This window comes from Parabacteroides acidifaciens, assembly GCF_003363715.1.
GTDB lineage: Bacteria > Bacteroidota > Bacteroidia > Bacteroidales > Tannerellaceae > Parabacteroides > Parabacteroides acidifaciens.
Map to the genome: position 1 here is coordinate 1 of NZ_QREV01000008.1, position 45,435 is coordinate 45,435.

Sequence of the window (45,435 nt, forward strand, 5' to 3'; positions counted from 1 at the left end):
TTGCCGGTATCCAGGTCAACCCAACGGCGACGGCGAACGTGAAGGATTAGACTTTTTCCACGCAATGGAAAGTCATGAATAGAGGCAGGAGGATAAAATCCTTTGGATTGAAGATGTTTTCCACTTCGTTCTTCCTCGGATAAATCCTTCTCATCTAAGTATATTAATATAGCTGTTGCTGTGCGATCGGCATGGGTTACTTCAAAGTAAGTCAATATGCCTTCGGGTAAGAATAGTTCGTAACCTGTTTCCATTGAGCAAAAATAATTATTTTTTGCTTTCTCCACAACTTTTCGGGGTGAGCCACTAATGTATCCCCAAGAAAATATCGGGTGAGCCGGAATTTGTTTACGCATTTCATAATCAGCAAATGCCTTAAATGCCTTGAATAATGTATCAAAGCCAATATTATATAGCGATCTTATTTCCATTTCGGGTTCCATTCAATCCTTGTTCCGTCTTCTGAAGAATAGTTACATATCATCCATTGAAAATAACCGACTCTCTATTTCATATTTGAAAAGGACTTTTTTCTTCAAAGCCTCTATCTTGGGAACCAATAAGTCCGGCTTGAAATATTAATAATTTGATAAACACCTATATTCGTGAGGTGTTTATCCCCGAATATGCCAGTAACTTCAACAAAGAACTATCTGCTTTGGATACAAAATTTTACGGTAAGATTCATTTTGATCGTAGCCGTTCAGATAATGAACTGAATATGCACTGTCATTTGATAGTCAGCAAAAAGACCAATCCAATAAAAAGAAGTTATCACCGCTTACCAATCACAAAAGCACCAAGAGAGGGGTAATCAAAGGTGGTTTGACCGAGTAAACCTCTTTCAACAAACAGAACAGAGTTTTGACAAACTCTTTGGCTACGATTGCCAACTATCTGAATCATTTGAGTATATCAACACCATGAAGAACGGTTCTATATCTGAACAGCTTAAGCTGCAAGGGCAAGAAGCTCAATCCGATGAAAGAATAATAGAAGTCGATCAGCATAGTAATCAGCAAAGCCTTATTTCTATCGGTTTTAGAAAAGATCAAACATGCGGTTTATTCATTTCTTTCATTTCATAAGAAACAAGCTTTTCATTCCAATCTAATGAACACATACTCGAACCTAAGAAGAAAAAGAAAAAATCTCCAAGACTATAATTCACACTAACTATTAAATGATACTATAAAATTGCTTTAGCATGCTAAAATCAAGTTAGTAAAATATTTGAAGGTAAAGTTATACTGCTTTTTTGTTTTTATTTGTATTTTTGTACTCCATAAGTGAACCCCACTTACCAGCAAGTCTACTTATAGTAAACTTATTTAACTAATATATCTTAAACAAGTATACATACATTGTAAAAGAAAGATGGCAAAAAACAAATTAAATCAAGTATACAATATTGACTCTAGACATATTCTTGAATCGATACCGCAAAATATAGAAATCCAAACTACGATCACATCACCACCGTATTTTGACATGAAAGATTACGGTTCTGAAAATCAAGTTGGCTATGGACAGATATATGAAGACTACTTGAATGATTTGCAAAACATATTTGGACAAATCTTGAAAATCACAAAAGATGATGGTACACTTTGGATTATAATTGATACTTTTAAAAGAAATAATCAAGTAGTTTCTCTACCTTTTGATCTAGCTAATAAACTTAAAGATATAGGTTGGTTTCTCCAAGATATAATTATTTGGAAAAAAGATAAAACAGTTCCTTGGTCTACAAACGGATTTATGCAAAGAAAATTTGAATACATATTATTCTTTTCAAAGTCTCCAAAATATAAGTCAAACAAAGATAAAGTAAGAATCTACGACACTTCACAATTAAAAAAATGGTGGGTTAAATATCCAGAAAGATATAATCCAAAAGGAAAAGCATTAGATGAAATATGGGAATTCCCTATTCCTGTTCAAGGATCTTGGGGAGATGAGTATATTCGCCATTTTTGTCCACTGCCAAAAGAATTAGTAGCAACCATGGTACAAATAAGCACGGATGAAAATGATATAATATTAGACCCTTTTGCAGGAAGTGGAACAGTGCTATCTCAATCTGCTTATATGAAAAGGAATTACATTGGATTTGAACTCAATAATGAATATATAAAAATGTTTGAAAATTATCTTAAGCGAACGATAAAAAAATACAGGAAAGAATATGAATTATTGGAGCAACAAAATAATCAGAGTGACTTTGAGATACAAATTTTGAATTTAAGGGTGTTAAAATATGCCCGTTTACTTATAAATAAAATTGAAGAAGAAACAGCAAGGGATGATTTTAAAATTTTTGTTACAATAAAAAATAGAAGTAGTAAAAGAAATAAGTCTATAGTTGCTGAATATCAAATTATAGGTGATGCTGAATCGGATAATATTTTAAAACTTATCAACGAAATTATAGTCAAGCCCCCTTTGTCAAAATTTGGAATAGAAGCAATATTTAAGTGTGTAAAAGAAAATAAAGTAAAATCCAAAAATGTTTTTGGTTATTCAAAAACAAATTCCTATTCATATATTAAAAATATAGATATGTCATCCCCAAAAGTTAAAGTGATAAGTGATATCTGTGTTGATTTAAACGAAAAAGATTACGACTAAAGACTTCCACTATGGCAAAGAAAAATACAAAGAAAAACAAAAAAAAACTCTCTTCTGTCGAAATTTATCAACGCAACGAGCAACGAAATCAGAAAAAAGAGATATGCGATATTCTTAAAAATATAGGTTTCGATAAGCTGTCTTACATTGATGGTAAAGAATTTAATTATGAAGGGAGAACATCGGAATTAGATGATATATTTATATTTGAGAATGTTATTTTGTTAACAGAATACACCATTGGAGATCCTCATTTATTAAAGAAAAGTATTTTCTATAATAGAGTTAACAGTGATAAAAAGGCCTTCATAAATTTTATGCTGCAAGAAGAAAAACTTAGCAGTTTTAAAAAGTATTACCAAGATAATATAAAAGATAAATATTCCATTAATCAGTTAAGAGTAAAGATCTTATATTGCTCTAAAAAAAGCATATCAGAAGAACATAAAAATGTTGTTAATGATGTGATTTACTTTGATTATCATGTAGTACAATATTTCAAAAGTTTGACAAAAGTAATAAAAAGATCAAGTAAATACGAATTCTTAGAATTTATAGGTATCCCATTTAACGAATTTGGTGAAAATATTTTAGGATCAGGACATATTTCCATCAATAAATTCTCAGGACATATTTTGCCAGAAGAAAAAAGTTCTTTTAAAGAAGGTTATAAAATTGTATCTTTTTATATTGATGCTGAATCATTAATAAAAAGAGCTTATGTTTTACGCCAAGAAGGTTGGAGAGAAAAAGATAACATAGGCTACTACCAAAGAATGTTCGAAGCAAAAAAAATATCAAGTATGAGAAAGTATTTGACAGAAAATAGCAGAGTTTTTATAAACAATATTATTTCTACAATTGCAGAAAACCAAATTAAACTATTTGATCGCAAAGGAAATCCTATTATAATAAATGATAAAGGTGAATTTGAAGGAGATAATGCTTCTACAAATGTAACTCCGGCTTTGATAGAGATTAATGATGAGTGTAATATTATAGGACTAATTGATGGTCAACATAGAACCTATGCTTATCATGAAGGAGATGATATCTACGAATCTCATATTGCCAAACTGAGAAAGATACAAAATTTATTAGTTACTGGAATTTTATTTCCTCAAAAGGAAAGTAAAGAAAGTCGATTAAAATTTGAAGCTAATCTATTTTTAGAAATTAACCTAAACCAGACCAAAGTAAAGCCTAAATTGCAACAAGAGATAGAATTAATGATTACTCCATTCTCAAATGTCGCTATAGGTAAAAGAATTTTAAAAGGGCTTAATTCGAATGGTCCATTAAGTAATTTAATTGAGCAATACTCTTTTGAAAAGGGTAAAATTAAAACGGCTTCAATTGTTAGTTTTGGTTTAAAGCCATTAATTAAACTTGATGACATAAAAAGTAACGATAGTTTATATAGCTTATGGAAAAATCAAAACAAAGCTATGCTAAAAGAAAGTAAATCAGAAGAATATCAAATCCTGAATGAATATATTTGTTTTTGCATTACGAAAATAAGAGATCTTTTAATTGCCTTTAAATCTGAATTAAGCTCAGATAAATGGGAAACATATACTCCTCGAAATCCTAATGGAATATTAACTGTTACATTTATAAATGGAGTGTTAAATGTATTAAGATTACTAATTGAGAATAATAAAATATCAGATGTTCAAAGCTATAAAGAGAAATTAAAAGATATCGATAAATTTGACTTTAAAAAATACAAGTCTAGTCAATATAGAAAAATGGGAAAAGATATATATGCAAGATATTTTGAATAAATGCCACATGATTCAATGAAAGTTGTATTTTTTTTAATGATTATTTGATCTGTTTTTGATATTTCATTTTGGCTTTTTAAAATTATTATTTCTCATAAGAGATTTTAAGCTATCTTTGTCCTCAGTATTCTCCATGAGCAAACTACTGCAAAAGTACATGGCAAATTAGTGGGATATTCATGGGATATGCCTGAAGTTAAAATATAAAGTTTTAAATATCAGTATGGTAACTCTGTTGAGAGAATCCCAGGCGGATCACTGAAAACAAAAGAAAAATCAAGCAAAGAGGTTGTATTAAAATACTGGCACAACCTCTTTCTTTTTTAGTAGGTAACAGACTATGTTTAAAAAAACATAAAAATTTATTTTGTTTGTTGACGGATGTAGTTTGTCTTGCGATCTCTCATTTGAGAAAGAAGTATTTGATAATAATACAGAAAAACAGATATACGTTTTAACAGTATGAAGTATTTAGCATGGATAAATTTAATGAGGGTGAGAGGATTGATACCGCAAGGTTAGAAAAACTATTTCTCGAAAAAGGCACATTGAAAGTGCTTAAGAAAAATGAATATATGGTTTGTCAAAACGATAAAATGCTCCTTAAAAAATTAGAGGTAAAGCCTGTGGTAGAGGTTTGATAAAATACTCATCCCTATGGAGTATTGAGTAAATTATATATGAATGATATTCAAATATATATATAACAGCGGAAAATGATATATAACCCTATGCCTTACGGCTTCCACCCCATAGCTTTATCCCTCCTAACCCTATGGGTTACGGCTCGCCAAGTGGCACAAAAGAATCTTTATCTCGTTTCCCTGGTTTCAATGGTCCGTAGAAAAAAGATGCCGTTGCACCACCGTCTATCAGAAAATCTGCACCGGTAATGAATGCCCCTTTGTCATTCATCAGAAGCTCTGCAACATTAGCTACTTCATCTGCTGTTCCCGGACGGCCTGCGGGACATTTGGCAAACATATTCTGATAGAAATCTCCTCTTGGTCCATTAAATTCATCTAATGCCAGTGGAGTCACTATGATTCCTGGAGAAATAGAATTTATTCGCGCTCCTTTTTCTCCCCATTTCACAGCTTCCGCCATGACACGTTTCACGTTGCAACGTTTCGCTATCTGGTAGGCGTGTAACGTATCTTTAATGTTTTTGGGTTGCAGTACTTCGAGTTTCAGTAGTTTTTCCGTTGGTGTGAGAGCTAATTGTTCATCTACTTCCGGAATGAGAGCCGGCATACGGTGTCCGGATTGGCTGGAGATAGTTATACCTACACCCTCTTCCTTTATTACTTTACCAATTTCTTCTAATAATACAGCTGTTCCGTATAAATCGACTTTCAAGATGGTCTCTATTGATGCCTGACTGGGTGAAACGCCTGCGGCATTAATCAACATTGAAACTTCTCCATACTTCAATGCTTCTGCAATCATCGAAAGAACAGACGAACGGGATGAAAGATCCATTTGTATGGCAACCGCATCAAAACCGGCTTCGTTCATGATCCTTGCAATGGCTTTGGCATGCTCCACATTTTTATCTCCAATTACTATTTTCTTTCCATAACCCATACGGCGTGCAATTGCCATACCTATCTGACCTGCACCAGTCAAAATCATAACTTCTTTTTTCATAAATCTTGTTCTTTCAGCCATTTTACCACATCTTCCTTAGCTTTGGGTACACTTCCTGCGGAAATGGACGGCCCTTTAATCACTTTTGCATTCTTTTCCATTGTGGCTATCGTTTCCACCGATTGCGAGAAACGACTTCCTCCGTGGGTGACAAACGGAATAATGGTTTTTCCGCTGAAATCATATTCATCGAAAAAAGAATAAATAGCCATCGGCATATCGTACCACCAATTGGGATAGCCAACGAAGATGATGTCATAATCCTCCAGGTTTTTGATATGTGTTGTCAGCTTGGGATGCTGTTTGGCTTCCGCTTCCTTTTTAGCTGCATCGATCAATGCCTTATGGGGAGCCGGATAGGTGCGCTCGGTTTTGATGGCAAACAAATCTCCTCCGGTTGCTTCACTGATAATATGCGCTATGTATTCCGTATTACCGTAAAGTCTGCCGTTTGAGATGACACGGCTGGCACCTGTCTTAGCATCCGTTCCATCCGGTTCGGGCCATGTAAAGTAAGTTACCAACACTTTACCTCCTGCTTGTACAGTGGTAGTGTTCTCAACGATGGCAGATTCCATAGGCATTTCCTGATTTCTTGTTTCTGCATGAACCCATAATAAGGTGGAACCCAACAGTGCTACTGCTACAATTCCTACTTTCTGATAAATCTTTGTCATATTGTTTTCTATTTATGTGTATTGCTATCTATTTTATATTATATCGTACCTTGTTTTAACTGTTCCACAAACTGGTCTATGCGTTGCAACTGCTCCGGTATCTGTATGTTTTGCGGACAGTGGAGCGAGCATTGGTTACACCCGATACAGTGGTTGGCCTGCCGCAAACGGGGTACGCTCCGGTCATACCCCACAAGGAAAGCACGGCGTGCCTTGCGGTAGTTTTCGTCCTGGCTGCTTTCGGGCACATTCCCTTCGTTTACGCACCGGTTATAATGCAGCAGAATCGCCGGAATGTCAATACCATACGGGCATGGCATACAGTATTTACAGTCGTTGCAAGGTACGGTAGGGTATTTCAACATCAGTTGCGCCGTATCTTCCAAAAACGCCTTGTCATCATCGGTCAAGGGTTTCAAAGGTGCATAGGTCCGCAGGTTATCCTGCAAATGTTCCATATAGGTCATACCGCTAAGGACAGTCAGTACACCGGGCCATGTCCCGGCAAATCGGAATGCCCAGGAGGCGACGCTACTTTCCGGTTCACGCTGTTTGAGCAGGGAGATGATATGTGTCGGGACATTGGACAGACGACCGCCCAACAACGGCTCCATGATGATGGCCGGAATGCCTCGCTTGGTCAGTTCGCCATACAGGTATTCCGCATCCGTGTTTCGCGGATTGGTTTCTTTCGCATGCTTCCAATCCACATAATTCAATTGTATCTGTACGAAATTCCATTGGAATTCATCATGACGGGAAAGCAGGTAATCGAATACCTCTATATCGCCATGATAAGAGAAGCCGAGATTACGGATTCGTCCGGCTTCCCGTTCGCGAACCAGGAAGTCGAGCATGCCATTATCCAGATACCGTCCCTTCAGCGCTTCCATGCCTCCCATACCGATGCCGTGCAACAACAGGTAGTCGATGTAGTCTACTTGCAGCTCTTTGAATGAATTGCGGTACATGGCCATGGATGCTTCACGGCTCCAGGTAGCGGGCGAAAAGTTAGAAAGTTTGGTCGCTATAAAATAGCTGTCACGCGGATGCCGGCTCAAGGCTATACCCATGGCGTGCTCGGAGCGTCCTTTGCAATAGGCAGGGGAGGTATCAAAATAATTGACACCATGTGCCAGGGCGTAATCCGTCAGGTGATTCACCATCTCCTGGTCTATCTCGTCGGCTCCCTCTCCGGCATCGGGGGTGCTTATTGTCGGCAAACGCATACATCCATATCCTAAGAGCGACACCTTGTCGCCGGTGGAAGGATTGGTGCGGTAAGTCATTTTGTCGGTCGGAATTTCACCTGTGGCCGTACCTTCGGGAGTCAGGTTCTGATTTATATCTCCACAACCATACAGAGTGGCGGTGGAGGCAGCAGCTCCTGTTCCAAGGACTTTCAGGAAACTGCGGCGGTTCATTTCTTTTCGTTTCTTTTCCATAATCTTCTTTTTTTCATTAAACAGTTCTGTGCATTTCGTGTCCTTCCACATAGATGGCGCTGAACGGGCGTGCCGGACAGAGATTCTCGCAAGCTCCACAACCGATGCAACGCTCCACGTTTATTATCGGAATTTTCGGAGAGTCGGATCTATCGGGATCGGAAGGAACCATTTGGATGGCCCCGGTAGGACAGTGACGGGCACAGTTGCCACAATCCACACCGTCTCTCAGCGGAATACAGTTTTTCTTTACCCATACGGCATGGCCGATCTGGACGGCCGATTTATCCTCGACCGTTAACGGATGGATGGCTCCGGCCGGACAAACTTCGGAGCATTTTGTACATTCGGGACGGCAATAGCCACGCTCGTAAGACATTTCGGGCTGCATCAGTTTCATTAAATCGGTAGAGGGGCGGAGCACTCCGTTGGGACATGCCGATATGCACAGTTGGCAGGCGGTGCAATGCTGTGTCAGGTTGCGTGCACTGAATGAACCCGGAGGTGTCAGCGGGGTAGTACGGTTGGGGATTAGCTTGTCTTCTATCTTTGCCAATCCGCCGTCCACGTTTTTCTCCTGTGCTTTCAGGGCAGAAGTCGTTGCCAGCACAGTTGTCGTTGTGAGAAAGCTACGGCGGGTATTGTCTATTTTCTCATTTGATGCCGGTGTCGCATCCTTGCCGGAAGGATGGGTATAGCTGATGGCCCCCTTATGGCATTTGCCGATACAGTCCATACATGCCACACACCGGCTGTAGTCTATCTTGTGCTCTTTCACATCGATGCACGCCGATTTGCAATTGCGGGCACAAAGGTTGCAGTTTACACATTTGGAGGTATCGATCACCGGCTTCAGCCACGCATATTTAGCGAGAAAGCCAAGTACGGTACCCACCGGACAAATGGTATTGCAATAAGTACGCCCGCCACGCCATGCCAGGATGGCGATGATTATAAAAGTGAAGGCGGCAATGATAAAAGTAGAAAGGCTTTTCATCCAGACATCCACCGAATAGAAGGCATAATTGCCGGCGCGTTCCGACAGATAAGCAAGCCCGTTGTTACTCCATTGCCACAACGGCTGAAACAGGTTGTTTGCCATCCGTCCGTAAGAACTGTAGGGAGCAAGCAACGCGACAAGCGAGCCTATTCCGGCGATAAGTGCCACGATAAAAAGTCCCAGCACACCGTAGCGCAACCAATTTAAAGCTTTAGAATAACCGTAGCGGTTCTTTTTCCGCTTCTTGCCCAACCATGCCACTGCGTCTTGAAATACCCCCAAAGGGCAAATGACAGAACAGTAGATACGGCCGAAAACTAATGTCAGGAGAATGAGCAACACCACGGCTCCTATGTTTAAAGCCAGTACTGCCGGCAGGAACTGAATTTTTGCCATCCATCTGAACCAGGCATGCGCCGTCCCTGTGAAATCAAGGAACAGGAGTGTCACCAGGGTGAAAAACAGAATGGCGAGAGTTAGTCTGATTTTTCGTAACATAATCTATTTTCTATAAGTTGTTGTCTTTTATTTTTTGCAAAAATAGAGTATGCCAAACAGATAGAAGATAGATAAATTACGGTTACATTTACCATTATTGCGGATTCTTACCTCCTATGAAGAATATTGGCATGGCGCACCAGCTATTCTCCATCGGAATATCGGGAAGCCCTATGTGTAATGGCAAAAAGAATTGACAGTTCGCCGCCGCCTTTGGATTAGCCTATGAGATCAATATATTCCCACTTTTGTCCTCCGGCATGCTTATTCTTTGGTTTTTTACAGCAACATAGGCAGATTGCCGAGCTGCTTATATTATATTTTTCAGCAGCTTCTTTAAGTGTATCGAATATCTCTCCGGTATTGATGCACCTTATCTTTCTACTCCTTTTTCGTATTGTATTCTTTAGTTTGCAGCTTTTACAACCTTGTCCTTTCAATAAATTTCCTGGATACGACTGCCAGACCTTATTGCATTCGCTACATTGTACTAATATAGGTTCACGCCTGCATACATATGTTCCCAGGATTTTAATTGTAGGTGACAACTTTGCGATTTCCGCGACAAAATCACCATGGGTCCTTCGTGCCTTATTGGAACACTTAGGACAACCTGTTCTGCCAGATTTTGCTAAAAGATGATACGGTTGAGTAGACCATATATAGTCACATACTTTACATTTTATTGTTATATTAGTGCTATTGTTGATATACCCTGTCAGAGGTATCATATTGGGTTGTAATAAGTTTAATCTTTCAATGAATTTATTATTCGTTATTTTTAAAGTGCCTGCACATTTAGGACATCCTGAACCTAAACGTAAAGACGTCGGTACCACATACCATTCATGGTTGCAGGTTTTACATCGTGCTTTAATTTTATCATTAGCTCCTGTAAAATCACCAATGATTTCAATTTTATCGTTTATTTTAGATAGTTCTTCTTTAAATTCATCTGTTGTCATCCGCCTTGAATCGATTTGAGCATTCCTTTTAATTTCTTCCCATTCATTTATATCAAGGTTTGAATCTAAGCCAAATTCAGAGAGGATGGCTTTTGTCATTTCAATCAGTTTATTGGTATTTCGGCGGGAGGTAAGATCACAATGTGTCACAAGGCAATTATCAAAAGGAGCTGTTGTTTCATCATAGTGATCATATATGGTAATAAGTCTGATCCCTTTATCCTTACACAACAGATGCTTTTTCCAGTCTTTTGCTACCAGATTTTTATGCCAGTACCATGAACCGGGTTCTATGGCTGCTTTCAATTCTGGTATATATATGTCTAATTCAACTCCTATAGTGTTTTTTCTCTTGATATTACTTTAGATTTGTTTAGAATGTGGGTAAATGTGTGGTATATGAACTGCTCTAAAAAGGAGGTACATGCCCTGTGGCAATTTGGACAGCCACGTTTACTCAAAACATCATGAGGTGATATTTTGTATTCATATCCGCAGGCATTACAGTGGAGTGGCATTAGTGTATGATTATTTATATATATTCCATCCCCCTTCACAACAAGATTCGAATCGATTTTATGAAGACGTTCTAAAAAGATTTCCATTGATAGGCGTTGAGATTCTCCCCGGCGGGATCGCCCACATTCCGGACATCCCCTGCCGCTAAGAATATGTGCAGGGGTTATATCACATTCATGTCCACATTTCAAAAATCTGAACTTGGCTTTTTCAAGTGCTTTCACATACTTACTGATTATAATAACATCATCTCTTTTGGATTTCAAATCTTCAACAAATTCTGCATGGGATTTCCGATTGGTCCCTCTATATTGGGGGCACCTATGTTCGTGTGTTAGCCTTTGTTTTGACATAAGAATATTTTTCGTAAAGATAATATTTTTGTAATTTCTGTAAAACTTCAATCAAAATTGTATCTTTGGTTGAGTTATAAAAACTATAAGAAAGAAGTAACGATGATTGATTTTGTTAACTTGACAGCAGAAAACCTTGCCGATGAGCATTTATGTTGCATTATCCGCAGTAAAAAGCCCCATCCAGGAGTGGAGGCAAAACGGCAATGGCTCTCTGAGCGGTTGGGGGAAGGCCATGTTTTTAGAAAGTTGAATGAGAAGGCTGTGGTTTTTATTGAATATGCTCCTCTTGAAACAGCTTGGGTTCCCATAACCGGTGACAACTATTATTATATATATTGCTTATGGGTTTCCGGTAACTATAAAGGAAAAGGGTATGGAAAAGCTCTGATGGAGTATTGCTTAACTGATGCCAAAAAGAAGGGTAAGTCCGGCGTTTGTATGCTTGGTGCGAAAAAACAAAAATCATGGCTTTCTGATCAGTCTTTTGCTATGAAATTCGGTTTTGAGGTTGTCGATACCACCGAAAATGGGTATGAGTTGTTGGCGCTTTCCTTTGATGGGACAGTACCTCAATTTGCAGGGAATGCGAAGAAACTAAGCATCGATAGCAAAATCTTGACTATTTATTATGATATGCAATGCCCCTATATTCATCAAAATGTAGAAATGATAAAACGGTATTGTGAGACGCATAAGATTCCAGTCGATTTAATAAAAGTGGATACATTGCGCAAGGCAAAAGAATTGCCTTGCGTTTTCAATAACTGGAGCGTATTCTATAAAGGTAAATTTGAAACAGTAAATTTGTTGGATGTCAGTTATCTGGAAAGAATATTGAAAAAGAGGGAAAAGCAATAATAGAATTCTAAAATTCCACATCCCAGATCCCGCAGGTCTTTTCCAGTTCGATCAGCGCGGAGGCATATCCAAAATTATACCATGCCTGGCTGATTTCGGTCCGGACTTGGAGCGCTAAGTCCCTTTTCCTGATATTCGATTGCTCGATACGAAACTTAGCTGCTTTTACCGCTCCTTTATTGATGTTGGAGAATTTCAGCGGAATGCTGATCCCGCCGGTCAGGGAGCGGGAAGGAGGAAGGAAGCCGTTCCAGTCCCTCTCGTATGAAAGCGACAGACCGATATCCGGCCGTCTCTCGGCACGGGTCAGTTTGTATTCATTCGTACTGATCTCGATTCCCTTTTCCGAAGCAAGCAGGTCGATGCGCTTTTCCAGTCCCTCTTTTATCAGTGTGGAAAGATCGAACTCCCGTTCCAGCATCTCCCATGTCCCGGCCGGCACGGTCAGTGTATCGGTCGTTGCTCCCATATTTTGGTTCAGTACGGCCAAGGCAGACTTGTATGTCGCCTCCTGTTCATAGACTTCGTTAAGCAAAGCCGAGGCTTCGAGCCTCGACTGCCGTACATCGTTTTCGGTTATCTCGCCCGATAGGAAGCGCAGGCTGTCCGAATGGCTTAACTGCCGCATATATTCGTAGGAATCTGTTTTTACGTGCAACAGTTCCCTTTGCAGAATGGCTTCCAGGAAAAGATTAGCCGATTCGGCCCTTAATTCCTGGAAATAATATTCAAGCGACAGTTTTTCATATTCCGCCATGCTGCGCGCTAACTTCACCCGCGCTCTGCGTTTATTGCCAAGTTCCAGGGAATAGCCTAACCCTAAGGAAAATGTTTCATCGGCCGCTTCAAACTCCAGGTCAGGGTCGGGGAGAACCTTTTGGGCGATAATTTCCGCCTGTGCGATGTCGACATTAAGCTGCTCGGCCAGGTAATTGAGGTTGTTTTTGCCGACACGCGTCAGATACTCCCGGAAATTCAGTTCTTTCGACGGTACAGTTCCGATGGTTTGAGCGGAAACTTCATTATATGTCATATATATAAGAAAGATGATGAGGATCTTATATCGTTTCATTTTCTTCATGGCTATTTGTTATTAAATTTCTTTTTTCAATCAGATAATAAAAGGTCGGAAGCACAAACATCGAGATCAGTGTCGAGAACATCAGTCCGTAGACGATTACCGTTGCCAACGGACGTTGTACATCACTCCCGATACCCGTTGCCAACGATGCTGGTAGCAACCCGAGGATTGTCGTGACAGACGTCATCAGAATCGGACGAAAGCGGTGTCGCGTCCCTTGGCAAACGGATTCGTATAACGGCATTCCCGCCTTGCGCAACCCGTTGATGTGCGACACCATGATAATACCGTTCTGTATCGAGAGCCCGAACATCGCGATGAAACCTACGGCGGAAGAGACATTGAGCGTCATGCCCCGCAAGTTGAGTGCCAACATCCCACCGAAAAGCGCTAAGGGGACGATACCTAACACCAGCGTAGCCTGCCGGAACTTCCCGAATGTGCTATAAAGAAGTATGAACATCAGCATCAGCGTGAGCGGGATAATAATAGCTAAGCGCGAATAGGCCCTGTTCTGGTTTTCAAACTGTCCGCCCCATTTGATCGTGTATTTGTCCTTGTCGTATTGCACCTTTTCCGCTATCCTGCTCTGTGCCTCTTTCAGGAATGAAGCTAAGTCGCGCCCGCGCAGGTTGAGCTTGACGGTGAGGTGGCGCCGGTTCATCTCGCGCGTGATCGTGCTTTCGCCCGTGCTGAGCCGTACTTCGGCAACTTGCGAGAGGGGAATTTTCGCACCTGTTTGGGAGGTTAGCATCAGGCCGGCAATCTTCTCCGGCGTGTCGCGCGTTTCTTCCTTATATTTGCAGGTGATGTCGTATTGGCGATCGCCCTGATAGAGTTGTGCGACTGCTTTCCCGCCGATAGCCACTTCGACCAGGTCCGAAACATCCGAGACATTCAGTCCGTAGCGGGCGATTGCGTCCCGGTTCATCATAATCTGCAACTGGGGCAGGGGCGGTTCCTGATCGATGTCTAAATCGACCGCGCCGTCGACTTCTCTCAACACATTCATTACTTCCTCGGCAATCCTTCGTGTCTCGCGCGGTTCATTCCCATACACCTTGACAACAAGTTCGCTGTGCGCTCCGGCGATTTTATCCATCACGCCGTCGATCATCGGCTGGCTGAAGCCTACGCGGAATCCGGGCAATGTTTCATATTCTTTCGCTAACTCTTCAATCAAATCGTTCTTCGTTTTTCCTCTTGACCATTCGTTATAAGGCCTGATACCTACCGACACCTCGAAATGCGAGGGCGTGAAGGGGTCCGTCCCGTCATCGTTTCGTCCTGCCTGCACGGCGATGTAGGTCACTTCGGGATATTTCATCGTGCGGGCCCGGAGCGTGTCGGACATCTCCCTCGATTTCTCAACCGACAGTCCTGGCGGCAGGTTCACTTGCAACCAGATAGAACCTTCGTCGAGCGTCGGAAGGAAATCCTTTCCGACTGTGATGCTCAATACGATTCCGGCAATAAGGATCACTGCTACGGGTACAAAAATCCGGCGCGGCCTGTCCAGTATCTTTTCCACTACGGCGGCATATCTATCCCTTAGCTTTTCCAGCCATCTGTTCTTATAAATCCGGCGCGGCTTGCGATAGATCGCGTAGGCAATGCCCGGTATCAACAGTAGTGCAACCAATAGTGCGCCTATCATGGCATAACTCATTGTGAAAGCCATCGGCGTGAACAGTTTCCGTTCGACCCGTTCGAAGGCAAAGAGCGGAAGATAGGCGGTGATGATGATAACTGTCGAAAACAAGATCGGTTTTCCAACCTCCTTTGCCCGCCGGGCGATACTCGTTTCCTCGATATATTCGCCCGCATGATCCTCCCGTTTTTTGAGAATCGTCTCCATCATTACGATCGCCCCGTCCACGATAATCCCGAAATCGATTGCCCCCAACGATAGCAAATTTGCCGGAATGTCCGTCATCTTCATCAGGATAAAAGCGATCAGCAAAGCTACCGGAATAGTCACCGAAACCAGTAGTGCCCCACGCCAGTTGCCAAGAAACACAATCAGCACCAACACGACCAGCGCCATTCCCATCATCAGCGTATGCGACACTGTACTGAGCGTTGTCTCCACCAGGCTTGTGCGGTCGAGGAAGGTGTGAATCCGCACACCTTCCGGGAGCGTCTCGTTGTTCAGTTCTTCTACCGCCGCATGTACCTCAGCCAGCACTTCCGACGGATTCTCGTGCTTCAGCAACAACACGATTCCTTCAAGACTCTCGCTGTATTCACGGCTCCGGTCGCTGTAACCGAAAACTCCCTTTCTTTCGAGGTTCCCATACCGGAGTGTACCGATATCGTTAAGGAAAATAGGGACGCCGCCTTCCGAACTTACAACAATCTTTCCCAGATCGTCCAATCCCTCTATCAGTCCGATGCCACGTACCACATAGCCCAGGTCACCCCGGTTCAGGACACTTCCCCCCACGTTGGCATTATTGTTTTCAATCGCTTCGATCACCTGTGCGAGCGACAAATCGTATTGTTCCAGCTTCCGCGGGTCGACTTCCACCTGGAATTGTGTCGTGATGCCGCCGAAGTTGGTCACGTCCGCCACGCCCGATACCTCTTTGATACGCGGGATAACCACCCAGTTCTGAAGGTCCGTCAGTTCGCGTAGCGAGTGGTTGTCGCTCTCTATCAGATAGCGGTAAATTTCGCCGATCGGCGATGTCAGCGGGTCCAGTCCCGGCACGGCGCCGTAAGGGAGTTCTATCTCGTTCAGCCTTTCCTGTACCCGCTGCCGGCTCCAGTAGTCCTCGGTCCCGTCTTTAAAGACAATGGTAATCATTGAAAGCCCGAAGGTGCTTTTGCTGCGCATCACGTGCATGCCGGGTAACCCGTTGATGACGCGTTCCAGGGGAATGGTAATCTGTTGTTCCACTTCTTCGGCTGCCAATCCGGGTACTTGTGTCACTACCTGCGACGTTACGTCGGCGATATCCGGATAAGCCTCGATGGACAACTGCTTCCAGGAATAGTAGCCGAACACGCACAGCATCAGAAACAGGCAGAGCATCACCCAGCGTTTCCGTATAACGGTCAACATCATATCTTTTTTCATCGTATCTTATTTTAAGTAGTAACCACCTTCACTAATCACGCTCTCGCCTTCCTGTAGCCCGGAAGCTATTACTGCCAGCCCTTCTTTTACAATTTCCACTTCCACCGGCCTGCGCACATATCTGTTTTCCGCTGTCTGTACATATACATAGCTATCCTTTTCACCTTGTAGAAGCGCTTTTTCGGCAATATGAATCATTCCGGCCGGTTCGCTGATGAAATGCATGGTTGTGTACATCCCTAATTTCAGCATTTCTTCCCGGTTATCGCATATCGACAGTACACGGATGGAGCGGGTGCTCTCGTCGACCGATTCTTCGACGTGAAAAACCGTTCCTTCGATATGCTTACCGGGAAAAGCGGATACTTCGATATCAAGTTTGTTTCCTTCCCGGATAAAACGGATATCCTTTTCTTTCACCTGTGCCGTAATCCAAACTTTCGATAGGTCGGCAACTACTGCAATCGGTTCGGAGTCATCCTTTAGGTATTGTCCGGTGACGATGTTGTTCTGAATCACATTTCCGGTGATAGGAGCGCGGACCATTAGAGGTTGTCCGAGTACCATCTTCTCCGGCTCGTCCACTTGGTAGACCCGTAGAGCGGCCAGGGCGTTCTCATATTCCTTCTCGGCTATAAGCAAGGTGTTTTCCGCCTCCTCCAGTTCTTTTTCCGAGCTCACACCATTTTCCGTCAGGTCTTTTTTACGACGGAAATCTTTCTGTGCCAGCTCGCGTGAGAGGTGGGCCTGGAAAAAATCTTTCTGTGCGGTGGTAAAATCGGGTGAACTGATTTCAAACAGCGGCGTTCCTTCCTGCACCTGTTGTCCCAAGCGGACATACGATTTCATTACCCGGCCTGAGAAAGGCGGTGCGACGTAGGCGAACTGTGTCGGAATGGCTTGCACCGTTCCCGCTGTGACAACCTCTTTGGAATAGGGCATGAGTTGCACCTCCGCAACTTTCAACTTCTCATTCAGTATCGGATTGGCGACAATAACCGTGTCGCCCCTGTGCTGATAGTTACCGCCCTCTTTTTCCTCCACACTCTTCTTACATCCCGCAAGAAGCAGCATCGCAAGCAAAATCAAATGTAGCATTCTCTTTTTCATATGCATAAACTTAAATGACAGTTAGTATTCATCCTGATTTCTGTCGCAAAAGTAGAACGCCTATGTTTGTGAGGCAGTTAGAAAACTATTAGAAGAGAATTAGAAAACCATTAGAGGAGCGATCAAAAAGTAAACAACTTATTCTTGTCGGATGTTATAATTACAATGAGTGAAATGGCGCAAATACATTGGTTTTACCGGGGGGTGTTTACTTGTCTGTTGCTTGTCTTGCTGTCCCCGTTTCGTGCGGATGCTGCCGTGCAAGATACTGTCAGGCGGTCTATCTATCCGCAGGATATGAAAAATAAAAGCGACCTTTACAATAAGCTTTGGGGCGTGCACTACCGGACGCTTTATACTATTCCGATTACGGTAGAAGCTGTCACGCTACATACGCTTTTAGGGGGTATGCAGGGAGTGGATCAAGCAGCAGATTTCCATGCCCTGATCCTGGCCGACCGGCACAACCGGCTGTATATGCTCAAGCCGCTTGGCGGTTCCACCAGCTTCCTCGAATCCAAGTTCTTTCGTGAGATGTATAGTAAGAAAGAATTCAAGGGAACTTATCTTGATAAGTTTATCGGGGATGCCTATACCATTATTAACCCTTACACCTTTCTTGCCACCGACCGGATGGCAGAGATCGCCGGACTGAGTAATAACAATTCCCGTATTTATTTTATGCAGGGAGGAACACAGGAAGATACGATTGCCAACGGAGCCAGCATCCACAACAAACTGATCAGCCTTCGGAACGTGCCCGACACTGCTACCCAAAGGAACATCTTTTCTACCGAACAGCTGCTCAAACAGATACGGCAGAGCAAATCCTACCAGGTGAATCAGCAGGAATACATTGCCGAACGCTTGTACGATATGCTGATAGGCGACTGGAACAAGATTCCCGAAAACTGGAATTGGCGGGCTGTGCATTTGTCCGACAGTATATTGTTTACTCCGATCGTGATAGACCGCAATCATGCCTTTACTAAGACTGACGGTTTGCTGTTCAAACAAATGTTGAAAGTCTTGGGACTCGGTTTTATTACAAACTTCAGCGATCATCCGAAAGATGTCGAGAAGATCAATACGCTTGGCTATACACTCGATATGGCATTAACAGGCCAGACAGACGAACAGGTCTGGATACAACAAGCTTTGATTCTCCAAAAGACCCTGACCGATTCGGTTATAAACGAGGCGTTCCGGCTTCTCCCTCCTGAAATCCAGGGAACCGAGACGGATGCAATAAAGGCGAAACTGCTAATCCGTCGTGACAGCCTGCCGTATATGGCTCACCGTTATTACCGGAAACTGCAACGGACACCTGTCCTGACGGCTACGGATGGGGACGACCGGATCATGCTCGAACGCTTCGGACATGACAGCCTGCGGGTCTGCATCTATCCGAAAGGAAATCCTGTACCCTCTTTTCAAAAGAAATATTCCGGTAAGGATACTGAAGAAATCTGGCTGTATGGACTGGATGGCAATGACGAGTATGAGGTGAGGGGAGAAGCCGCAAAGGAGTTTCCCGTCTATCTGATAGCCGGACCGGGACGTAATACGTATAATATGGAGCAAGCCCGCCGGATTCGTATTTATGCGAATGAATCCGATCGTGATCGTCTGAAATCTGTTTCCGGTGTCCATAAAATCATATCAGACAGTCCTGCTATCCACGACTACGACTATGAGAAGGTGAAATATAAAAAGCTTGAGTTCACTCCCTGGGGATTCTACGATTCTGATATAGGCTTTAGCTTAGGGGCTTTCTTTACCTATACGATGTACGGCTTCAAACAGTCGCCTTTCACCTTCCGCCACCGTATTGGTTACAACTATTTGCAGGGATTCATGTATCAGGGAACATTTCCTTTTTATGACGAGCGGAAGAGCTTCAATCTCGATGCTTTCATCGCTTCGCCCCGTAACTTCTTCAACTTCTTCGGTTACGGCAATAATTCGGAAGGCTTCAAAGATGAGGCGAAAAACTATAACCGTGTCACGCTTCGGCAATATTCGTTGATCCCTTCTTTCCGTATGGAAATGAAACGGAACCAGCTGTTAACGCTGTCCGCTTCGTTCGAGATGTATAAAGCTAAGCAGACGGAAGGCCGGTATATCAGCCAGATACTTCCTGACAATCATCCGATATATGGGATGAACTTGTTTGCCGGAGTGGAAGCTGCCTATCAGATCGGGATGGCTCCGGCTTCTTTTATTCCCAAACTGGAAGTGGCTGCTTCATCCGGTTGGAAGATGAACTTGAAAAATCCGGGGCGCAACTTCCCGTATTCTAAACTGGACCTGTCCGCCACGTTCCGATGCTCGGATCGTTTTTCGATAGAGACCGGGGCGGAAGTGAAGCTTTTATATAATAATAAATATGATTTTTATCAGGCTGCCGGTATTACCTTACGGGGGTTCCGGGATAACCGTTTTATCGGAAAGCAGTCTTTCTACCAGCATACCGATTTCCGACTGGATATGGGGAAGATCCAAAACCCGTTCACACCGCTGAAATACGGACTGTTTACCGGTTTCGACTATGGGCGCGTCTGGTTTCCGGACGAGCATTCCCGAAAGTGGCATACTTCTTATGGAGGAGGTTTCTGGCTGACGGTTGTGAATAAGGTGACGACTCAATATTCCTGGTTCGGTTCGGAGGAAGGGGCACGTTTTCTGTTTGCGATAAGGCTGGATGTTTGAGGGATAGAATCAGAAATAAAAAAAAGCGGGTAGTTTTTGTTACGCTACCCGCCTGTTTTTGCTTTATTTGATTGTCACAGTCAACGGCTCTTTCAGATTCTGTGCGAACTTCTGCACATAGTCGAACCATTCGGCGGAATTCTTGAAACCCCATTTGCTCCAGCCTGCACCACTGTAATAAGTATATGTGTCGCCCGGATTGTAAGTGCTGTAAGCCAAAACATGTCCTTCGGCGCCGCGTTCGGCTTTTTCTTTGTCCGAAAATTTGACAGCTTTTGCTTCGTTGATCTTTTCCGGGAATACGGCAGCAACAAACGTCTGGCCGTTTGCCGGTTCTTCCGGATCGGCATAGGCAATGTAACCTTTAGCGGCATCTGCCTGGTAGTCTTCGCTCGGTTCATGCAGTACGATACCGGTAACAACCGGTGTAGCCTCTGTCAGGTTATCGTATGCAACGGAAATCTTATTCAACTGTGAACCTGCATCGAGAGATATCATGCGTGTTTCGATCACGTTGCTGTTATCTTTTACGGTCAGCGGATTGTAAACCAGTTTAACGGTGAAACGCAGCGGACCGTTATCCAGAATCTGATACTCTTTATAGCAATACGGATAAACGATAGAGTCGTTGGCCAGCAGGGCGGAAGTTCCGGCTCCCAAAGTCGGGCCTACCTTATAATAATCCAGCCCGTTGCCATGATCGATATGGTATGAAACCGATTCTGCCAATTGCTGGGCGGCTTTCGGATCCGTTTTACGCAGTTCTGCAATCTTTGCTTTTGTTTCCGGGTCCAGTTCCGTCTTGTAACGCATATCGACAACCGGTTCGGATACGCATTTAACCCAGACATCGCAGCCATAAGCCTTTTCTCCGGAAGCCTGAAGGGCAGGACCATAGGTACGGAACGCAATGCGGTCATTTTCCCAGGCTACGTCGTCTACACGTTCGGGATATTGTTTTCCGCAAGCAATCGTTTTAAATTCTTCCGGTGTCCCCGGAGTAATCTTGTATGTCACGTTTTCACCAGCCTTGACGGAGACAGGGAAAATGATTTTGTTGTCATACGTTACCTGATAGGGAATCTGGGAGCCGCTGTTGTCGGAAATGATAAACGTTTCTCCATTCAGTTTGGCAACAGCATCCGATGTGATTTCGGTAATTTCATTCGTACGGTCCGTTGCGGACGGATTGCTGATGGTTATCTCGACCACCTTTTCCTGCGTGCACGCAAACGCAGAAGCTGCTAACAATAAGCTGAAAATCTTCTTCATAAATTTGTTATGTGTTTAATTTAATATATTCGTTGATATTGATTTTGCAAATTTGGTTGTAAAAATAGGGATTATTCATTAAGTTTTCAAAAGTAAGCACCGCTTTGTTGAGCAGATTTGTTGTTTAAAGGTTATTTATACTTTTTTTGTGTGTTCATATGTAGGTCGGACGGCTGTAGGATTTACAATAACCCCCTTTTAGGGCTGTTTTTCTATTTCATCCGAAATCTTGATCGATTTTGGTTTGACTTTTTTCATGGTTTATCCCTTCCTGTCTGACAATAGGTGGGGTGAGGTGCGCAGCCCGTTCTGAAAAGCATTCTTTTTGATTGCCGGAAGGCATAAACACCGACAAAGTGATAAAGCTTAACTCCCGGAGAATCGCCTGTAGCAAAACAAAGGCGGACTGCGTCTCAAATATGCAAGGAAAATTTCGGGAGCTTGTCGCCACGACGACCGTCTTCATCGCCCTCGCGACCGTCTTCATTGGAATGGTGACCGTCTTCATAGGGTACGGCGACCGTCTTCATGGCGATAAAGTACCTCGAAAATGAAATAAAGGTTGACTTCCCTGCCTAAAGACTCCTGGAAAAGAAGAAAAAGTCCCTTTTTGACGTCCGAAAAGTGGATTAACATTTGTTTGCTTTCAGTCCTTTTCTTAACCTAAAAAATGCGTTTTATACAATAAGTCCCTTCGGAAATTTAAAACAGTATCTATAAATATAAAGGGGTGAGTGGCTAAGTGAAAATTGTAGAAAAGTAGAATTATTTGGTCAAATTGATATATTCTTAAAGGCCGGAGGATAATATGTCGGAAATATTTCTATCTTTAAGGCATAATCATTAAATCGAAAGATCATGGGAGTAAAGAAGAATTTTGTGTTGGATACCAATGTTATCTTACACGATTACAAGTGTATTGAGAACTTTCAGGAGAATGATATTTATCTTCCGATCGTTGTGTTGGAAGAGTTGGATAAATTTAAAAAGGGGAGCGACCAGATTAACTACAACGCCCGCGAGTTCGTACGCGAGCTGGATACGTTGACCAGCAATGATCTCTTTTTAAAAGGCGCCTCACTGGGGCCGGGCAAAGGTTCTTTGCATGTGGTGACCGGTGACAAATATCAGGAGAAGATTTACCAGTCGTTCCCGGAGAAAACAGCAGATCATCGCATACTGTCGTGCACACTCTCCGTTGCGGAAGCCGAAAAGAACAAAAAGGTAAAAACCATTCTGGTGACAAAAGACGTGAACCTGCGGATGAAAGCTCGTTCGCTGGGTATCGAAGTGGAAGATTACATAACCGACAAGGTTGTCAATGTCGATATATTTGAACGTGCACAAGATACTTACGAGAATATCGATCCGGATCTGATCGATAAAATGTATGCCACATCTGACGGCATCGATGCCGACCTGTTCGACATAAAATCAAAGTTGGACCCGAACGAATGCTTTATACTGAAAAGTGTCCGCAATTCTGTTTTAGCCCGCTATAATCCATTTACGAATACATTCAAGAAAGTCGATAAAGGCACAAACTACGGCATCCAGCCCCGCAATGCGGAACAGAGCTTTGCTTTTGAGATTTTGAACGACCCGGATGTGAAACTTGTCGGATTGACCGGAAAGGCCGGTACGGGTAAAACCTTGCTGGCGTTAGCTTCTGCCTTGAAACAGGTGAATGTCTACAAGCAAATCCTGCTGGCGCGTCCGATCGTTGCTTTAGCAAATAAGGACTTAGGATTCCTGCCCGGCGACGAGAAACAGAAGGTGGCTCCCTATATGCAGCCGTTGTTTGACAACCTGAATGTCATCAAGGGACAGTTCTCACCCGGCAGTGCCGATGCCCGTAAGATCGACGAGCTGCAAAAGGGCGGACAGTTGGTTATCGAAGCATTAGCTTTCATCCGCGGGCGTAGCCTTTCGGATACATTCTGTATCATTGATGAAGCACAGAACCTGACGCCGCACGAGATCAAGACGATTATCACCCGTGCCGGCGAAGGAACGAAAATGGTCTTTACCGGTGATATCCAGCAAATCGACTCGCCTTATCTGGATGCCCAGAGTAACGGGCTCGCCTATATGGTGGATAAGATGAAAGGACAGGACCTGTTTGCCCATGTCAACCTGATAAAAGGTGAACGCAGCCAGTTGTCCGAATTAGCGTCTAATTTATTGTAACAAATAATTCACAGGAAGGGCGTGTCGGAAGTGCTTTTTGACACGCCTTTCATTCATCCTGATTAAATCAATCCATGAAAAAGCTATTCCTTATTTTCGCTTGTCTCTGTATCATCCTTCAATATTCCGAAGCATGTACATCCATCATTATCTCCGGAAAAGCGACCCCGGACGGCAGACCGCTCATGTGGAAACACCGTGATACGGATGAGCCATATAACCATATTGTTTATGTGGACGAAGGCGGATATCGTTTTCTCGGACTTGCCAACAGCAGTAACAAGCAGGACGATGCTATATGGACAGGATCTAACGAAACCGGTTTTTCAATTATGAATACCGCATCTTTCAATCTGAAAGATGACGATATTGAAGAGATGGATCAAGAAGGGACTTTGATGAGAAAAGCGTTGAAAACATGCAAAACCATCTCTGACTTTGAACATTTGCTGGACACGCTTCCCCGCCCGTTGCGTGTAGAAGCTAACTTTGGAGTAATCGATGCTTTCGGAGGAGCGGCCTATTACGAAACAAACAACGAACGATATTATAAAAAGGATGTGAACGACCCTGTTCTGGCTCCCGACGGATACATCATCTACACGAATTTTTCTTTTGAGGGGCGTAAAGACAAAGGTCTGGGATACATTCGCTATGAAAGCGCCCAAAAGATTTTTAAGGAAATGGAAAAAGAGGAATTCACTCCCCGGAATATTTTCAAAGAAGCATCCTGTTCCTTCTATAACAGCCTGTTGGATATAGATCTGAAAAACGAAAATGAAAGTCCTAACCGCCACTCGGGATGGTTCGTCGAGCAAGATTTCATTCCCCGTTCGGAAAGTACGGCATCTATCGTCATACAAGGGGTAAAACCGGGTATGAATGCTGAATTGACCACCATATGGACTGCATTAGGTTATCCGCCAACTTCGGCAGTCCTTCCTTTATGGGTTAAAATGGGAACAGCCCAGCCGGCCCTCACTTCTTATGACTCTGTTTGCGGAACAGCTCCTCTCTGCTTATATGCCTCTAAACTGAAAGAGGATGTTTATTCCATTCACAGGGGAAACGGGCGTAAATATTTACATTGGCAACTGCTCTGGAACAACGAAAAAACGGGTTATATGCAAAAGCTCGCCTCCATCAACGACGAAACCTTTGACGTATTCACATCAAAACAGGCGGAATGGGAAAAAAACGGCTTGGACACATCAACGATAAAAGAACTTTACCGAAACGCTGAAATAAAAATCAGAGGGGCTTACCGGCAATTATCGCTCGAAACAAAATAACCGGTTTGCATGCAAGGTTTTTCTTTTCTCTACATTTATATAGATAAAAATTCTACGTGTTATGAGAAAGAAACAAAATGTATGGAAGTTTTTACCCGTTGTAGCCGTAATGGCATTGGCGGGAGTGGCCGGTTGTTCCGGCAATATGGATGATATTCCGGAGCCGGCTCCGGATCCGAGGCCGGATATCGTTCGTCCGCCTGTAGAAAAGATTTTGTTGACAGTTGGTTTGGAGGTGCCGGAAGATACGGCGTTCTATTGTTTCAGGCAATGGGACAAGGGACTGGGCTTTGCCGTCGTATCGATGGATGGAAAAGGGGTGTTGCTATACCGTTATCCGTCCCATGATCCGCATATGGAGGGGCTTCCGTTTATCATGCAGGATAGTTTAAACTCGGTGTCCGCTGTTTTCGGAGGAAATATCGTTTCCGGTGCTGATTCACTGGTCGGCTATTTTATTCACAAAAGTATGATGAACTACAACATCTGCCAGCAGTATCAGTCGAAAGACGGGACTTTTGGTATGTACGATATTGTGGTTGGTGCGTGCCGTACGGAGACAGATGAAGAAGGAAATATATCGGCCTCTATGGTTCTGAAACACCAGACCAGCCAGTTGGCGATCCGGTTTAAGAATGATACCGGCGATGAACTGACCATCGCCTGTGTACAGCTGGATGTGGTGGACAACAGCACCCCGTTCTACGATTATCTGACAGGTTATTTCGGATTCCGTCAGATGCAACCGCGTTCCGGTTCTATTTTTCTGACGACAGACAAAACACCGGTGGAGAAAGAAGGTATATTTACAGCTAATATATCCTTGTTTATGGCTGATGAAACAGCGCTCGAAGGAAAGGCTATCCGCTATACGGTCCGCACGAATAAGGGCGACTATGTCTATACAAAAGAAGGGGAAACATACCGGAAAGGAAACCGATATGTGGAAAATATTAAAATGAAAGGAAGATAAAGTGTGGTAAAAGTGTTACTATATTAATGTTTTGCAGTCTAATCGTTGTGTAATCCCGAATAAGTTTCTATTTTTGTGCCCTTATTATTAATTAGTAAAACATATTCGTAGATGGTAAAGAAAGTTGGGAATTTAATTCCAAACACCTTTTTTATTACAAAGGGTAGTGGTGAATCTGATTTGGAAAAACATGCAGGATCTTACCACATGGCTCTTTATGATGCTGGTATTGCAGACTTTAACATTATGACGTATTCGTCTGTTATCCCGGCAACTGCGCATCTGGCCACCATGGATGAGATCGATCTTCCTCCGTTTGGTTCTGAAATGAAGACCATTATGGCTGTCTCTCATGGGTATCAGGATGAGTTTGTGTCTGCCGGTGTGGTTTACGCCTGGATGTACAAAGACGAAAATTTCGATGAAAAAGTCGGAGGTCTTGTATGTGAGGTAAGCGGCCGTTATCGTATCGAGGAGTTGGAATCCCGTTTGATCCGTGTGATCAATGACCTCCACCTGAATACGTATGGTAAGTATTACCTGGGCGAGTTGAACTTCATCACGGAAGGTATTACCATCGAGAAACGATACGGAACAGCGTTGGCTGCCCTTTGTTTTGTTGATTTCTTGCAACCGGACGTTGAAGAGTAAAAAGAGATATAGCAATAATTATTGTTAGCTTATTATTATGAGAAAGCAGAGATAAGGAAAACTCCTTGTTTCTGCTTTTTTTATGATGGCTACCGAAGTAAGCGTTTAGTTTCTTATATTTGTGAGCCCATTTATTCGGGATTTCTCTTAATTTTAAGAACAATTTATTTAAACCTGTTGTTGTGTATGAAAAAGATTATTAATCCCTGGGAGGGGCTGGAAGGATATATGTGTTTTGGCTGTGCGCCGAGTAATCCGATGGGGCTTCACATGGAGTTTTATGAGGATGGCGATGACATTGTCGCATACTGGGAGCCGGAAGCACATTATCAGGGGTGGTTGAACACGCTGCATGGCGGTATCCAGACTACATTAATGGATGAATTGGCGGGGTGGGTGGTACTCCGGAAGTTACAGACTTCAGGTATGACATCCCGTTTGGATGCCCGTTTTATGAAAAGCATCTCGACTCGTGAATCCAGGTTGACCATCCGGGGACGTATCAAAGACCGTAAGCGGAATGCGATCTTTATTGAAACGGAAATCTATAATTCGCAGAATGAATTATGTACGCGTGCAGACCTGGTCTATTTCGTGGTCACACAGGAACAGGCGACCGAGAAGTTTCATTTTGGAGGATGTAGGGCAGAAGGGGAATAAACAATAAAAACATAAATAACAAATGAAGTATATTGGAGCACATGTGTCGGCATCAGGTGGAGTGGAGAATGCTCCGGTGAATGCGCATGAGATCGGGGCAAAAGCTTTCGCTTTGTTCACCCGTAACCAACGTCAATGGAAATCGTCTCCGCTGACCAAAAAGAGTATTTCTCTTTTCAAGGAGCGTTGCGAAGAGTTCGGCTATACGGCGGAACATATCTTGCCGCATGACAGTTACCTGATCAATTTGGGACATCCGGAGGCAGAAGGGTTGCAGAAATCGCGGGATGCTTTTTTAGACGAGATGCAACGTTGCGAACAGTTGGGGCTGGACCGTCTGAATTTCCATCCCGGAAGCCATCTGAACCAGATGAGTGTGGAGGATTGCTTGAGCCGTATTGCCGAATCGGTCAACTGGGCGTTGGAGCAAACATCGGGCGTGTGCGCCGTGTTGGAAAATACAGCCGGACAGGGTACGAACCTGGGATATACCTTCGAGCAGCTTGCCTATATTATAGATAAGGTGGAAGATAAATCCCGTATCGGGGTTTGTATCGATACTGCCCATACATTGGCGGCAGGCTACGATATCAAGACCGCTGAGGGGTTTACGGAGACATTTCGACGTTTTGATGAAATAATCGGTTTTTCGTATTTGCGCGGAATGCATATTAATGATTCCAAGAAAGACCTGGCAACCCGTGTGGACCGTCATGACAGTATAGGAAAGGGAGTGATGGGATTGACTACATTCAAGATGTTGATGGAAGATCCCCGGTTTGACAATATCCCGTTGATTCTGGAGACGCCGGATGAGTCTATTTGGGCGGAAGAGATTGAATATCTGTATTCTATATAAAAGCGAAAGGAGCGGCTTTCACAAGTCACTCCTTTCTATTTAACCAAAACCTTAACTATGAAAGCCCAAATGTACGGTGAATTTTTTAAACACGCAAGAGTATAGGGCAAAAAGTTCTTCTTTTGCGAATAAATAACAAATTAAACACATTGTATTATGTTTATTTTAATGCCTGTCATTTTTGTTCTGGGTATCCTTGCGATTGCATTGGAGGATAAAATAAAGATCAATAAAGCTGCGATAGCTTTGTTTATGGCGATATCACTGTGGATGATATTGATGTTTGACGCCTATAATATTTTTGTTGAACGCTCCAGCCCTTTGTTTCAGGAGTTTCTGACACAAAATCCGGAAATGGCGAATGCGCCGTTGAAAGATCAGTTTATTACTTTTATCACGAACCGTTCGATTGTCTATCACTTGGGGAATGTGGCGGAAACACTTTTCTTTGTCATGTGTTCCATGCTGATTGTCGATATTGTCGATAAGCATGGTGGTTTCCGGGCCGTGACCGGTTATATCCGGACTGCCAACAAGCGGAAGTTGCTGTGGTCTATCAGTTTTGCCGCTTTCTTCTTTTCTGCTTTGTTGGATAACCTGGCAGCCGCTATTGTTGTCATGGCTGTGTTGCGCAAGCTGGTTCCGGACCGGACCGACCGTTTGAAATATGCCTGTATGGTGATTATTGCGGCTAATGCCGGCGGTTCGTGGTCGCCGATCGGGGATGTGACGACTATCCTGCTTTGGGTTGGGAAAAACATAACGGCGTCGCATCAGATATCCCATGTCTTCCTGCCGGCTTTGGTCAATATGCTTGTTCCGTTGACAATCGCCCATTTCTGGTTGTTTAAGAAACATGCGACGTTGCGTGTGATGAGCGAGGAAGAGATGGCGGACGAATATACACCGGAGATACCGAATCATTCGCGTCGTGTTATATTTGTGATCGGTGTCCTTTCTCTGGCATTGGTTCCGGTGTTCCAGATGCTGACGAACCTGCCGCCGTTTCTGGGGGTTCTGTTAGGCTTGGTTGTTCTGTGGTTTTATACGGATATCATGTACAGCAAGCTGCACATGCGTGAGTCCAATAAGTTGCGTATCTCCCAACTGCTGCCGAATATCGATTTGGCGACGATCTTCTTCTTCCTCGGTATTTTGATGGCGGTAGGTGCTTTGGAAACATCCGGCCAGTTGGGATTGATGTCTACGTTTTTGGACAAACATGTGCATGAACCCTATCTGATCAGCTTTGTGATCGGTGTTTTGTCTTCTTGTGTGGATAACGTGGCTTTGGTGGCTGCAACGATGGGTATGTATCCGATTGTTCCGGATGCTGCGAACCTGGCGTCTTATGCCCAGTTCTTTGTGTCGGACGGCGGTTTCTGGACATTCCTGGCTTATTGTGCCGTGACGGGTGGCAGCATTCTGATTATCGGTTCTGCAACAGGTGTGACGGTTATGGGATTGGAAAAGATCGATTTCATGTATTATACCAAACGATTTTCAATACTGGCGCTGATCGGCTATTGCTGTGGCGCCGGCGTATATATGTTATTATTTGCATAAACTTTATTGATATGAGAAAAACATGGATTTTTATGGCAGCTTGTGCTGTGATGCTTTCCGGCATGAAAGCTGTCGCATGTACTGGGCTGTTAGTGGGAAAGAAAGCCTCGGTCGACGGCTCTGTTATGATCAGCTATGCGGCAGATTCGCATACGCTATATGGCGAACTGTATCGCTGGCCTGCCGCCACCTGGCCGAAAGGGGCGATGCTGGATGTGATCGAGTGGGATACACATAAGCCGTTAGGACAGATCCCGCAGGTGGAACAGACCTATTCCGTAGTTGGCAATATGAACGAACATCAGGTAGCGATTACGGAAAGTACGTTCGGCGGCCGTTCGGAACTGGTCGATACGACCGGTATCATGGATTATGGCAGTCTGATCTATATTGCTTTACAGCGTTCCAAGACAGCGCGTGAAGCGATCGAGGTGATGACCGGTCTTGTAAAAGATTATGGCTATTATAGCAGTGGAGAGTCTTTCTCTATTGCCGATAAGAATGAAGCTTGGGTAATGGAGATGATCGGTAAAGGTCCGGGTAATAAGGGCGCTGTCTGGGTTGCTATCCGTATTCCGGATGATTGCATCTCGGCACATGCCAACCAATCCCGCATTCAGCAGATTCCTTTCGAAGATAAGGAAAACTGTCTTTATTCGCCGGATGTCGTGTCTTTTGCCCGTGAAAAGGGTTATTTCAGCGGGAAGGATAAGGATTTCAGTTTCCAGAAAGCCTATTGCCCGTACGATTTCGGCTCTTTGCGTGGTTGTGAAGCCCGTGTATGGTCTTTCTTCCGCAAATACGACAAGTCGATGGATCAATATACCGATCTGATCAAGGGCGATGTGACGAAAAAGCCGATGCCTTTGTATATCAAGCCGGATCGCCTGTTGTCCGTACAGGATGTACAGAACGGTATGCGCGATCATTTTGAAGGTACGGACCTGGATATGACGAAGGATGCCGGTGCCGGCTCTTACAAGGTCCCGTATCGTTGGCGTCCGATGACTTTCAAGGTTGACGGCCAGGAATATACCAACGAGCGTGCGATTGCCACACAACAGACCGGCTTTGTGATTGTTCCGCAGATGCGCAGCTGGTTACCGGATGCCATTGGCGGCATTCTTTGGTTTGGCGTGGATGATGCGGATATGGCTGTCTTTACACCGATTTATTGTTCTGTTACGGCTTCTCCCGAGTGTTATCGTGTCGGAAACGGTGATATGATGAATTTCTCCTGGACATCAGCCTTCTGGATTCATAACTGGGTTGCAAACATGGCATACGGCAAATATAGCTATATGATACAAGATATCCGTCCTGTCCAGCAGGAATTGGAGAATGGTTACCAACAGACAATTCCGGCTATCGATAAGGCCGCGATGGAGTTGTATGCTAAAAATCCGGCGGAAGCAGTCAAGTTCCTGACCTGGTTCAGTACGACAACTGCCGACCAGGCTACAGCTCGCTGGAAGAAGTTAGGCGAATACTTGTTAGTCAAATATATGGACGGCAATGTGAAGAAAGAAGAAAACGGACAGTTCAAGCAGAATGGTTATGGTTTGTCGGAGTATCCTGATTTCCCGGGTTATGATGAAGACTATTATCGCAGTATTGTGAAGAGCGCGGGAGATAAATTAAAAGTAAAGTGATGCGCTTTAATTAAAAAATAGTATATTTGGCGAGATTGTTGAACAAAATAAGAAAAGTATGAAAAAATTAATTGTTATGTTGATGTTGACTGTGTTCAGTATAGGTGCATATGCACAGACACAGCAGGGGCAGTCGTCATTCGGTTTTAATTTGGGCTATAATTTTAATGATATTGGAAATGCAACTGTCGGCATTGATTATCGTTATTGTGTGACGGATGAATTTCGTTTGACTCCTTCTATTACCCATTTAATAAAGAATGACGGGTTGAGCGCGTGGGCGATCGATATGAATGCTCATTATGTCTTTAAACTGAGTGATATGTTTGGTTTCTATCCGTTGGCAGGTTTGAGTCTTTCTTTCTGGAAAGCCGGTCCTTGGGATGAAAGCCGTTTTGGTGCAAACATTGGTCTGGGAGGAGAAGTCTATGCAACTGACCGGGTGTCAGTCGGTTTGGAAGCTAAATATAATATTATAAAAGATCTGGACGCTGCTGCTTTAGCTGTTCGTGTCGGATATAATTTCTAAAATTTAGATATTACAATAAAGAGGAGGGCGTCAAAAGTTAGTTTTGACGCCCTCTTTGTATCAAAGAATTACCATTGCATGTATTCCTCAAAAGTAACATTTTTGAAATCGGGAATAACCTTATAAACCTTGTCCTTTAAGGATTCTTCCGAATTAGTCGTGCAAAGTCCGATCACCCGCATTCCCGCACTTGTCCCGGCTTGTACTCCGGCAAACGAATCTTCAAACACCAGGCAGTCTGCAGGAGATACATTCAGGTCGGATGCAGCCAACAAATAGCACATCGGATCAGGCTTCCCTTTCGTGATGCGGTCTGCACTCACAACTGTGTCGAAAAGCCCGTCGAGTTGCAAGAGGCTGAAAGCCCGTTTTAGCTTAACATCATCGGAGCTGGTCACCAATCCCACCTTGACACCTTTGCTCTTCAGGAGATGGATAAATTCCATAGCGCCCGGAACCGGCGGGAAAGGCATCTGCTGTTCAAACTCCATGGATTCGCGTGTTACCATTTCCTTAAATTCTTCGGACCGGTCGGAAAAGAATTTATCTAATATATAAGGCAATGTGGTCCCTTTAATGTGGGATGCAAAGTCGGGAATTCCTGTACCATAACGTTCTCCGGCCTCATTCCAGTAAATATCGTAAATAGGTTCTGTGTCTACAATCACACCGTCGAAATCAAAAAAAGCAGTCTTCATAAACTGTTGTTCCATAAAATCAATTCATTTATAATAATTTGAGTGCAAATATACTTCTTATTGGAATATAATTAGTTACATTTGCGTAAATTCGTAATAATCGTATAGCCTATGAAGACACGATTTGTTATCCTTTTTATCACTCTATTTTGCTTTGTCTCTTTTTTGCAGGCACAATCATTGGCAGACCGCATCGGGGTTTGCACTTCCGTCAATAAAGCTCTTTTGCTGAAACAGGCAGGCTGTTCGTATGTGGAAATCGGTATCCGTTCTTTCTTAATGCCGGATCAGCCGGATAGCGCGTTTGCAGCTAATTTACAGGTTGCGAAAGAAGCGGAGTTGCCCTTATATTCGGGTAATAGCTTTTTCCCCGGAGATCTTAGGTTGACCGGACCGGATGTTTGTCTGGACGAGATACTGAAATATGGAAAAGTGGCTATCAGGCGTGCGCATGAGGTCGGAGTTAAGATATTGGTCTTAGGGAGTGGAAATGCCCGTAATATCCCGGATGGTTTCAGTAGGGAAGAGGCCACCGGGCAGTTCACAACCTTATGCCGGAAGCTTGCCGAATATGCGGCCGGTTATGATGTTTATGTAGTGATTGAACCGTTGCAAAGTTCAGAAACTAATTTTATCAATACGGTACGGCAGGGGACAGAAATTGCAAAGGCTGTCGATCATCCTAATTTGGGAGTGTTGGCGGATTTCTTTCACATGCTGCGCGAGAATGAAGATGCCGGTGCGCTTATCGATGCCGGAAAATGGCTGAAGCATTGCCATATAGCAGAAAATGAAATCCGTTCCGCCCCTGGAGTAAAAGGAGACGATTTTACACCCTTCTTTAAGGCTCTGCACCAGGCCGGATATGCCGGAGCGCTTTCAATTGAATGCAAATGGGATAATATGGATAATCAATTAGCAACTTCTGTCGCTGCTATTAAAGAACAAATTCGTAAATCTTATTGAATTTTTCGAGATTTAACGCGATGGAAGTGTAAAAACTTATATCTTTGTGCACGTACACATGAAGAACGACTAATGTAAATTGATTGTCTAACTAATATAGTATCAAGAAAACAAAATGAAAACGTATTTAAAATTAGCAGCCTTGTCTTTGACATTGCTGTGTGGTGCCTGCCAACCTAATGACGGATGGCAGAAGTTGTTTAACGGAAAAGACTTCACAGGTTTTAAGCAATTAAACGGAGAAGCTCCTTATCGTGTAGAGGATGGTTGCCTCGTTGGTAAATCCGTATCCGGCCAGCCGAATAGTTTTATGGCTACAGAGCAGGAATATGGTGATTTTATCCTGGAATTTGAAGTGAAGTGTGATCCGAGCCTTAATTCGGGTGTACAGTTCCGCAGTGAAAGTTTGCCGGACTACCAGAATGGCCGTGTACATGGTTACCAGTGTGAAATCGATCCTTCCGATCGTGCATGGAGCGGAGGTATTTATGATGAAGCACGTCGTGGATGGTTGGTTACTTTGACTGATAATGATGCAGGTCGTGCAGCCTACAAGAGAGACGACTGGAATAAGTATCGTATTGAGGCAATCGGCAATAATATCCGTATCTGGTTGAATGGTGTGAACACTTCCAATTTGATCGATGATATGACTCCGAAAGGTTTTATCGCTTTCCAGGTTCATGGAATCGGAAAGGACATGTCTAAGGAAGGAAAAGAAATCTGGTGGCGTAATATCCGCATTAAGACGGAAAATCTGGAAGCAGAACGTATGCAAGGACAGTTGGCTCCGGAAGTAAACCGCATTCCGAATACATTGACGGAAACAGAAAAAGCAGCCGGTTGGAAGTTGTTGTTTGATGGTAAAACGTCTAACGGATGGCGTGGTGCCGGTCAGGAAACTTTCCCTGAACATGGATGGAAGATTGAAAACGGCGAACTGACAGTGATGAAAAACGGAGGTCCGGAAGGTAAAAGAGGCGGTGATATCGTAACGAACGATGAATTTGGTGCCTTTGAATTGAGCTTTGAGTTTAAGCTGACACCGGGTGCTAACAGCGGTATGAAATATCTGATACAGGAAAGCAAAAAGAACAAAGGTTTTGTGATCGGTCCGGAATATCAGGTATTGGACGACCAGCTCCATCCGGATGCTAAACTGTACACAACCTATCCGGGTAGCCGTACGGTATCCAGCTTGTATGACATTATTGCAGCGAAAAACAAACGTTTCAACGGTGTAGGACAGTGGAACCAGGGTGTAATCAAAGTATTCCCCAACAAGCATGTCGAACATTGGATGAACGGCTTCAAGACTGTTGAATATGACTGGGCTTCCGACGCATTCCTCGAATTGGTGAAGGGTAGCAAGTTTGCAAAGAAAGAATATAATGAATTTGGCGGTTTCGGAACAGCTGACAAAGGCCATATTTTGTTGCAGGACCACTGGGATGAAGTATCTTTCCGGAATATCAAGATTAGAGAACTGAAGTAGTTAACTAAAAAAATAGAACCATGACAACACGCAGAGATTTCCTTAAACACAGCGCTTTGGGCGCGGCCGGTCTGACTATTGGCGGACTGGGTTTCAGTACTGAAAGTTACGCTAACATAATGGGAGCAAACGAAAAGATACGTGTGGGCATTGTCGGTTTTTCAGACCGTGCCCGCTATTCCCTGATTCCGTCTTTTATGGCTTGTGCCGATGAGTTGGGATTTGAGATCGTAGCCGTCTCCGACATATGGAAAAAGCGCCGGGAAGAAGGTGTTGCTTTCTTCCAGGAAAAGTATGGAAAGAAGGTAAAGGCATTCCGCAACAATGAGGAACTGTATGACGCTAAAATATGCGATGCAGTGATTGTGGCGACTTCTGACTTCCAGCATGCTTTGCATTGTATCGAAGCGGTTAAAGCCGGATGCGATGCTTATGTTGAAAAACCGTTTGCTGAAACAATGGAGGATGCCCGTGCCGCCCGTAAAGCTGTGCTGGAAAGTGGAAAGATCGTGCAGATTGGTTCTCAACGCCGTTCGGCGCCTAACTATCATGCGGCTAATGATTTTATCCGTTCCGGTAAGTTCGGTAAGATCACGATGGTAGAGATGTGCTGGAATGTCAACCAACCCGGCCGCTGGCGTCGTCCGGCGTTGGTTGCACAATGTTTTGAAAAAGATACAGACTGGAAACACTTCCTGTTGAATCGTCCGTATGAAGAGTGGGATCCGCGTAAATATCTGGAGTATCGCCTCTTCTGGCCGTATTCGTCCGGTATCCCCGGTCAGTGGATGTCGCATCAGATCGATACGGTACACTGGTTTACGGGATGCAACCATCCGCGTAGCGTAGCTGCCAATGGCGGTATCTATCAGTGGAATGACGGACGTCGCAGTTATGACACGATGACGGCAGTGTTCGACTATGGCACTCCCGACGGCTCACAGAACTTCCAGGTGGTTTATTCTTCCCGTATGCATAACTCTGCCGGCGGGACGAAAGAATTGTATTTCTCCAATGGCGGGACATTGAATCTGGATACGAATAAAGTAACATCCGAAGGTGGTCTGACCAAACGTTTTGCAGATGAAATGGGTATGCAGCCGAATCTGTTGGATGAATATGTTTTGCCGTCTATCAAAGTGGAAACAGGTTCCAATACCGGTTCCGATCCGATGACAAACCTGCATATGCGTAACTGGATGGAATGCGTGAAGAGCCGTAAACAACCGCATGCTCCTGTAGATGCCGGTTACAACCATTCGATTGCCAATATCATGTGTACAGCATCCCTTCGTACCGGTGAAAAGGCTACGTTCGATGAAGCACGGCAGGAAGTATTGGCCGGCGGTAAAGTCTTTAAATATTGATTATTCGTTCTGTAAAAAGCTGCAAAGTACGATTCTTTGACGTACATCAGCGATAACATTCTTAGTGGAGGTAAGTAGACTGAATGTGTACTTATCTCCATAATTTTTTTGGATCTTTTCCAAGTCTTTTGCCGTACAGAAAAAGAAACCGCTGACCGGCTGTTCCTGATCGAAGTTATGGAACTTATTCCCCAAGTAGAAATTCAACCCGTAAAGATTGGAATATGTTTTCAGGTCATTCACGACATACATATTCGTGTCATCCAACGGATATTCTTTCTGAACCTGCTCGGCAAACGGACGGGCTGAACTTCCCTGGCGTATTCCGCGCATCACAACACCGTCGATCAGCAGGTTAATACCGAAAGCAAGCGCTATGGTTGCATATAGTATCTTGATATTGATCTTCTTGAACATCTGGTAATAGACTGTTGCCAGAATAGCCAGTATAACTAACAAGATGCAGATCGTCAACCCGCAAGGATGCGAGAACATATTCGAAACCATCTCCACCATTTCCAATGTAGCTTGGCGGTTTGTGTATTGGCTTGCTATTTTGACAGGATCGATTACACCCGCCATTGTCAATCCTACGGCAATCATTACGACAGCTGTGATCGAAGCCATGAATGCGGCAAACAGACGTGTGACTTTGGTCCGGTATTCTGTGATATATAAAGTGTACTGAGCCAGGAATATCGCGATAAACGGATAGGCAGGCATCAGATATACACTCCGTTTGCTGGATGGTATCGAATAGAAAAAGATGATACAAACCAATGCGACCAGGCTGAACAGTTTCTCTTTTTCCATCGATTGTATCTTGTTCCAGGTGTCTTTCAGAATCTCTTTCATGGATTTCTCCGGTTTGTGGAGCTTCAATCCGAATAAAGAGAAAAAGAAGAAGATTGTCCAAGGAATAAATCCTGCTGCCAATGTCATGAAATTGTACCAGACACCGTTTTCATGTCCCAGTTCATAATGGATTTCCGGTGTGCTCAAATGGAAGAAACGTCCGAAGTTTTCAGCCAATACCACATTCAGGAATGCATCGCCTCCCTGTTTCCAGGCTGCAACATACCATAGCAAGGGCAGGAACAGGGACGAAATACCGGCATAGAGAAGCGCTTTGAATATCACCAGGCAGGAATATTTGCGAAGCATCAGCAGGTAAACGCCGAAAACAAACAGCGGCAGGATAAGGCCTACAGGTCCTTTCGTCAGGACGGCGCATCCTAACAGGGCGGGAATGGCAATCGGCACACCTTTCAGATCCAGTTTGTCTTCCCATCGGTATAGTTGGAAAAGCCCGATCACCATAAACGTCGTCAGTAGCATATCCACACGGGTAGTCATCGCAGCCCGGTGTATCTCGATACAGGTAATAAGCAGTAGTGTCGCAATAAAAGCTTGCTGAAACCGTAGCCGCTTACCGAAGAAAACCAATGTAAAACCGATTAGTGTGATAAATGCCAGCGCAGACGGCAACCTGGAAGAAAACTCGGTCACATGCCCTTGCGGCAGAGAAGCTGCGGCCATCATCCAATGCGCCAATGGCGGCTTGTAAGCAAATTCGTTTGCGTAGACCTGAGGCAAAACCCAGTTGCCTGTTTCAAGCATCGAAACTGCAACTGCAGCTTCGCGAGGTTCTCCTTTTGTTGAAAAATCTCCCAGCCCTATCCAAGGGAGGACAGAGATAATACAAATGACGATAACCATCGTTACCGGTTTTTGCAGATAGAGATATTGAAGAGTCGGTGTGCGCATAGTTTAAATCGGTAAGGAGCCTTCACCCCATTATATTCATTTTAATTAGAATGCAAAAGAACGACTTTTTACGGACTTTTTCTTCATTTTGAGAAACTTTTTATGTTCCTAAACATTCTTTGATGGAAGTCCGGATCACATCGGCATCTTCCTTGTTTTCCCGGAGTATGGAGAGGATGAGATTTAAGTAACTCTCTTTGTTGCTGATACCACAGTATTTGCATAATTGGGATTGCGGCAACATCCCTTTCTGGTTGTAGACGCGGAGGATATTTTTGTAATCGCCGGTCTCGGCATATTGGATGAACTTACTCTTGATCCCTGTATAGATATCGTCTACGTGCACCGTCTCGCGAATGCTTTCCACATGCTCGGTCAGTTCTTCAACCGTACTCATTTTCCGGTTCAGTGCTGTTTCTAACTTCTTTTGCACCCGGTGGCGGGCATGGAGCAGCACTTGGCTTTCGAGATCCTTCAGGAAAAGCTTGATCACGTTTTCTTTCACCTGGCTGAAAACCACTTCAGGGTCTTTCATCAGACGCTTGGCAACAGTCTTGATAACCGGTTCCAGCATCAGCAGGTTTTCAACTTCGGCAACGTCGGGTACATAGATATGTTGTTCGCGCAGGTAAGCGATCTCGCCCTCTGTCCGGCGGTCACGGTCTACGATCCCTTTGGAATCCAATGTATGGAAGTCTTTCAGTTGTGAGAACGCTTTTGTCGTTTCGATTACCTTTTGGCAACCGCCCATCGGCTTCACTTTATAATCCGGGAAAATAAGCGGATAAAGCCGGTTGTCTATGCTGTTCGAATCTGTCCCTTCGATAAACAGGATCGGTTTGCGGCTTCCTAAGATTTCCATATAAACCTCTTCCGGGAAGGTGTCGGTGTTTTCGATCAGTTCATAATCCCATATCCGGGCATCTGCATTGTAGGAACGTATCCACAGACGTTTGCTGCTGTCGCGTGAGGCGGCGAAGTCGATGTCGTGTGTCAGATATACATAGGTGCAATCCGGACGTATGGCTTCTATCTCGTCCCACAAGGGGTTTTTGATAGAGTCGTGAAGCAGGATTTCCGGTTCTTCGATGATCAAGAGGGCATTCACCGGAGCACAAAGTACGGCTCCGATCAGATAAAACACTAACTTTTCACCGTCACTCATCCGGCCGGCCGTGTATGAATCCCCGTCGATACTGGTAGAAGCTAATTCGATAAAACCGGATTTGCGCACCAGCCGGTTGTGTGGGAACATCTTTTCCCAGATGGTCTGGATACGGTCTATCTTAGTTACCGGCGGCAACAAATCGGGTGTGAGTTTACAATCTTCCTTGTATTTGACGGCAGCTTCAAACTCTTCTGTTTGCAGATGCAGGATCAGTTTTTCATATTCCGACAAACGGGGCATGAAAAGCCGTTCGGCAATCATCGACTGAAGCCGTGCCAGTTCATTGCCGTCCGCGGGCGTTTCATTCTCCTCGCTACTGAGAAAGAGGGAATGCATTCCGGATATCCATACGCTTCGTCCTGCATATCGTTTGTGCAACTCTCTGCCGAAGGAACTTTTGCCGGACCCGTTGGCCCCGATTACGACCAACACTTTTGTGTCGAGTGTGACAGGTGTTGAAGTATTCTGATTGGTAGGAAGAATGAGCTCCATACAAGTTCTAATTTGTTTCTTCTCCAAAGATAGAGAAGATAAATGAAAAATAGAGGTCTTTTATGTACATTTGCACGAAATAATTCTACAATAAAATGAAAAAGACAGCGACGGAACTGATCATGCTCGGTACTGGAAATGCAACTGTAACCAAATGCTACAATACTTGTTTTATTATTAAAATGGAAGAGACTCTGCTTCTGGTGGATGCAGGCGGTGGAAACGGTATATTGACTCAACTGGAAAAGGCACAGGTACAACTGGCCGATATACATGAAATGTATGTGACGCATGCTCATACGGATCATATATTGGGAGCAGTTTGGGTGGTCCGGATGGTGATTCAACGGATGTTGAGTAAACGTTATACGGGAATATTCAACCTTTATAGCCATGCTAAAGTATTGCAGGTTTTGGACTATATGCTCCGGATGATGCTTCCCAAAAAGCAAATAGCATTGTTGGGCAAGCAAGTTCTGTTCCATGAGATAGCGGATAAGGATGTGCTCCGGATAGGAGATATGGAACTTCAATGTTTTGATATATTGTCTACGAAAGAGAAACAATTTGGTTTTCGGGCATTGCTTCCGGACGGAAAATCATTGGTTTGTCTGGGTGATGAACCTTACAATGAATCGAACCGCCAATATGTGGAAAATGCAGACTGGCTGCTATGCGAGGCTTTTTGCCTGTATGAAGACCGTGAGATTTTCAAGCCTTATGAAAAACACCATAGCACGGCGTTGGAAGCCGGCCGGTTGGCGGAAGAACTGAATGTGAAGAACCTGTTGTTATATCATACGGAAGATAGCCGTCTCGATACCCGCAAGAAAGATTATACGGCAGAAGCCAGCCTTAATTTTTCAGGATTTGTGGTTGTACCGGATGATTTGGAAAAGATAAGTCTTAAATAAGAAGAGGGTGTCAGATTCAACCTGGCACCCTCTCTTCTATTATATAAATTTCGGTTGATTAGTAAGCCCGTGCAAACAATACGCGCTGTGCGGAAGGTTTGCCGGTTACCATACATTTGCCCGGAGTCTTGTCGCCTTCCAAAGGAATACAGCGGATGGTCGCTTTGGTTTCGTTCTTCACCTGCTCTTCTGTTTCGGGAGTACCGTCCCAGTGGGCCATGATGAAGTAGCCTTCTTCGATCTTTTCTTTGAATTCTTCGTATGTATCGACAGTGATTGTCTTTTCCGTACGGTGGTCGAGTGCTTTCTGGAAGATATTCTTCTGGATTTCTTCCAACAGGTTCTGAACGTATGTTTCGATGTTGTCGCAAGTCACTGTCTCTTTTTCCAGTGTGTCGCGGCGCATTACTTCGATCGTGTTGTTTTCCAGATCACGTCCGCCCATAGCCAGACGTACGGGAACGCCTTTCAGTTCGTATTCGGCAAACTTCCAACCCGGCTTCTTGTTGTCGGCGTCATCATACTTGACTGAGATACCCAGCGCTTTCAGCTTGGCAACGATACCGTCGACTTTTTCGCTGATCTGCGCCAACTGTTCCGCACTGCGGTAGATCGGCACGATCACTACCTGGATAGGAGCGAGGTGGGGAGGCAATACCAGACCGTTGTCGTCGGAATGAGACATGATCAGCGCACCGATCAGGCGGGTCGAAACTCCCCATGATGTAGCCCATGCATAGTCGCTCTTTCCGTTCTTGTCGATAAAGGTAACGTCGAACGCCTTGCCGAAGTTCTGTCCTAAGAAGTGGGAAGTACCGGCCTGAAGCGCCTTTCCGTCCTGCATCATAGCTTCGATCGTATATGTGTCCAAAGCTCCGGCGAAACGTTCGCTTGCAGACTTAACCCCTTTGATGACAGGCATAGCCATATAGTTTTCAGCAAAGTTTGCATAAACACCTTGCATCTTTTTTGCTTCGATTTCAGCTTCTTCCTGAGTCGCATGGGCGGTATGCCCTTCCTGCCACAGGAATTCTGCGGTACGGAGGAACAGACGGGTACGCATTTCCCAGCGCATTACGTTTGCCCATTGGTTACAAAGAATAGGCAGGTCGCGGTAAGACTGTATCCAGTTGCGGTATGTGTTCCAGATGATTGTTTCGGAAGTCGGACGGATAATCAGTTCTTCTTCCAGTTTGGCGGCCGGGTCGACCACAACACCTGTGCCGTCGTGGTTTGTCTTCAGACGATAATGAGTTACAACGGCGCATTCTTTTGCGAAACCTTCCACATGTTCGGCTTCCTTGCTCAGGAATGATTTCGGGATCAGCAATGGGAAGTAAGCGTTTACGTGACCTGTTTCCTTGAACATATCGTCGAGGATACGTTGCATCTTTTCCCAAATTGCATATCCGTAAGGCTTAATCACCATACAGCCGCGTACTGCAGAATTTTCTGCCAGATCCGCTTTGATTACCAGATCCTGGTACCACTGCGAGTAGTTCACACTTCTCGGAGTCAGTTCTTTCAGCTCTTTTGCCATTTCTTTATTATTTCTTAGATGTTGTTTTTCTGTAATAACGAGGGGCAAAGGTACAAAAAATTTATATCTTTGCTACAAATCAATTTTATATAGACCATGTACACACGTAGATTTATTACGGCATTTATTGCCTTGTCATTGTTTTTTATCCCCTTGTTCGTAAATGCCCAGTCGGGAAAGCCGCTTCGCTTGGGAGTTGCCGGAGTTTCTCATGGGCACCTGCACGAAGTGATTGTCCGCATGGACAGGGGCGATTTTGAGGTAGTAGGCGTTTCGGAACCGGATGCTGAACTGAGAGCGAATAACGGGCTAAGTAAGAAATTACCGGCATCCTGTTTCTATGCCGATTTAGGAGAAATGCTGGATAAGGCGAAGCCGGAAGTGGTTGTTGCCTACGGTTCCATTTATGACCACCTTGCCGTGGTGGAGGCATGTGCGCCGCGCGGTATCCATGTGATGGTCGAAAAGCCGTTGGCTGTCAATATGGAGCATGCCAACCGGATGGCAAGCCTTGCCCGCAAAAACAAGATTCTGTTGCTTACCAATTATGAAACGACCTGGTATGATACGAACCATGAAGCATACCGCCTGATAAAGGAAAACGACGCGATTGGTAAGATAACCCGTATGAATGTATATGACGGCCATCAGGGACCTTTTGAAATCGGTTGCGGAAAGGCGTTTACAGATTGGTTGACAGACCCGAAGCTGAATGGCGGCGGTGCCGTTATCGATTTCGGCTGCTATGGTGCGAACCTCGCTACCTGGTTGATGGACGGGCAGAAACCGGTCAGCGTATATGCTGTCTTGAACCATCAGAAGCCCGACAAGTATCCGAATGTGGATGATGATGCGACGATTGTTGCCGAATATCCGGATGCGACTGTTCAGATCATGGGTTCATGGAACTGGCCGATAAACCGGAAAGATATGCATATATATGGTAGCAAAGGATACATTTACCAGGACACGCCGACCCATATGCGTGTTTATAAGGACAAGAAAGAAACCCAATGGCAGTCACCCAAACTGCAAGCTCCTTATAACGATTCCTTCTATTACCTGAAAGCGGCCGTACGCGGAGATATCCAGGTTGCTCCGACCGATTTGTCTTCTTTGGAAAACAATCTGATCGTTGTCGAGATATTGGAGTCCGCTATCAAAAGCGCCAAGAGCGGGGAGCCGATCCGGTTGCAATAAAGGGTCCGGTTACCATACAAAGAAGGGCTGTCTTCAATGCGGAAGGCAGCCCTTTTCTATGATATTTACGATCTGTTTCTTATTTGTAAGGTTCGCCCTTAACAGCAGCGATACCCGGAAGAACTTTACCTTCGATCGCTTCCAGCAAAGCGCCACCACCTGTAGAAACGTAAGAAACACCGCTTGCCAGACCGAACTTGTTAACACAAGCTACAGAGTCGCCACCACCTACTAATGAGAATGCGCCGTTCTTGGTTGCTTCAACGATAGCTTCGCCTACTGCACGTGAACCGTCTGTGAAGTTTTCGAATTCGAATACGCCTGTAGGACCGTTCCAAAGGATCGTTTTGGAGTTCTTGATCACGTCGGCATAGATTTCGATTGTCTTCGGACCGATGTCAAGACCTTCCCATCCGTCAGGAATTTCATTTACGTTAGCATAAGCAGTCTTAGCGTCGTTGCTGAAATCGTCAGCGATCTTAGCGTCAACAGCCAATACCAGGTTTACACCTTTTTCTTTCGCTTTCTTCATCAGGTCGATAGCCAGATCCAGCTTGTCATCTTCGCAGATTGATTTACCGATCTTACCACCCTGTGCTTTTGTAAATGTATAAGTCATACCGCCTGTGATGATCAGGTTGTCTACCTTGTTCAGCAGGTTTTCGATAATTTCGATTTTGGAAGAAACTTTGGAACCACCCATGATAGCGGTAAACGGACGAGCGATGTCGTTCATTACTTTCTCAACGGCTTTCACTTCTTTTTCCATCAGGTAACCGAACATCTTATGGTCGGTGTCGAAGTAGTCGGCGATCAGAGCCGTAGAAGCGTGAGCACGGTGAGCCGTACCGAATGCGTCGTTTACATAGCAGTCAGCATAAGAAGCCAATCTCTTTGTAAATTCTTTCTGGCTTTCTTTAACGGCTTTCTTGGCAGCTTTCTTTTCTTCGTCTGTTGCATCTTCAGCCAATCCTCTCGGTTTGCCTTCTTCTTCAGCATAGAAACGAAGGTTTTCAAGCAACAAGGCTTCGCCCGGTTGAAGAGCAGCAGCTTTGGCACCGGCTTCTTCGCCGATACAGTCGTTAGCAAACTGAACATCCACACCTAATAATTCGGAAACGTGTTTCAGGATGTGTTTCAGTGAATATTTGTCAGTAACGCCTTTCGGACGTCCCAGGTGAGAACCGATAATTACACTGCCTCCGTCTGCTAAAATCTTTTTCAGAGTAGGAAGGGCGGCACGGATACGAGTGTCGTCTGTGATGTTGAAGTTTTCGTCCAGAGGAACGTTAAAGTCAACTCTTACAAATGCCTTTTTGCCGGCAAAATTGAAATTGTCAATTGATTGCATAACTCTTGTATTTAAGTTCTGTATTAAAATGTCACGCTTAGCGGATGCAAACTTACACAAAAATATTTTATTTCGTTGTTTCAGATTCTGTAATTATTGGCTCAATTGAAAAAACTTCTTTCGCCGGAGTCTGAAATATGCTTGATTACTTAATATGTATAAACGGTCCTGTTGATTCATCGGGCAGGAACTGAAGCTTTATAAAATTGGGAAATATACAATAACCCCCTGTTTCGGCCATTTTTCTATTTCGTCCGAAATCTTGATCGGTTTTGGATTGACTCTTTTCATTGTTTTGGCCTTTTTGTCTGACAACAGAGGAAATGGGGTGCCGAGGTCACTTCGGAATGCATACAATTTGATTATCGAAAACAGGAAACACTGACAAAGTGATAAAGCTTAACTCCCGGAGAATCGAATATTTGAAAATAAAACGGACGGCGTCCCAAATATCGCAAGGAA

The 45,435-nt window shown here is 44.1% G+C and carries 35 protein-coding genes and 1 pseudogene; 20 read left to right on the forward strand and 16 right to left on the reverse strand.

The genetic code is table 11. The features are described from left to right. A partial coding sequence (locus DWU89_RS05055) for an ISAon1 family transposase N-terminal region protein (protein WP_147292092.1) occupies positions 1 to 431 on the reverse strand: 431 nt, incomplete at its 3' end. A 167-nt stretch (positions 432 to 598) separates the two neighbouring features. Between DWU89_RS05055 and DWU89_RS05060 the strand changes: the two are divergent. From DWU89_RS05060 to DWU89_RS05075, 4 genes and pseudogenes are all read left to right on the forward strand, one after another. Continuing rightward, positions 599 to 971 (forward strand): annotated as a pseudogene (locus DWU89_RS05060) (DUF5712 family protein); the annotation flags it as partial. 406 nt (positions 972 to 1,377) lie between these two features. Then, the gene (locus tag DWU89_RS05065; RefSeq protein ID WP_115498592.1) at positions 1,378 to 2,631 is read left to right on the forward strand and encodes a site-specific DNA-methyltransferase; all 1,254 of its coding nucleotides are present in this window, start codon (positions 1,378 to 1,380) and stop codon (positions 2,629 to 2,631) included. Between the two features lie 11 nt (positions 2,632 to 2,642). Next, entirely contained in the window at positions 2,643 to 4,418 is a 1,776-nt protein-coding gene (locus DWU89_RS05070) for a DGQHR domain-containing protein (protein WP_115498593.1), read from the forward strand. A 476-nt stretch (positions 4,419 to 4,894) separates the two neighbouring features. Continuing rightward, on the forward strand, positions 4,895 to 5,059 hold the full coding sequence (locus DWU89_RS05075; RefSeq protein ID WP_187574918.1) for a hypothetical protein: 165 nt from the start codon (positions 4,895 to 4,897) through the stop codon (positions 5,057 to 5,059). Positions 5,060 to 5,198: 139 nt separating this feature from the next. Here DWU89_RS05075 and DWU89_RS05080 read toward each other — a convergent pair whose 3' ends face one another. The 6 genes from DWU89_RS05080 to DWU89_RS21015 all read right to left on the reverse strand — a co-directional run bounded on the left by DWU89_RS05080 (position 5,199) and on the right by DWU89_RS21015 (position 11,525). Next, positions 5,199 to 6,068, reverse strand: coding sequence for an SDR family oxidoreductase (locus DWU89_RS05080; RefSeq protein WP_115498594.1), 870 nt, complete (start codon positions 6,066 to 6,068; stop codon positions 5,199 to 5,201). After that, positions 6,065 to 6,745, reverse strand: coding sequence for a flavodoxin (locus DWU89_RS05085; protein WP_115498595.1), 681 nt, complete (start codon positions 6,743 to 6,745; stop codon positions 6,065 to 6,067). Before DWU89_RS05085 ends, DWU89_RS05080 begins: the two co-directional genes overlap by 4 nt. 38 nt (positions 6,746 to 6,783) lie before the next feature. Continuing rightward, positions 6,784 to 8,193 carry an aldo/keto reductase gene (locus tag DWU89_RS05090; RefSeq protein WP_115498662.1) on the reverse strand — a complete coding sequence of 470 codons (1,410 nt, stop codon included), beginning with the start codon at positions 8,191 to 8,193 and terminating at the stop codon, positions 6,784 to 6,786. A 13-nt stretch (positions 8,194 to 8,206) separates the two neighbouring features. Next, a complete protein-coding gene (locus DWU89_RS05095; protein WP_115498596.1) occupies positions 8,207 to 9,688 on the reverse strand; it encodes a 4Fe-4S binding protein in 1,482 nt (493 codons plus the stop codon). A gap of 218 nt (positions 9,689 to 9,906) precedes the next feature. Beyond that, the gene (locus DWU89_RS05100; protein WP_244205858.1) at positions 9,907 to 10,959 is read right to left on the reverse strand and encodes a zinc-ribbon domain-containing protein; all 1,053 of its coding nucleotides are present in this window, start codon (positions 10,957 to 10,959) and stop codon (positions 9,907 to 9,909) included. Between the two features lie 29 nt (positions 10,960 to 10,988). Continuing rightward, on the reverse strand, positions 10,989 to 11,525 hold the full coding sequence (locus DWU89_RS21015; RefSeq protein ID WP_244205859.1) for a hypothetical protein: 537 nt from the start codon (positions 11,523 to 11,525) through the stop codon (positions 10,989 to 10,991). A 102-nt stretch (positions 11,526 to 11,627) separates the two neighbouring features. On the opposite strand from DWU89_RS21015, the gene DWU89_RS05105 reads away from it, so the two are divergent. Next, positions 11,628 to 12,386: a GNAT family N-acetyltransferase gene (locus DWU89_RS05105; RefSeq protein ID WP_115498597.1), complete on the forward strand. Its 759-nt coding sequence runs from the start codon at positions 11,628 to 11,630 to the stop codon at positions 12,384 to 12,386. Positions 12,387 to 12,393: 7 nt separating this feature from the next. Here the strand turns inward: DWU89_RS05105 and DWU89_RS05110 are convergent, their stop codons facing one another. Genes DWU89_RS05110 through DWU89_RS05120 form a run of 3 tightly spaced genes read right to left on the reverse strand, consistent with a single transcriptional unit; the run spans position 12,394 to position 17,665 of the window. Continuing rightward, positions 12,394 to 13,419: a TolC family protein gene (locus tag DWU89_RS05110; protein ID WP_392391922.1), complete on the reverse strand. Its 1,026-nt coding sequence runs from the start codon at positions 13,417 to 13,419 to the stop codon at positions 12,394 to 12,396. Positions 13,420 to 13,444: 25 nt separating this feature from the next. After that, complete coding sequence (locus tag DWU89_RS05115) at positions 13,445 to 16,549, reverse strand: efflux RND transporter permease subunit (protein WP_115498599.1); 3,105 nt, start codon at positions 16,547 to 16,549, stop codon at positions 13,445 to 13,447. Positions 16,550 to 16,555: 6 nt separating this feature from the next. Beyond that, a complete protein-coding gene (locus DWU89_RS05120; RefSeq protein WP_115498600.1) occupies positions 16,556 to 17,665 on the reverse strand; it encodes an efflux RND transporter periplasmic adaptor subunit in 1,110 nt (369 codons plus the stop codon). Between the two features lie 168 nt (positions 17,666 to 17,833). Here DWU89_RS05120 and DWU89_RS05125 point away from each other — a divergent pair, with 168 nt between their 5' ends. Continuing rightward, positions 17,834 to 20,371, forward strand: a complete 2,538-nt coding sequence (locus DWU89_RS05125; RefSeq protein ID WP_244205860.1) for a hypothetical protein — start codon at positions 17,834 to 17,836, stop codon at positions 20,369 to 20,371. A gap of 63 nt (positions 20,372 to 20,434) precedes the next feature. On the opposite strand, the gene DWU89_RS05130 is transcribed toward DWU89_RS05125, so the two are convergent. Then, on the reverse strand, positions 20,435 to 21,643 hold the full coding sequence (locus DWU89_RS05130; protein WP_115498602.1) for a DUF4861 domain-containing protein: 1,209 nt from the start codon (positions 21,641 to 21,643) through the stop codon (positions 20,435 to 20,437). An 858-nt stretch (positions 21,644 to 22,501) separates the two neighbouring features. Here DWU89_RS05130 and DWU89_RS05140 point away from each other — a divergent pair. The 9 genes from DWU89_RS05140 to DWU89_RS05180 all read left to right on the forward strand — a co-directional run bounded on the left by DWU89_RS05140 (position 22,502) and on the right by DWU89_RS05180 (position 32,015). Beyond that, complete coding sequence (locus DWU89_RS05140) at positions 22,502 to 23,833, forward strand: PhoH family protein (protein ID WP_115498604.1); 1,332 nt, start codon at positions 22,502 to 22,504, stop codon at positions 23,831 to 23,833. 74 nt (positions 23,834 to 23,907) lie between these two features. Beyond that, positions 23,908 to 25,125, forward strand: coding sequence for a C45 family peptidase (locus tag DWU89_RS05145; RefSeq protein ID WP_115498605.1), 1,218 nt, complete (start codon positions 23,908 to 23,910; stop codon positions 25,123 to 25,125). A gap of 61 nt (positions 25,126 to 25,186) precedes the next feature. Next, the gene (locus DWU89_RS05150; RefSeq protein ID WP_147292093.1) at positions 25,187 to 26,098 is read left to right on the forward strand and encodes a fimbrillin family protein; all 912 of its coding nucleotides are present in this window, start codon (positions 25,187 to 25,189) and stop codon (positions 26,096 to 26,098) included. A gap of 111 nt (positions 26,099 to 26,209) precedes the next feature. After that, complete coding sequence (locus tag DWU89_RS05155) at positions 26,210 to 26,749, forward strand: pyruvoyl-dependent arginine decarboxylase (protein WP_115498607.1); 540 nt, start codon at positions 26,210 to 26,212, stop codon at positions 26,747 to 26,749. A gap of 186 nt (positions 26,750 to 26,935) precedes the next feature. Then, on the forward strand, positions 26,936 to 27,409 hold the full coding sequence (locus tag DWU89_RS05160; protein WP_115498608.1) for a PaaI family thioesterase: 474 nt from the start codon (positions 26,936 to 26,938) through the stop codon (positions 27,407 to 27,409). A 22-nt stretch (positions 27,410 to 27,431) separates the two neighbouring features. Then, on the forward strand, positions 27,432 to 28,268 hold the full coding sequence (gene nfo, locus DWU89_RS05165) for a deoxyribonuclease IV (RefSeq protein WP_115498609.1): 837 nt from the start codon (positions 27,432 to 27,434) through the stop codon (positions 28,266 to 28,268). Positions 28,269 to 28,424: 156 nt separating this feature from the next. Then, positions 28,425 to 29,834 carry a sodium:proton antiporter NhaD gene (gene nhaD / locus DWU89_RS05170; protein WP_115498610.1) on the forward strand — a complete coding sequence of 470 codons (1,410 nt, stop codon included), beginning with the start codon at positions 28,425 to 28,427 and terminating at the stop codon, positions 29,832 to 29,834. 11 nt (positions 29,835 to 29,845) lie between these two features. Then, positions 29,846 to 31,486 (forward strand): dipeptidase, encoded by a 1,641-nt coding sequence (locus DWU89_RS05175; protein WP_115498611.1) that lies wholly within the window; start codon positions 29,846 to 29,848, stop codon positions 31,484 to 31,486. A gap of 58 nt (positions 31,487 to 31,544) precedes the next feature. Continuing rightward, positions 31,545 to 32,015, forward strand: coding sequence for an outer membrane beta-barrel protein (locus tag DWU89_RS05180; RefSeq protein ID WP_167451640.1), 471 nt, complete (start codon positions 31,545 to 31,547; stop codon positions 32,013 to 32,015). Between the two features lie 68 nt (positions 32,016 to 32,083). On the opposite strand, the gene DWU89_RS05185 is transcribed toward DWU89_RS05180, so the two are convergent. Next, positions 32,084 to 32,728 carry an HAD family hydrolase gene (locus DWU89_RS05185; protein WP_115498612.1) on the reverse strand — a complete coding sequence of 215 codons (645 nt, stop codon included), beginning with the start codon at positions 32,726 to 32,728 and terminating at the stop codon, positions 32,084 to 32,086. A 96-nt stretch (positions 32,729 to 32,824) separates the two neighbouring features. Here DWU89_RS05185 and DWU89_RS05190 point away from each other — a divergent pair, with 96 nt between their 5' ends. The 3 genes from DWU89_RS05190 (at position 32,825) to DWU89_RS05200 (ending at position 36,541) form a co-directional block, all read left to right on the forward strand. Then, entirely contained in the window at positions 32,825 to 33,679 is an 855-nt protein-coding gene (locus tag DWU89_RS05190; RefSeq protein WP_115498613.1) for a sugar phosphate isomerase/epimerase family protein, read from the forward strand. Positions 33,680 to 33,794: 115 nt separating this feature from the next. Then, entirely contained in the window at positions 33,795 to 35,174 is a 1,380-nt protein-coding gene (locus DWU89_RS05195; RefSeq protein WP_115498614.1) for a 3-keto-disaccharide hydrolase, read from the forward strand. 20 nt (positions 35,175 to 35,194) lie between these two features. After that, the gene (locus DWU89_RS05200) at positions 35,195 to 36,541 is read left to right on the forward strand and encodes a Gfo/Idh/MocA family oxidoreductase (protein WP_115498615.1); all 1,347 of its coding nucleotides are present in this window, start codon (positions 35,195 to 35,197) and stop codon (positions 36,539 to 36,541) included. Here the strand turns inward: DWU89_RS05200 and DWU89_RS05205 are convergent, their stop codons facing one another. Both DWU89_RS05205 and DWU89_RS05210 read right to left on the reverse strand, forming a co-directional pair. Beyond that, complete coding sequence (locus DWU89_RS05205; RefSeq protein ID WP_115498616.1) at positions 36,542 to 38,308, reverse strand: ArnT family glycosyltransferase; 1,767 nt, start codon at positions 38,306 to 38,308, stop codon at positions 36,542 to 36,544. It lies immediately after the preceding gene. 100 nt (positions 38,309 to 38,408) lie between these two features. Further along, a complete protein-coding gene (locus tag DWU89_RS05210; protein ID WP_115498617.1) occupies positions 38,409 to 39,968 on the reverse strand; it encodes a DUF4435 domain-containing protein in 1,560 nt (519 codons plus the stop codon). Positions 39,969 to 40,063: 95 nt separating this feature from the next. Between DWU89_RS05210 and DWU89_RS05215 the strand changes: the two genes are divergently transcribed. Next, entirely contained in the window at positions 40,064 to 40,882 is an 819-nt protein-coding gene (locus DWU89_RS05215; RefSeq protein ID WP_115498618.1) for an MBL fold metallo-hydrolase, read from the forward strand. A 58-nt stretch (positions 40,883 to 40,940) separates the two neighbouring features. Here DWU89_RS05215 and proS read toward each other — a convergent pair whose 3' ends face one another. Then, on the reverse strand, positions 40,941 to 42,422 hold the full coding sequence (gene proS, locus DWU89_RS05220) for a proline--tRNA ligase (RefSeq protein ID WP_115498619.1): 1,482 nt from the start codon (positions 42,420 to 42,422) through the stop codon (positions 40,941 to 40,943). Between the two features lie 96 nt (positions 42,423 to 42,518). On the opposite strand from proS, the gene DWU89_RS05225 reads away from it, so the two are divergent. Beyond that, complete coding sequence (locus DWU89_RS05225; RefSeq protein WP_115498620.1) at positions 42,519 to 43,622, forward strand: Gfo/Idh/MocA family protein; 1,104 nt, start codon at positions 42,519 to 42,521, stop codon at positions 43,620 to 43,622. A gap of 79 nt (positions 43,623 to 43,701) precedes the next feature. Here the strand turns inward: DWU89_RS05225 and DWU89_RS05230 are convergent, their stop codons facing one another. Continuing rightward, positions 43,702 to 44,973: a phosphoglycerate kinase gene (locus tag DWU89_RS05230; protein WP_115498621.1), complete on the reverse strand. Its 1,272-nt coding sequence runs from the start codon at positions 44,971 to 44,973 to the stop codon at positions 43,702 to 43,704. Positions 44,974 to 45,435 lie beyond the last annotated feature (462 nt).

What these genes read in the sequence shown, in the direction of transcription:
- DWU89_RS05185 (WP_115498612.1), bottom strand. Translation starts at nt 32,728, where the DNA reads ATGGAACAACAGTTTATGAAGACTGCTTTTTTTGATTTCGACGGTGTG.
- DWU89_RS05150 (WP_147292093.1), top strand. Translation starts at nt 25,187, where the DNA reads ATGAGAAAGAAACAAAATGTATGGAAGTTTTTACCCGTTGTAGCCGTA.
- DWU89_RS05225 (WP_115498620.1), top strand. Translation starts at nt 42,519, where the DNA reads ATGTACACACGTAGATTTATTACGGCATTTATTGCCTTGTCATTGTTT.
- DWU89_RS05085 (WP_115498595.1), bottom strand. Translation starts at nt 6,745, where the DNA reads ATGACAAAGATTTATCAGAAAGTAGGAATTGTAGCAGTAGCACTGTTG.
- DWU89_RS05145 (WP_115498605.1), top strand. Translation starts at nt 23,908, where the DNA reads ATGAAAAAGCTATTCCTTATTTTCGCTTGTCTCTGTATCATCCTTCAA.
- DWU89_RS05130 (WP_115498602.1), bottom strand. Translation starts at nt 21,643, where the DNA reads ATGAAGAAGATTTTCAGCTTATTGTTAGCAGCTTCTGCGTTTGCGTGC.
- DWU89_RS05160 (WP_115498608.1), top strand. Translation starts at nt 26,936, where the DNA reads ATGAAAAAGATTATTAATCCCTGGGAGGGGCTGGAAGGATATATGTGT.
- DWU89_RS05065 (WP_115498592.1), top strand. Translation starts at nt 1,378, where the DNA reads ATGGCAAAAAACAAATTAAATCAAGTATACAATATTGACTCTAGACAT.
- nhaD (WP_115498610.1), top strand. Translation starts at nt 28,425, where the DNA reads ATGTTTATTTTAATGCCTGTCATTTTTGTTCTGGGTATCCTTGCGATT.
- DWU89_RS05080 (WP_115498594.1), bottom strand. Translation starts at nt 6,068, where the DNA reads ATGAAAAAAGAAGTTATGATTTTGACTGGTGCAGGTCAGATAGGTATG.
- DWU89_RS05115 (WP_115498599.1), bottom strand. Translation starts at nt 16,549, where the DNA reads ATGAAAAAAGATATGATGTTGACCGTTATACGGAAACGCTGGGTGATG.
- DWU89_RS05120 (WP_115498600.1), bottom strand. Translation starts at nt 17,665, where the DNA reads ATGCATATGAAAAAGAGAATGCTACATTTGATTTTGCTTGCGATGCTG.
- DWU89_RS05125 (WP_244205860.1), top strand. Translation starts at nt 17,834, where the DNA reads ATGGCGCAAATACATTGGTTTTACCGGGGGGTGTTTACTTGTCTGTTG.
- DWU89_RS05110 (WP_392391922.1), bottom strand. Translation starts at nt 13,419, where the DNA reads ATGACATATAATGAAGTTTCCGCTCAAACCATCGGAACTGTACCGTCG.
- DWU89_RS05190 (WP_115498613.1), top strand. Translation starts at nt 32,825, where the DNA reads ATGAAGACACGATTTGTTATCCTTTTTATCACTCTATTTTGCTTTGTC.
- DWU89_RS05215 (WP_115498618.1), top strand. Translation starts at nt 40,064, where the DNA reads ATGAAAAAGACAGCGACGGAACTGATCATGCTCGGTACTGGAAATGCA.
- DWU89_RS05200 (WP_115498615.1), top strand. Translation starts at nt 35,195, where the DNA reads ATGACAACACGCAGAGATTTCCTTAAACACAGCGCTTTGGGCGCGGCC.
- DWU89_RS05195 (WP_115498614.1), top strand. Translation starts at nt 33,795, where the DNA reads ATGAAAACGTATTTAAAATTAGCAGCCTTGTCTTTGACATTGCTGTGT.
- nfo (WP_115498609.1), top strand. Translation starts at nt 27,432, where the DNA reads ATGAAGTATATTGGAGCACATGTGTCGGCATCAGGTGGAGTGGAGAAT.
- DWU89_RS05230 (WP_115498621.1), bottom strand. Translation starts at nt 44,973, where the DNA reads ATGCAATCAATTGACAATTTCAATTTTGCCGGCAAAAAGGCATTTGTA.
- DWU89_RS21015 (WP_244205859.1), bottom strand. Translation starts at nt 11,525, where the DNA reads ATGTCAAAACAAAGGCTAACACACGAACATAGGTGCCCCCAATATAGA.
- DWU89_RS05140 (WP_115498604.1), top strand. Translation starts at nt 22,502, where the DNA reads ATGGGAGTAAAGAAGAATTTTGTGTTGGATACCAATGTTATCTTACAC.
- DWU89_RS05180 (WP_167451640.1), top strand. Translation starts at nt 31,545, where the DNA reads ATGAAAAAATTAATTGTTATGTTGATGTTGACTGTGTTCAGTATAGGT.
- DWU89_RS05070 (WP_115498593.1), top strand. Translation starts at nt 2,643, where the DNA reads ATGGCAAAGAAAAATACAAAGAAAAACAAAAAAAAACTCTCTTCTGTC.
- DWU89_RS05155 (WP_115498607.1), top strand. Translation starts at nt 26,210, where the DNA reads ATGGTAAAGAAAGTTGGGAATTTAATTCCAAACACCTTTTTTATTACA.
- DWU89_RS05210 (WP_115498617.1), bottom strand. Translation starts at nt 39,968, where the DNA reads ATGGAGCTCATTCTTCCTACCAATCAGAATACTTCAACACCTGTCACA.
- DWU89_RS05105 (WP_115498597.1), top strand. Translation starts at nt 11,628, where the DNA reads ATGATTGATTTTGTTAACTTGACAGCAGAAAACCTTGCCGATGAGCAT.
- DWU89_RS05175 (WP_115498611.1), top strand. Translation starts at nt 29,846, where the DNA reads ATGAGAAAAACATGGATTTTTATGGCAGCTTGTGCTGTGATGCTTTCC.
- DWU89_RS05095 (WP_115498596.1), bottom strand. Translation starts at nt 9,688, where the DNA reads ATGTTACGAAAAATCAGACTAACTCTCGCCATTCTGTTTTTCACCCTG.
- proS (WP_115498619.1), bottom strand. Translation starts at nt 42,422, where the DNA reads ATGGCAAAAGAGCTGAAAGAACTGACTCCGAGAAGTGTGAACTACTCG.
- DWU89_RS05075 (WP_187574918.1), top strand. Translation starts at nt 4,895, where the DNA reads ATGGATAAATTTAATGAGGGTGAGAGGATTGATACCGCAAGGTTAGAA.
- DWU89_RS05205 (WP_115498616.1), bottom strand. Translation starts at nt 38,308, where the DNA reads ATGCGCACACCGACTCTTCAATATCTCTATCTGCAAAAACCGGTAACG.